This window comes from Mycobacterium sp. 23, from assembly GCF_048287075.1.
GTDB lineage: Bacteria > Actinomycetota > Actinomycetes > Mycobacteriales > Mycobacteriaceae > Mycobacterium > Mycobacterium gordonae_B.
This window is the reverse complement of sequence record NZ_JBLVUX010000005.1, coordinates 2,849,348-2,904,300: the sequence shown is the minus strand read 5'-3', so window position 1 is coordinate 2,904,300 and position 54,953 is coordinate 2,849,348. Positions and strand designations below refer to the sequence as shown.

The window sequence follows — 54,953 nt, the reverse complement described above, 5'->3', positions numbered from 1 at the left end:
CGCGGCTGCCGCCGGCGCCGCGTAGGCACTCTGGGTCAACACCCCGGGCCCCAGCGTCTGTTGCGGCATATTCGCGACGTCGGACTGAATGCTCGACACGTTCGCCGCCTCGGTGACGGCATAGGACTGCGAACCCAGATTCATCAACTGCACGAACTGGTCGTGGAAGGCCGCCGCCTGTGCGCTGATCGCCTGGAATGCCTCGGCATGGGCGCCGAACAGGGCCGCGATCTCCGTTGACACCGCGTCCGCACCGGCCGGGATGACGGCCCCGGTTGTCGGAATCGCGGCCGCGGCGTTGGCATCGCTGATCGCGGAGCCGATATTCGCCAGATCCGTAGCTGCGGCAGCCACGTACTCCGGCGCAGCAATTACGTACGACATGCGGCCCCCCAGCCAAACATGGATCGTGTCCGACGCCCGTTACGAACCTTCCCCCGCTTCGGATGGTAGCCCCGCCAAGGGGGCGCGCGCGGCGTTTTGGCTCAATGCGATCCGACCGTTATGTGGCGGCCCCGGATGCGGCGGACCGGGCGCAGCTGGCGCCCGTCGCGCCCGGGAGCCCAGAACCCGATCAGCACCGCGGCCACGGCGACGATCACGGCCATCGCGATCGTCGACGCATGCATGGCGTGCAGAAAGGCCGTCTGACTCAGTGTCGCCAGCTGATCACCTTGCGGGCCAAGCTTTTCCGAAATTTCAACGGCCTTGGCCAGCGAGTCGGACGCGGGGCCGCGCACCGGCTCCGGGAACCCTGTCAGCCTCGGCCGGAGTTCGTCACTGTAGCTCCCGGCAAGGATGGAACCCGCCACCGCGATCCCCAGGGCGCCCCCCAGTTCGCGTGCGGTGTCGTTTACCGCAGATGCGACGCCCTGTTTCTCGTCCGGGACGGCGGCCATGATCGCCGAGGTGGTCGGCGCGGTGCAGATACCGATGCCGGTGCTGAGGATCAGGGTCGGCCAGGCGAAGTGGAGGTAGGACGAGTGCAGGTCCAGTACGAGCATGCACAGGAAGCCCACCGCCATCAGCAGGGTGCCCAGAAACAGCACCAGCCGCAGTCCCAGCTTCGGCACGTACCACCATGACAGGGCCGAGCAGATGCCGAGCGGCACCATGAACGGACCGAGGGCCACCGCCGTCATCATGGGTGAGTAGCCCATGATCTGCTGGACGTACTGCATGGCGAGAAAAAAGAAGCCGAACGTTCCGCCGAACAGCACCACGATGGTTGCCACGCCCGTCGCGAAACTGGGGTCGGCGAACAGTCGCACGTCCAGAAGTGGTTGCTTCCTGCGGAATTCGAACGCCGCGAACAGCCCGGCGATGATCGCGCCCAGCACGAGCCCGCCCCACACCTGGATGTCGTCCCAGCCCCGCGTCGGTGCCTGCAGGATCGCGAACACGCCGATGGCGACCGCCGCGGCGATCAGCACCGCGCCCCACCAGTCGACGCGGGGAGCGTCGTGGTCGCGGGACGGCGAGATGGTGCACGCCATCGCGAAGATCGCCAGACCAGCCGCGCCCAATGACCAGAAGATGGCGTGCCAGTCCCAAAACCGAAGCAGCAGGCCGGAACCGAGCATGCCGATCACTCCGCCGGACCCCGCGGTGCCCGCCCAGATGCCAACGGCCCGCATTCGCTGCTCTTTCGGATATGCCACGGTCAGCAGCGACAGTGTCGCGGGCATCACGAACGCGGCGCCGGTACCGGCCAGCGCGCGTCCCGCGATGATCTGGGCAGGCGAGTGCAGCAGCGCCGGCGCGACCGAGGCCAGCGAAAAGACGACCAGCCCGGTGAGCAGCGCGCCGCGGCGCCCGTACCGGTCACCGACGGCGCCCGCGGGTAGCAGCAGGCAGGCCAGCGCCACGGTGTATCCGTCGACGATCCACGTGAGTTGGGTCTGCGTCGCCGAAGTGGCGACCGCGATGTCGCCGAGCGCGGTGTTCAGCGCTGTCATCGATGCGACCACCAGCGACACCCCCAGGCACGCCACGGTCAGCGTCCAGCGCTGCGCCCGGGTGCTGTGGTCTGCGCGGTTCCCGCGCTCCTCAGGCCGGATTAATGTCTGGACCATGGTTGGCGCCCCCTCTCGGTGGCGAAGTAGTGACCGAGACTAATGGTCTCGTAGGTAGACGGTTAATCTCGTTTCTAAACAGGGAGGTGCATCACAATCAGCGAGGGGAGTTACCGGGACCCCCGTCCGGCGCGCTCGCGGGCTCGTTTACTGGAGGCCGCCGCCTCGCTGTTGCGCAGCGGCGGTCCCAGCGCAGTCACCGTCGACGCGGTCACCCGCGCCGCCAATGTCGCCAGGGCCACCCTCTATCGTCACTTTCCGAGCGGAAACGATTTGCTGGCAGCAACATTCAGCAGTCTGATACCGCCCGCGCCGATGCCGGCGGCCGACGGGCCGTTGCGCGAACGGCTGCTGGCGCTGGTGCTGGCCCAGGCCGAGGTGATCGCCGAAGCACCCGCGGTGCTGACCGCGATGGCGTGGCTGGCGCTGGGCCCGGACCTGCAGGGGCTACCCGAACCGAGCGGCTCGCCGGCCGCCCAGAGCGCGATCTCCGGCCTGCGCGAGCGCATCGCCCAGCAGTACGCGGCGCCCTTCGACGCGCTGTTCGACGGCCCGCAAGCCGCCGAGTCGGGCCTCGAATTAGGTGAGGTGGACCGCTCGAGCGCGATCGCGCTGTTGATCGGCCCCCTGGTGCTTGGGCGGTTGAGCACACTGCCGGACTTCGACTATCGGGAAACGGCGCGCGCCGCCGTCGACGGCTTCCTCGAGGTCCAGTCCCGTCGGGCACGGACGCTCAAAGACCGGTCCGGTCCTTGATCCGCTGCCGAACCGCGGCCTTGCCCTCCTCGAGCGTTGTCAGGCCCAGCCGGGTAGCGCTCCACCGGAACTCGTTGTCGACGATCCAGCGCACGTACGCCAGTTCGGAATGCTGCAACAGCTGAATGGCTTCCAGTAACGACTCCTGCACCGGACGCGCCGGCACGATCAGACCCCGTCGCTGCGGAAAGCCCCGGAACATCCAGTCGCTGAAGTCGGACAACGCCAGGACCGGAACGCGCCTGGGCACGTCGGGTCCGAAGGCGGACATGAGTTCGGCGGCCAGTTCGGCCGGCGGCGCCCCGTTGATCCAGTCGATCATGGGTTGCGCCGCGTCTGGTTCTCCCGGATTGGGACCCATCACGGCCTGGGAGCCTACGTCGGCCGGTCAACGCTGGTCTCGGTGCTGGCCTAAGACCCGCTAAAAGCCCTGGTAGGGTCGCTGTGCACGACGTTCGGGGACCGTCGGGCGCGGACCGCCCGTGGTCAGCACCCGGGATTTGGCCCAGGCGCTGATCTGGGGCATACTGTTCAGGTTGCCTTGCGCCAGGTTCGTCCTGGCCGGGCATACGACCAGCGCCCAGCAGGGCGCGTCCGGTCCCAACCTTGGAGCGCGACTATTTCGGTCGCCTACGAGGCTGCGTGCGGGTGACACACCCGAGCGCGGGGAGCGGTTGAACCACGACAGGTAAACAGCGGCGCAGTATCCGGCGCAACGCTCGATCGGCCTCCGTCAGGGGGTCGGTCCGCGCGCCGGGGGGCACTGGGGTCGAAGAACGACTGAAGTCCGGTGACGGGCTCACAGTGTGGGAGAAGAGGTAGGAGAAGCGTGGCGGGACAAAAGATCCGCATCAGGCTCAAGGCCTACGACCATGAGGCTATTGACGCGTCGGCGCGCAAGATCGTCGAGACCGTCGTCCGTACCGGAGCCAGCGTCGTGGGACCGGTGCCGCTGCCGACGGAAAAGAACGTGTACTGCGTCATCCGCTCTCCGCATAAGTACAAGGACTCGCGGGAGCACTTCGAGATGCGTACACACAAGCGTCTGATCGACATCCTCGACCCGACGCCGAAGACCGTTGACGCATTGATGCGCATCGATCTTCCGGCCAGCGTCGACGTCAACATCCAGTAGGAGCTTGGGCAGCAATGGCAAGAAAAGGCATTCTGGGTACCAAGCTGGGCATGACGCAGGTATTCGACGAGAACAACAGAGTCGTGCCGGTGACCGTCGTCAAGGCCGGGCCGAACGTGGTGACCCGCGTGCGTACCCCGGAGCGGGACGGATACAGCGCCGTGCAACTGGCTTACGGCGAAATCAGCCCACGCAAGGTCAACAAGCCGGTCACCGGTCAGTACGCGGCGGCGGGAGTCAACCCTCGCCGGCACCTGGCCGAGTTGCGGCTGGACGACGCGGAGGCGGCGGCCGAGTACGAGGTCGGCCAGGAGCTGACGGCGGAGATCTTCGCCGACGGCGCCTACGTCGACGTCACCGGCACTTCCAAGGGCAAAGGCTTCGCGGGAACCATGAAGCGGCACGGCTTCCGCGGGCAGGGCGCCAGCCACGGCGCCCAGGCGGTGCACCGCCGCCCGGGTTCCATCGGCGGATGTGCCACTCCGGCACGGGTGTTCAAGGGCACCCGGATGTCGGGCCGGATGGGTAACGACCGGGTGACCGTGCAGAACCTGGTGGTGCACAAGGTCGACGCCGCCAACGGCGTGCTGTTGATCAAGGGCGCGGTTCCCGGCCGCACCGGTGGACTCGTCGTGGTCCGCACCGCGATCAAACGAGGTGAGAAGTAATGGCCGCACAAGATTCCAAAAGCGTGAAAATTGACGTGAAGACGCCGGCGGGCAAGGTTGACGGCTCTGTCGAGCTGCCCGCGGAGCTGTTCGACGCGCCGGCCAACATCGCACTGATGCACCAGGTGGTCACGGCGCAGCGCGCCGCGGCACGCCAGGGCACGCACTCCACCAAGACCCGCGGTGACGTCAGTGGCGGTGGCCGCAAGCCTTACCGGCAGAAGGGAACCGGTCGCGCCCGGCAGGGTTCGACCCGCGCTCCCCAGTTCACCGGCGGTGGCGTGGTGCACGGCCCGAAGCCGCGCGACTACAGCCAGCGCACGCCCAAGAAGATGATCGCCGCCGCGTTGCGCGGGGCGCTGTCCGACCGGGCCCGCAACGGGCGCATCCACGCGGTCACCGAGCTGGTGGAGGGGCAGACCCCTTCGACGAAGAGCGCCAAGGCTTTCCTGGCCACCCTGACCGAGCGCAAGCAGGTCCTGGTGGTCGTCGGCCGTAGCGACGAGGCCGGTGTGAAGAGCGTGCGCAACCTGCCCGGTGTGCACATCCTGCCGCCGGACCAGCTCAACACCTACGACGTGTTGCGCGCCGACGACGTGGTGTTCAGTGTCGAGGCCTTGAACGCCTATATCTCAGCCAACACCGCCAACGCGGCATCTTCAGCTTCCGAGGAGGTTTCGGCCTGATGGCAACCATCGCTGACCCCCGCGACATCATCCTGGCGCCGGTCATCTCCGAGAAGTCCTACGGGTTGCTGGACAACAACGTGTACACCTTCGTGGTGCACCCCGACTCGAACAAGACGCAGATCAAGATCGCTATCGAGAAGATCTTCGCCGTCAAGGTCGCATCGGTGAACACCGCGAATCGGCAGGGCAAGCGCAAGCGCACCCGGTCCGGTTACGGGACGCGCAAGAGCACCAAGCGCGCCATCGTCACCCTGGCGCCCGGCAGCAAGCAGATTGACCTGTTCGGAGCCCCGGCCTAGCCGAGCGCGAGAGAAAGATCTGATTAGACATGGCAATTCGCAAGTACAAGCCGACGACCCCGGGTCGTCGCGGCGCGAGTGTCTCGGATTTCTCCGAGATCACCCGGACCACGCCCGAGAAGTCGCTGGTGCGCCCGCTGCACAGCAAGGGCGGGCGTAACGCGCACGGCCGCATCACCACCCGTCACCAGGGTGGTGGCCACAAGCGCGCCTACCGGGTGATCGACTTCCGTCGCAACGACAAGGACGGCGTCAACGCCAAGGTCGCGCACATCGAGTACGACCCGAACCGGACCGCACGGATTGCACTCCTGCATTTCCTGGACGGGGAGAAGCGCTACATCATTGCGCCGAACGGACTCTCGCAGGGCGACATCGTCGAGTCGGGTGCCAACGCGGACATCAAGCCCGGCAACAACCTGCCGTTGCGCAACATCCCGGCCGGCACCCTGGTGCACGCCGTGGAGTTGCGGCCCGGTGGTGGGGCCAAGCTGGCGCGCTCGGCCGGCTCGAGCATCCAGTTGCTCGGCAAGGAAGCCACCTACGCCTCATTGCGCATGCCCAGCGGCGAGATCCGCCGGGTCGACGTCCGGTGCCGCGCGACGGTCGGTGAGGTGGGCAACGCCGAGCAGGCAAACATCAACTGGGGCAAGGCCGGTCGTATGCGGTGGAAGGGCAAGCGCCCGTCCGTCCGTGGTGTGGTGATGAACCCGGTCGACCACCCGCACGGCGGTGGTGAGGGTAAGACCTCCGGTGGTCGTCACCCCGTCAGCCCGTGGGGCAAGCCCGAGGGCCGTACCCGTAACCCGAACAAAGCCAGTAACAAGCTCATCGTCCGGCGCCGTCGCACCGGCAAGAAGCACGGTCGCTAGCAGGGAGTAGCCGATAATGCCACGCAGCCTGAAGAAGGGCCCGTTCGTCGACGACCATCTGCTCAAGAAGGTCGACGTGCAGAACGAGAAGAACACCAAGCAGGTCATCAAGACCTGGTCGCGACGGTCGACCATCATTCCGGACTTCATCGGCCACACGTTCGCGGTCCACGACGGCCGCAAGCACGTGCCGGTGTTCGTCACCGAATCGATGGTGGGTCACAAGCTGGGGGAGTTCGCGCCCACCCGCACCTTCAAGGGACACATCAAGGACGACCGGAAGAGTAAGCGGCGATGACTACTACGACTGAATATCCGTCGGCGACCGCCAAGGCGCGGTTCGTCCGGGTGTCGCCCACGAAAGCGCGCCGCGTCATCAACCTGGTGCGTGGCCGGTCGGTGGCCGACGCGCTCGACATCCTGCGCTGGGCGCCGCAAGCGGCCAGCGAGCCGGTGGCCAAGGTGATCGCCAGTGCTGCCGCCAACGCGCAGAACAACAACGGCCTGGACCCCACCACCCTGGTGGTGGCGACCGTCTACGCCGACGAGGGCCCGACCGCCAAGCGCATCCGTCCGCGCGCGCAGGGCCGCGCGTTCCGGATCCGCCGGCGCACCAGCCACATCACGGTGATCGTGGAGAGCCGCCCGAGTAAGGACGAGCGCTCCTCGAAGTCGTCGCGCACCCGTCGGGCCGAGGGCAGCAAGGCTGCCGCCAAAGCACCCGCGAAGAAGGCGGCATCCAAGGCGCCCGCGAAGAAGGCGGCCACCAAAGCGCCCGCAAAGAAGGCGCCCGCAAAGACTTCTGAGGCTTCTGAAGCGAAGGGAGGCTCAGACTAGTGGGCCAGAAGATCAATCCGCACGGCTTCCGGCTGGGTATCACCACCGACTGGAAGTCACGTTGGTACGCCGACAAGCAGTACTCCGAGTACGTCAAGGAGGACGTCGCCATCCGCCGGCTGCTGTCCTCCGGCCTGGAGCGCGCCGGAATCGCCGACGTGGAGATCGAGCGGACCCGCGACCGGGTCCGGGTCGACATCCACACCGCACGCCCGGGCATCGTCATCGGCCGTCGTGGCACCGAGGCCGACCGTATCCGCGCCGACCTGGAGAAGCTGACCAAGAAGCAGGTCCAGCTCAACATCCTCGAGGTGAAAAACCCGGAGTCCCAAGCACAATTGGTGGCCCAGGGTGTTGCCGAGCAGTTGAGCAACCGGGTCGCGTTCCGCCGGGCGATGCGCAAGGCCATCCAGTCGGCCATGCGCCAGCCCAACGTCAAGGGCATCCGGGTGCAGTGCTCGGGCCGTCTCGGCGGGGCTGAGATGAGCCGCTCGGAGTTCTACCGCGAGGGCCGCGTGCCGCTGCACACCCTGCGGGCGGACATCGACTACGGCCTGTACGAGGCCAAGACCACCTTCGGCCGGATCGGCGTGAAGGTCTGGATTTACAAGGGCGACATCGTCGGCGGCAAGCGCGAATTGGCCGCTGCCGCACCGGCCGGTGCCGACCGTCCCCGCCGTGAGCGGCCGTCGGGCACCCGTCCGCGCCGCAGCGGTGCCTCGGGAACCACGGCGACCGGTACCGACGCGGGCCGGGCCGCCGGTGGCGACGAGGGCGCTGCCGCGGCTCCCGAAGCTGCGGCACCCGCAGTAGAAGCGCAGAGCACGGAGAGCTGAGTCATGCTGATTCCCCGCAAGGTCAAACACCGTAAGCAGCACCACCCCCGTCAGCGCGGTATCGCCAGTGGCGGCACGGCGGTGAACTTCGGTGACTACGGTATCCAGGCGCTCGAACACGCCTATGTCACCAACCGGCAGATCGAGTCCGCTCGTATCGCCATCAACCGGCACATCAAGCGTGGCGGCAAGGTGTGGATCAACATCTTCCCGGACCGCCCGCTGACCAAGAAGCCCGCCGAGACCCGGATGGGTTCGGGTAAGGGTTCGCCGGAGTGGTGGGTGGTCAACGTCAAGCCCGGACGGGTGCTGTTCGAGCTGAGCTACCCGAACGAGCAGATCGCGCGGGCGGCGCTCACCCGGGCGATCCACAAGCTGCCGATCAAGGCACGCATCGTTACCCGAGAGGAGCAGTTCTGATGGCAGTGGGAATCTCCCCTGGCGAACTGCGCGAGCTCACCGACGAGGAGCTGCAGGAGCGGGTTCGCGAGTCCAAGGAAGAGCTGTTCAATCTGCGCTTCCAGATGGCCACCGGCCAGCTCAGCAACAACCGCCGGCTCCGCGTGGTGCGTCAGGAGATCGCGCGCGTCTACACGGTGCTGCGTGAACGAGAACTGGGTCTGGCCAGCGGGCCCGACGGTAAGGAGTCGTGATGGCAGAGGCTAAGAAGGCGGCCCCGAAAGCGGCCCAGAAGGCGGACGCCCCGGCAAAAGAGAAGGGCCCCAAGCACACTCCGGCCAACCCCAAGCCGCGCGGTCGTCGTAAGACCCGCATCGGCTACGTGGTGAGCGACAAGATGCAGAAGACCATTGTCGTCGAGCTCGAAGACCGTGTGCGGCACCCGTTGTACGGCAAGATCATTCGGACGACCAAGAAGGTCAAGGCGCACGACGAGAACAGCATCGCCGGCATCGGCGACCGCGTCTCGCTGATGGAGACGCGGCCCCTGTCGGCCACCAAGCGCTGGCGCCTCGTGGAGATCCTCGAGAAGGCCAAGTAACTCTCGGTAACTCCCGCGAGCAGACGTAAAATCCCCCGTTTCATCGGCGAAACGGGGGATTTTACGTCTGCTCGCCAACGAACTCGTCCACTGATCGGGGGACACGAAATACCGCCCTGCTCGGGCTTATCGGTGGACATCGCCGGCTGATCTGCGTTGTTAGTTTCTAATTGCGCAATTCAATCAGCGAATAAAGGAGAAACCATGTCCCACGAGATGCTGTTCAACGAGAGCGAGATCGTCTACTCGGCGCCGATCTACAGCGCCACCGACGCCTGCGAATAAGCACGCACGAGGAAGTCGATCCTGACCCCGGCCGTACCTGCGACCACTTGCGGGTGGGTCGGGGTCAGCGGCATCAGTCGCCTCATTCCCGATTGGACATCATGACCAGCTGCCTCCTGCCGGCCCGGCTCGGTTTCGACCTCACCGACCCGGCCAACTTCGACAACGGCTTCCCGTACCACATCTTCGAGACCCACCGACTACAGGCGCCGGTGTTCTGGCATGAGCCCACCGAGCACACACCCGACGGCGAGGGCTTCTGGTCGGTCGCCACGTACGCCGAAACTATTGCCGTGCTGCGTGATTCGGCGACCTTCTCGTCGGAGACCGGTGGCAAGCGACCGTACGGCGGCACGTTGCTGCAAGACTTCCCGTTGTCCGGCCGGCTGATCAACATGATGGATGACCCGCGGCACGCCGCTATCCGGCGATTGGTCAGCTCGGGTCTGGGGCCGCGGATCATCGGCCGCATCGAGGACGACCTGCGTCATCGGGCTCGCCGGTTGTTCGACCAGATCAAGCCTGGCGAGGCGTTCGATTTCGCCGTCGACGTGGCCGCCGAACTGCCCACCCAGATGATCTGCATCCTGCTGGGCGTGCCCGAAGTCGACCGGCACTGGTTGTTCGACGAGATCGAGGCGGGGTTGAACTTCCGCGGCTCCAGCAAAGAATTCGTGTCATGGATCTACGGCACCGACGCGCAGTCCCGGCGGGATGATTACGGCCGCGAGCTGATCGCGCGCAAGCGGGCCGAACCTGGCGACGACATGTTGTCGATCGTGGCCAACGCGACCGTCGACGGCAAGCCGTTCATGTCGGACGAAGAGGTCTATCTGTTCTTCCATCAGCTGTTCAGCGCCGGCAGTGACACCACCCGCAGTGTCACGTCCGTGAGCCTGCTCGCGCTGGCCGAGCGGCCCGACCAATGGCGGCAGCTACGCCGCGACCCCGGCATGCTGCCGGCCGCGATCGAGGAATTCGTGCGATGGACGACACCCTCACCGTCCAAGCGGCGCACCGCCACCCGCGATGTCACCCTGGCCGGGCACCGCATCCAGGAGGGGCAGAAGGTGCTCGTCTGGGATGCCTCGGCCAACCGTGACCCCAGTGTGTTCGACCGCCCCGACGAGTTCGACATCACGCGAAAGCCCAACCCGCATCTGGGTTTCGGGCAAGGCGTGCACTACTGCCTCGGAGCGACCCTGGCTCGACTGGAACTGCGGGTGTTCTTCGAAGAACTGCTGCCGCGCTTCGAGCGCATCGAGGTGTTGGCGCCACCGGAGTGGGTCGGCAGTAACCGGCGCAACGGTCTGCGGAGCCTGCGGGTCCGGATGCACTGACCAGCCCCGGGACCCCCCGAAATCTCAGCTGTTTTCTACCTGGCGCGTGTAATGTCCTCGGACGTTCGGGTGGTCATTTCAACGGTGAGGCTGGGTATGACGGGGTCGGCGCAGTTTGGCGGCAAGATCGAACTGGACATTCGCGATTCGGAACCGGATTGGGGTCCGTACGCGGCGCCGACCGCCCCGGAGAATGCCCCCAATGTCTTGTACCTGGTGTGGGACGACACCGGCATCGCCACCTGGGACTGCTTCGGCGGTCTGGTCGAGATGCCGGCCATGACGCGCATCGCCGAGCGCGGCGTGCGCCTGTCACAGTTCCACACCACGGCGCTGTGCTCCCCGACGCGGGCATCGCTGCTGACCGGCCGCAACGCCACCACCGTCGGCATGGCCACGATCGAGGAGTTCACCGACGGCTTCCCCAACTGCAACGGTCGCATCCCGGCGGATACCGCGTTGCTCTCCGAGGTGCTCAACGAGCGCGGCTACAACACCTACTGCGTGGGCAAGTGGCACCTGACGCCGCTGGAGGAGTCCAGCATGGCCGCCACCAAACGCCACTGGCCGACCTCGCGTGGCTTCGAGCGGTTCTACGGGTTCATGGGCGGAGAAACCGACCAGTGGTACCCCGACCTGATGTACGACAACCACCCGGTGAACCCGCCTGCCACACCCGAAGACGGCTACCACCTGTCAAAGGACCTTGCCGAACGGACAATTCAGTTCATCCGCGACGCCAAGGTGATCGCGCCCGACAAGCCGTGGTTCAGCTACGTCTGCCCGGGCGCAGGCCACGCGCCGCACCACGTGTTCAAGGAATGGGCCGACAAGTACGACGGCGTGTTCGACATGGGCTACGAGAAGTACCGCGAGATCGCGCTGGAAAAGCAGAAGGCGATGGGGATCGTGCCGGCGGACACCGAGTTGTCGCCGATCAACCCCTATCTCGACGTCAAGGGACCCAACGGCGAGCCGTGGCCGCTGCAGGACACGGTACGGCCCTGGGATTCGCTCAACGTCGAAGAGAAGAAGCTGTTCAGCCGGATGGCCGAGGTGTTCGCCGGCTTCCTGAGTTACACCGACGCCCAGATCGGCCGGATCCTGGACTACCTGGAAGAGTCCGGCCAGCTGGACAACACCATCATCGTGGTGATCTCCGACAACGGGGCCAGCGGCGAAGGCGGACCGAACGGCTCGGTCAACGAAGGCAAGTTCTTCAACGGCTACATCGACACCGTCGAGGAGAGCATGAAACTCTTCGATCAGCTCGGCGGCCCGCAGACCTACAACCACTACCCGATCGGGTGGGCGATGGCGTTCAACACGCCCTACAAGTTGTTCAAGCGCTACGCCTCGCACGAAGGCGGTATCGCCGACACGGCAATCATCTCCTGGCCCAACGGAATTGCCGCACACGGTGAGGTCCGGGACAACTACGTCAACGTCAGCGACATCACCCCCACCGTGTACGACCTGCTCGGCATGACGCCGCCGGAGACCGTCAAGGGCATCCCGCAGAAGCCGCTGGACGGAGTGAGTTTCAAGGCCGCCCTTGAGGATCCGGGTGCCGATAGCGGCAAGAAGACGCAGTTCTACACAATGCTGGGCACCCGGGGGATCTGGCATGAGGGATGGTTCGCCAACACCGTCCACGCCGCCACCCCCGCCGGCTGGTCGCACTTCGACGCCGACCGCTGGGAACTGTTCCACATCGAAGCCGACCGCAGCCAGTGCCACGACCTGGCCGCCGAGCACCCGGACAAGCTCGAAGAGCTCAAGGCGCTGTGGTACTCCGAGGCCGAGAAGTACAACGGGCTCCCGCTTTCGGACCTGAACATCATGGAGACGATGATGCGCTCGCGGCCCTACCTGGTGGGCGAGCGCGACAGCTACGTCTACTACCCCGACTGCGCCGACGTCGGCATCGGCGCCGCAGCGGAGATCCGGGGCCGTTCCTTCACGGTGCTGGCCGACGTGACGGTCGAGACCACCGGCGCCGAAGGCGTGATCTACAAGCAGGGTGGAGCGCACGGCGGACACGTGCTCTTCATCCAGGACGGCCGCCTGCAATACGTCTACAACTTTCTCGGTGAACGCCAGCAGCAGATCCAGTCGAACGGGCCGATCCCGTTGGGCAGGCACCTGTTCGGCGTCCGCTACGAACGCACCGGGACCGTCCCGAACAGCCACACGCCGATCGGGAACGTGACGCTGTACTTCGACGAACACGCGGTCGGAATGCTTCCCGACGTGATCACCCACCCCGGGACATTCGGGCTGGCCGGCGCCGGCATCACGGTGGGCCGCAACGGCGGCTCGGCCGTCTCCAGCAAGTACAAGGCCCCGTTCGTGCTGACCGGCGGCAGCGTCGCCCAGGTCACCATCGACCTTTCCGGCCGGCCCTACGAGGACGTGGAAAAGGAACTTGCGCTTGCCTTTTCGCGGGACTGAGGTGTCCGCGCAGCGGGTGCGCCTGGTCGGCCTGGTCTGTCTGCTGGGCGTTCTTGCCGGTTGCGACTCGCACACCGGAGGATCCGCCGCGCCCGCGCCGCACTCGGATCCCGCCGAACCGGTGCCCGGCATCGCACCCACCCACCCCGACCGTATTCCGCCCAACGCACTGTCGTGTGTCGTGGCGCCGGTGGGTGACGGCGATCCCACGCCGGCCGCCGTATCCGATCCGGATGCGCCGCAAATCACCATCACGGTGCCGCGGGGCTGGACCTCGATACCCGGCGCCGGCGACACCGCGCTGACGGCCAGTGGCCCCGACACCCTGACCGCGACGGTCACCATCGCGGCGACCGACCTGACACCCGAAAGCGCGTTCCTGCGCCACACGTCCACCGTCGGAGGGGCCTTGCCGCGGCTGAAGTTCTCGGTCACCGGCTCGCCGTTCTGCGGGTACAGCAGCCAGCAACTCACCGGAACCCTGCAGGGGCCGTCCGGCGGCATCGACTTCGCCGATCGCATCACCCACATCTGGACCAACACCAAGCAGTACCTGGTGACCATCCATGTGCAGGCCAACGCCGGCACTCCCGGGTTCAGGGAGGCGAGATCCGCGTTGACACAGGATTTCGCGGTCGTCATACCCTGAAGCGGTGTTGACAGAGCTGGTCGAACTCCCCGGCGGGTCTTTCCGGATGGGTTCGACGAGCTTCTATCCCGAAGAGGCGCCGATCCACACCGCGACCGTGGCCCCCTTTGCGATCGAGCGGCACCCGGTGACCAACGCGCAGTTCGCCGAATTCGTGGACGCCACAGGCTATGTGACGGTGGCGGAGCAGCCGCTCGATCCCGCGCTGTATCCCGGTGCCAACCCCGACGACCTGGTTCCCGGAGCAATGGTGTTCCGGCCGACGGCTGGTCCGGTTGATCTGCGCGACTGGCGGCAGTGGTGGGACTGGGTGCCGGAGGCCAGTTGGCGCCGCCCGTTCGGCGTCGGCAGTGACCACCCGGCCGACCGAGCCGAGCACCCCGTTGTGCAGGTGGCATATCCCGACGCCGCGGCCTATGCCCGCTGGGCCGGTCGCCGCCTGCCCACCGAAGCCGAATGGGAGTACGCCGCCCGGGCCGGGGCCACGGGCACCTACTCGTGGGGGGACGAGGAAAAGCCCGGCGGCCAACTGATGGCCAACACGTGGCAGGGCAGATTCCCGTATCGCAACGACGGTGCGCTGGGCTGGATCGGGACCTCGCCGGTAGGAACGTTCCCGGCCAACGGCTTCGGCCTGGTCGACATGATCGGCAATGTCTGGGAGTGGACCACCACCGAGTTCAGTGCCCACCACCGAATCACGCAGCCGCCCAAGGCCTGTTGCGCGCCCACTGGTCCCGCCGATCCGACGGTCAGCCAGACCCTCAAGGGCGGATCGCACCTGTGCGCACCCGAGTACTGCCACCGTTACCGGCCGGCGGCGCGTTCGCCACAGTCGCAGGACACCGCGACCACCCACATCGGGTTCCGGTGCGTGGTGGATCTCAAGACGAGCTAAAGAAATTCGTGTATCTATCGCTCTGCACGTTGTTGCCGGTTAATGTGTGACGAGTTTCGCCTCATTACGCCCGTGCTGTCACCGAAAGGCCGCGATCGATGAGCCACCAGGCCCCGCCGCCCGCACCCCCGGCACCGCCCGCCCCCACGGCACCGTCATCGCCGCCGCCGAAGTCGTCGCGGGGCAAACGCATCCTGATCGACATCGGCGTGATCCTGGCTGTGGTCGTGGTCTATGTGCTCTCGCTGGTCGGGGTGCACCTGCTGGCCACCTCGGCTGAGGGGCTGCCGGAAGCCGACATGGGCACCACCGACGACACCGTGGTGCAGGTGAAGATCGAGGAACTGGATACCGTCAACAACCGCCTCAAGGTGAGTGTGCTTGTCATTCCTGAGGATTCGAAGTTCGACAAGAAATTCCACACGCTGACTCAAGACCTCACCGTGCGGATGTACCCGGAGAATGACCTGGGGGACCTGCAGTACCCGGTGGGTAAGTCACCCGCCCAACAGACGACCTATCTCGACGCGCAGGGCGACCCCGCCAACTGGCCCTTCGACTCCTACACCACCGGCACCATCCAGGCCCAGGTGTTCGCCGGAACCGGCGAGAACCGGACGGTGGAGGACGCCCGTGTCGAGGTCATCGGAGAGGTCGGCGGCTGGGACGCCACCGTCAGGCGCGTCGGTGAGTCGACCCAGAGTTCGCCCCGCCCGGACGACGTGATCATCACGTTGCACCGGTCCAAGAGCACGCTGATCTTCGATGTCGGCATCGTCCTGGTGCTCATCGCCCTGCCGGCGCTGGCGCTGTGGGTGTCCATCCCAATGGCGTTGGGCAAGAAGAAGTTCTTGCCACCGTTCGTGTCGTGGTTCGCCGCCATGCTGTTCGCAGTGGTCCCGTTGCGCAATATCTTCCCCGGCAAGCCGCCGGAAGGGTCATGGGTCGACCAGGCCATCACCCTGTGGGTGCTGCTCGCACTGATCGTCGCGATGACGTTGTTCATCATGGCGTACCGAAAACAGTCGGACTGAGTTCAGGCGGGCGGTTCACTCCGCTGCGGCGCATCGCCGACCGCGCCGATCGCGTCGACGGCTTCGGACACCCGGGCCTGAAATCCGGCCGGCAACGGGATGTAGCCGAACTTGTTCAGATCGACTTGACCCGGGCCGATCGCGGCCTGCAGGAACGCCTTGACCGCCAGTGCGACTTCCGGTGTGGGGTACTTGGAGCAGACGATCTCATAGGTGGCCAGCACGATCGGGTAGACGTCAGGTTGGGCCGGGTTGTAGAACGACGAGATGTCGAGCACGAGGTTGTTGCCCTCGCCGACGATCTTGGCTCCGCTGATGGTTTTGCCGACGGTGTCGGTGCCGATCCGGACGGGCCGCAGCGACCGGCGGCTCGCGGGCGTCTTGATCTCGGCGGCATAGAGACCTTGTTCGAGGGCGAAGGACAATTCGTTGTAGCTGATCGCGCCTTCGGTGGACTTGACCAACTCCGCCGTGCCCTTGTTGCCGACGGCGCCGACGCCGACCGCGCCGTTGAAAGCCTTGCCGGTGCCTTGCTTCCACGCCCCGGCGGACGCGGCGGTCAGATAGGACTGGAAGTTGTCGGTGGTTCCTGACGCGTCGCTGCGGTAGACGACGCGGATGTCTTCGGCCGGCATCGATGCATTCAGCGCGGTGAGCGCGGGGTCGTCCCAGCGCGTGATCGTGCCGTTGAAAATCTTGGCGAGCGTGGGCCCGTCGAGCACCAGGGTGTCGACGTTGGCGAGGTTGTAGGTGATGGCCATCGGGCCGAACACGACGGGCAGGTTCCAGGCGTCGGCCCCGCCGCACCGCTGTTTGGCGGCGGCGTACTGATCGCCCGACAGGGGCGTGTCAGAGCCCGCCAAATCGGTTTTGCCGGAGAGGAATTCGGTGATCCCGGCGCCAGAGCCGATGGCGTTGTAGTTGAGCGTCTGCTCGGAGCACGCCTTGTGGTAGGCGTCGATGAACCGCGTCATCGCATGAGCCTGCGCGGTCGAGCCGCTGGCGGTCAGCGTCTGTTTGCCGCCGCATGCCACCTTGGCCCCGCTCACGTAGGGGAGGGTGGCTTGTGCGGTGGTGCAGGCCGAGAGCACCAGGGAGCCGGCGGCCAGCAGGCCGACCCCGACGGCCGGTCGGTTGCGCGTCATGCGGTGGCCCCTCTCAAAGCAGCAGACGCTCATGCTGACACCGACATCTGTCCGAATCGGCGCGGTCAGGAGAACATCGGGTGAACCGGTCGGCTTTTCTGGGTTAATGTCCGGTGTCTCGGGTGGCGCAGCCGGCCAGGCTGCCGGATTACAGCCAGATGTATTGCCGGTGAACCGAATTCAGTCGCGGCGCGGGGGTCCGGGTAGTTCGCTAGCATCTGACCTCGAGCGGTGGGGATGCGTGGCGAGCGGAGGTGTGCGATGACCACTGAGGCTCCACCCACCCCGTCGACGGACAAACCGCGGCCCGCGGCGGAGAAGCCGCACAAGAAGAAGAAAAAGCCGGCGGCGAAGAAGCCGCAGAAATCGCGGATCCTGGTCGGCATCATCATTCTGACGGTCATCGTCATCTTCTACGTGCTGTCACTGGTCGGGGTACACATTCTGCAAAGATCTGAGGGCCCGCTGCCCCCGCTGGACCTCAGCCAGGGCGGCGGCGATGCCACGATCGTGCAGCTGCGGCTGGAGGAACTGAAGCCGGTCGCCAACCGACTGACGGTGGATGTGCTTGTCTATCCAAGCATTTCGTCGTATGACAATCGCTTCGACGTGCTGGGCACCGACGTCGCCGTGCGCCTCTATCCCACCAGCGACCTGGGCGATCTGCACTACCCGAAAGGCAAAGCCCCGGCACAACTCAGCACCACGGTGGAAGCGCACGGCGACCCCGGCAATTGGCCGTTCGATTCCTATCGCACCGAACCGATCGCCGCCGACGCGTTCGTCGGGTCCGGCGACAACCTCAAGAAGGTACCTGCTCGGGTGGAGGTGACCGGAGCGCTCGACGGTTGGGACATCAGTGTCAACCGGGTGCATGATCCCGCCGCTCTTCCCACCTCTCGGGCGATGGACAACGGCAACGTGGTGGTGACCTTCAAAAGGGCGAAGGGCCCGTTGATCTTCGATCTGGGCATCTGTCTGGTCCTCATCGCGCTGCCGACGCTGGCTCTTCTGGTGGCAGTCCCGATGGCATTGGGCAGGCGGAAGTTTCTGCCCCCGTTCGCAACCTGGTACGCCGCAAACCTGTTCGCCATCGTTCCGTTGCGCAACATCCTTCCGGGCGCTCCACCACCCGGCTCGTGGATCGACCAGGCGATCGTGCAGTGGGTGCTGATCGCGCTCGTGACGGCGATGAGCCTGTATATCGTCGCTTGGGTGCGTCAAGGGGACTGATCTACCATCTGACTTCGTGTCGGCCGATGCTCCCCCGCCTGAGCCGGGGATTCCCGAGCACAAACACATGTCGGTGCGAAAGCACCTGATCCTCGACTCGTCGATACTCATCGGCTTCGCCGCGGTCTACATCTTCACCCTGCTGAACTATCAGTGGCTGGCCCCGCACCCGCTGCCGAAGGTGGATCTGCGATCCCCCAAGGACACCGTGGTGAAGGTGCACATAGACGGACTGCGCAACAAAGAGAACATGCTCGACGTGACGCTGGTGCTCAAGCCGGACGAGGCGATCGTCGACAAGAAGACCGGCCGGCTCAACATCGACACGGCGGTGCGCTTCCCCTTGCAGGACGACATGGGCGAGGTGCCGTACGAGTTGGACAAGGCGCCGGAACCCAAGGACACCACCATCGAGGCACGGGGCGAGCCACGCAACTGGCCGCTGGACACCTACACCACCGACCCGATCCGAGCCGAATGGCTGGCCGGTGCGGGCCCGGACCGTCACTACGAGGCGGCCAAGATCGAGGTGGACGGATCAGCGGACGGCTTCGACATCGACGTCGCCCGAGTTGACGACAGCCCCAACGACGTCGTCATCACCCTGAAGCGGACGCGGGCGCAGCGAATCTTCGACATCGGGATCTGTCTGGTGCTCATCACGCTGCCGGCGGTGGCGTTGTTCGTCGCGATTCAGATGGTGACCCGCCGACGGCCGTTCCTGCCGCCGTTCGGCACCTGGTACGCGGCGATGTTGTTCGCGGTGGTGCCGCTGCGCAACTTCCTGCCGGGTTCGCCGCCGACGGGCGCCTGGATCGACCAGGGCCTGGTGATCTGGGTGTTGCTGGGGCTGGCCGCCGCCATGGTCATCTACATCGTGGCGTGGTACCGCGATCGGGCCTGAAACTGCCTTTGGGCAAGGAAATCTGCGCGTACCCGCACGGATCGCCGGTGTGGTGTTAACCCAGGTGACGCACAATGTTACGGGCGCGTAGCGCGTCGTACCAAAAGCTGCCAGCAAACAAATCAATTGCTAATCTGCCGCAGTGACAGTGCACAGGGAGCTGGCCGCGCCGGCGGGCCCTCGACCCGAGTTCGACCTGGACGAGACGTTCGCGCTGCCCGCGCACAGCCCCGCTGATGCCGATCAGCGGCGTCGCCGCCGCCACCTCATCCTCGATGTCTCCGTCGTCCTCAGCGTGGTCGTCGTCTACCTGTTGTCGCTGTTCGGTTACCACCTGCTGGCCACCTCACCCGGGCCGCTGCCCGAGCCGGACATGACGACCACTGACAACAGCGTGGTCCTGGTGCGCATCGAGCAACTGCACGCCGTCGAACATCGCCTGGACGTCAAAGTCCTCGTCAAGCCCGATGATTCGATGGTCGACCCGCGCCTGAACGTGTTGAACACCGATACCTCGGTGCGATTCTTCCCGCAGAACGACCTGGGCGACCTGCAGTACCCGATGGGCAAGTCGCCGGCGCAGGTGGCCACCACCATCCCGGCGCACGGCGAACCCGGTGACTGGCCGTTCGACACCTACACGACTGACACCATCCAGGCCGATGTGCTGGTCGGGGCCGGCGACGGCCGTCAGTACAAGCCGGCCCGAGTGGAGGTGACCGGCGTGCTGGAGGGCTGGGACGTCTCGGCGAGCCGGGTCGGGCGGGACAGCCACGACCCTAACCGCCCCGACAATGTGATCATCACCATCAAGCGGGCCAAGGGGCCGCTCGTTTTCGATCTGGGGATCTGCCTGGTGCTGGTGGCCCTGCCGACGCTAGCCCTGTTCGTGGCCATCCAAATGCTGACCGGCCGGCGCAAGTTCCTGCCGCCGTTCTCCACCTGGTATGCCGCGATGCTGTTCGCGGTGGTGCCGCTGCGCAACATCCTGCCCGGTTCTCCGCCGGCCGGCTCCTGGGTCGACCAGGCGGTGGTGATCTGGGTGCTGATAGGGCTCGCGACCGCGTTGATCCTCTACATCCTGGCCTGGCACCGGCAGGGGGACTAGCCGGCAGGGGGACTAGCCGGCAGGGGGACTAGGACGCCAATTTGGTGCTGAGCTGGGTGTCCCCTAGACTCTAGGGGTTGCCTTGGGCAGACCTCGGCTGGCTTTGCGGTTTGAAAGCCGGCCCCGCGTGCCTTTCGGTGACAAACAGTTTTTCAAGACCGCGCACGTCAGGCTCATTGAGCTTGTTTCAGCCTGCCGCGCACACGTCCACCAGGTCAGGAGATCGAGTGATTCAGCAGGAATCGCGGCTGAAGGTCGCCGACAACACCGGCGCCAAGGAGATCTTGTGCATCCGCGTGCTCGGCGGCTCGTCGCGACGCTATGCCGGCATCGGCGACATCATCGTCGCCACGGTCAAGGACGCCATCCCGGGCGGCAACGTCAAACGGGGTGACGTCGTGAAGGCCGTCGTGGTGCGCACCGTCAAGGAGCGCAGGCGTCCCGACGGCAGCTACATCAAGTTCGATGAGAACGCCGCGGTGATCATCAAGCCCGACAACGACCCGCGCGGTACCCGCATCTTCGGGCCGGTCGGCCGCGAACTGCGGGAGAAGAAGTTCATGAAGATCATCTCGCTCGCCCCGGAGGTGTTGTAGGTGAAGGTCCATAAAGGCGACACCGTGCTGGTCATCGCCGGCAAAGACAAAGGGGCGAAGGGCAAGGTCATTCAGGCCTACCCGGAGCGCAACCGGGTGCTGGTCGAAGGCGTCAACCGGATCAAGAAGCACACCGCGATCTCGACCAACCAGCGCGGCGCCCGCTCGGGTGGCATCGTCACCCAGGAAGCGCCGATCCACGTGTCCAACGTGATGGTGGTCGACTCCGACGGCAAGCCCACCCGCATCGGCTACCGCGTGGACGAAGAGACCGGCAAGCGGGTCCGCATCTCCAAGCGCAACGGCAAGGACATCTGACGATGACTACTGCAGAGAAAACGCAGCCGCGCTTGAAAGAGCGCTACCGCAATGAAATCCGCGACGCACTGCACAAGCAGTTCGGTTACGGCAACGTCATGCAGATCCCGACGGTGACCAAGGTTGTGGTCAACATGGGTGTCGGCGAGGCTGCCCGGGACGCCAAACTGATCAACGGCGCCGTCAACGACCTTTCGCTGATCACCGGGCAGAAGCCGGAGATCCGCAAGGCTCGGAAGTCCATTGCGCAGTTCAAGTTGCGCGAAGGCATGCCGATCGGCGCGCGGGTCACCCTGCGTGGCGACCGGATGTGGGAGTTCCTCGACCGGCTCACCTCGATCGCGCTGCCCCGTATCCGTGACTTCCGCGGGTTGTCGCCCAAGCAGTTCGACGGTGTCGGCAACTACACCTTCGGTCTCGCCGAGCAGTCGGTGTTCCACGAGATCGACGTGGACAAGATCGACCGGGTCCGCGGTATGGACATCAGCGTCGTCACCTCGGCGACGAACGACGACGAAGGACGAGCGCTGTTGCGGGCCCTCGGCTTTCCCTTCAAGGAGAACTGAGCAGATGGCGAAGAAGGCACTGGTCAACAAAGCCAACCGCAAGCCGAAGTTCGCGGTGCGCGGCTACACGCGCTGCAGCAAGTGCGGTCGTCCGCGCGCGGTGTTCCGCAAGTTCGGGCTCTGCCGAATCTGCTTGCGCGAGATGGCGCATGCGGGCGAGTTGCCCGGCGTGCAGAAGAGCAGTTGGTGACAGGACACAGGGACTAAACCATGACGATGACGGACCCAATCGCGGACTTCTTGACACGTCTGCGCAACGCCAACTCGGCGTACCACGACGAAGTGACCCTGCCGCACTCCAAGATCAAGGCCAACATCGCCCAGATCCTGAAGAGCGAGGGTTACATCACCGACTTCCGCACCGAGGATGCTCGGGTCGGCAAGTCGCTGATCGTCCAGCTCAAGTACGGACCCAGCCGCGAGCGCAGCATCGCTGGCCTGAAGCGGGTGTCCAAGCCCGGCTTGCGGGTGTACGCAAAGTCCACCAACCTGCCGCGGGTGCTGGGAGGCCTTGGCGTCGCGATCATTTCGACGTCGTCGGGTCTGCTCACCGACCGTCAGGCAGCCAGACAGGGCGTGGGCGGCGAAGTCCTCGCGTACGTATGGTGAGGGGTTAGACGATGTCGCGTATTGGTAAGCAACCGGTTCCGATTCCCGCGGGAGTCGACGTAACCATCGAAGGCCAGAGCGTCTCGGTCAAGGGGCCCAAGGGCACCCTGGAACTGACGGTCGCTGAGCCGATCACGGTGGCGCGCAACGACGATGGCGCGATCGTGGTGTCCCGTCCGAACGACGAGCGGCAAAACCGTTCGCTGCACGGGCTGTCCCGCACCCTGGTGGCCAACCTGGTCACGGGCGTGACGGAGGGCTACACCACCAAGATGGAGATCTACGGGGTGGGTTACCGCGTGCAGCTCAAGGGCAGCAACCTGGAGTTCGCCCTCGGCTACAGCCACCCGGTGGTGATCGAGGCGCCCGAGGGCATCACGTTCGCCGTACAGGCTCCGACGAAGTTCACGGTCACGGGGATCGACAAGCAGAAGGTCGGCCAGATCTCGGCGAACATCCGCCGTCTGCGCCGCCCCGACCCGTACAAGGGCAAGGGCGTGCGCTACGAGGGTGAGCAGATCCGCCGCAAGGTCGGAAAGACAGGTAAGTAGTCATGGCGCAATCACAAGCTGAAGCGCAGAAGCCCGTGGGGCAGAGCGTATCCGCGACCCGCCGGGTCTCGCGGCTGCGCCGGCACGCGCGGTTGCGTAAGAAGATCTCCGGCACCGCGGAGCGTCCCCGGCTGGTCGTCAACCGGTCTTCGCGGCACATTCACGTGCAGTTGGTGAATGACCTGAACGGCACCACCGTGGCCGCCGCGTCGTCGATCGAATCCGACGTACGCGGTCTGGATGGGGACAAGAAAGCCCGTAGCGTGCGGGTCGGACAGTTGATCGCCGAGCGGGCCAAGGCTGCCGGCGTCGACTCCGTGGTCTTCGACCGCGGCGGCTACACCTACGGTGGACGGATTGCGGCATTGGCCGATGCTGCCCGCGAGAACGGATTGCAATTCTGATGAGCAGCATCAGCGTGATGAACGGAAGGACCGCATAATGGCGGAACAGTCCGCTGGGGGTCAGGGCCCCGACAGCCGTGACGGCGGCCGCGACTCGCGCGACGGACGGGGCCGTCGCGACGGCGGTGGCCGTGGCGGTCGCGACCGTGACCGCGACGGCGACAAGAGCAACTATCTGGAGCGGGTCGTCGCCATCAACCGTGTCTCCAAGGTGGTCAAGGGTGGTCGGCGCTTCAGCTTCACCGCTCTGGTCATCGTGGGTGACGGCAACGGCATGGTCGGCGTCGGCTACGGCAAGGCCAAAGAGGTTCCCGCCGCGATCGCCAAGGGCGTCGAGGAGGCTCGCAAGGGTTTCTTCCGCGTGCCGTTGATCCGCGGGACCATCACTCACCCGGTACAGGGCGAGGCCGCCGCCGGCGTCGTGCTGCTGCGCCCGGCCAGCCCGGGTACCGGTGTGATCGCCGGCGGTGCGGCGCGTGCGGTGCTGGAATGCGCCGGCGTACACGACATCCTGGCCAAGTCGCTGGGTAGCGACAACGCGATCAACGTGGTGCACGCGACGGTCGCCGCGCTGAAGATGCTGCAGCGCCCCGAAGAGGTCGCCGCTCGGCGTGGTCTGCCCATCGAGGACGTCGCCCCGGCCGGGATGCTCAAGGCCCGCCGCGAAAGTGACGCGCTGGCCGCCGCGGCAGCGCGAGAGGGAACAGCACAATGAGCCAGTTGAAGATCACCCAGGTGCGCAGCACCATCGGTGCGCGCTGGAAGCAGCGCGAAAGCCTGCGCACCCTGGGTCTGCGCAAGATTCGCCACTCGGTGATCCGCGAAGACAACCCGCAGACGCGCGGGTTGATCGCAGTGGTGAACCACCTGGTTGAGGTGGAGTCGGCGCCCGAAGGGAAGACACAGTGACTATCAAGCTGCACGACCTGCGGCCTGCGCCCGGGTCGAAGACCGCGCGCACCCGAGTCGGCCGCGGTGAAGGTTCCAAGGGCAAGACCGCGGGCCGCGGTACCAAGGGTACGAAGGCACGCAAGAATGTTCCGTCGACCTTCGAGGGTGGGCAGATGCCCATCCATATGCGGCTGCCCAAGTTGAAGGGCTTCCGCAACCGGTTCCGCACCGAGTACCAGGTGGTCAACGTCGGCGACATCAGCCGCTTGTTCCCCGAGGGCGGCACCGTCGGCATCGACGAGTTGGTGGCCAAAGGCGCGGTTCGCAAGAACGGGTTGGTCAAGGTGCTCGGCGACGGCAAGCTGACTGTGAAGGTCGACCTGACCGCACACAAGTTCAGCGGCAGCGCACGGGAGAAGATCACTGCCGCCGGCGGCAGCGCCACCGAGCTGTAAGGTTTTGCCGCGAGCAGACACAAAGTCGCACGAATCCGCTGCGCGGAGTGCGATTTTGTGTCTGCTCGCGCCAGTTAACTTAGCCGCGGAATAACTTCTGCGGCAAGGCGTTCCATCTGCTCACGGTCTTCCGCCGCGTTCTCCCCGACGGGGTTGAACAGCAGCATCTGCGCCCCCGCGTACATCACCTCCCGCAGACCGCGGATCACGTCTTTGGGTGTGCCGTAAACCGGAACGGCGTCGATGCCGGCCATGCCGCCATAGATGCGACGCAGCCCGGCGAGCACGCGTTCGCGGGCTCGGTCGGCGTCGTCGTCGATCATCAGATACACGCGTTTGCCGATGGTGAAGGTTGCCGGGTCCTTGTGTTGTTCGGCGAGTTCGCGCCGCACGATATCCACTGCCTTGGCGAAGTCCGCCGTCGTGGAAGATCCCGCGCCGAGAAAGGCGTCACCGTGCCGCACCGCGCGGGCCAGGGCCTTGGGCGCCAGGCCGCCGAACCAGATCGGGGGATGCGGCCGCTGCGCAGGCTTGGGCGCGATGGGCAGGTCGTCGACATCGCGGAACCTGCCGTGAAACGTCACCCGGGGCTCGTCGGACCACGCGGCCTTCATCAACTGCAGGCCTTCGGTGAAGTAGCTGATGAAGCTGTCCTGCTGCACGCCGAAGGCGGCGAAACGGCGACGGCTACCGCCGGGGGCGACACCGACGTCGAGCCGGCCGTGGCTGAGGCGGTCGACGGCGGTGATCGCCGAGGCGAGTTGCAAAGGATCATGCAGTGACGTGACGAGAACGGCGACTCCCAGCCGCAGCCGCTGTGTGCAGGCCGCCGCGTAGGCGAGCAACTCCAGCGGCGCCAGCAGGGGTGCGTCCCCGATGATCTGCTCGAGGACCCAGCCGCCCTCAAACCCGAGTTGCTCCGCACGGGCGAGATAGGAACGCAGCCCGTCGGCGTCGAAGTCGCCCGAAATGAGTTGGGGGATGGCTATCGAATACCTCACGGGCTCTACCGTACGGGCCGGATCGGGGCCGGTCGGTAGGCTATCTAAGATGTTCGCGTTTATGCCCTCACTGCCCGGAGTCAACGAAGTCCGTGCCCTTGTCGACCGGGTCGACACCGCTAGGCACCACGGCGTGCCGAACGGTTGCGTGCTGGAGTTGAACCTGCAGAGCGCGCCACCGGAGACCACCGGCTTCGACCCGTTAACCATCATCACCGGCGGTGGGCGTCAGATGTCGCTGCGCGAGACGGTCGCCGCCATCCACCGTGCCGCCGAGGACCCGCGGGTAGCGGGGCTGATCGCACGTGTGCAGCTGCCGCCGTCGCCGATCGGGGTGGTCCAGGAGCTGCGGGACGCCATCGCCGCGTTCAGCGCCGTCAAGCCGTCCGTGGCGTGGGCGGAGACCTACCCGGGCACGCTGTCGTACTACGTGGCTTCCGCGTTCCGGGAGATCTGGATGCAGCCTTCCGGTGGTGTGGGGCTGATCGGCTTCGCGGCCAACGCGATGTTTCTGCGGGATGCACTGGACAAGGCGGGTATCGAGGCGCAGTTCGTAGCCCGCGGTGAATACAAGTCTGCGGCAAACCTTTTCACCGAAGACGGCTTCACCGACGCGCACCGCGAAGCGGTCACCCGCATGCTGGAGAGCCTGCAGAGCCAGGTGTGGCAGGCGGTGGCCGAGTCGCGCAAGATCACTGTGGAGGACTTGGACGCGATGGCCGATCGCGCTCCGCTGATGCGGGACGACGCTCTGGCCTCGGGGCTGGTCGACCACATCGGATTCCGCGACGAGGCCTACGCCCGCATGGCGGAATTAGTCTGCGGGACAACGGGTTCGCAAGACGATGACGTCGACGCCGAGGAGAAGCCGCCGCGGATGTACCTGGCGCGCTACGCGGGTTCGGCCCGGTCGCGTCTGGCGCCGCCGGTGCCCGCCATCCCGGGGCGGCGCGCCAAGCCCACCATCGCCGTGGTCAGGGTCGAAGGCGCGATCGTCAACGGTCGGGGCGGGCCACAGGGTATGCCTTTCGGTCCGTCGAACGCCGGTGGCGACACGATCGCCGCGGCGCTACGCGAGGTGGCGGCCGACGATTCGGTGTCGGCGATCGTGGTCCGCGTGGACAGTCCCGGTGGTTCGGTGACCGCATCGGAAACCATCTGGCGCGAGGTGAAACGAGCCCGCGAACGCGGCAAGCCGGTGGTGGCGTCGATGGGCTCGGTCGCCGCTTCCGGCGGGTACTACGTCTCGATGGCCGCCGACGCGATAGTCGCCAACCCGGGAACGATCACCGGCTCGATCGGTGTCATCACCGGGAAGCTGGTGGTGCGCGACCTCAAGGACCGGTTGGGGGTGGGCTCGGACACGGTGCGTACCAACGCGAATGCCGATGCCTGGTCGATAGACGCCCCGTTCACCCCGGAGCAGCAGGCCCGGCAGGAGGCCGACGCCGACCTGTTCTACACCGACTTCGTGCAACGCGTCGCAGACGGCCGCAACCTGACCACCAAAGACGTGGATACCGTTGCGCGCGGCCGCGTTTGGACGGGCGCCGACGCGCTGGAGCGTGGGCTGGTCGATGAGCTCGGTGGCTTCCGCACCGCGGTGCGCCGCGCGAAGGTACTGGCCGGGCTGGACCCGGACACCGAGGTTCGGGTGCTGAGCTATCCAGGATCGTCGTTGCTGGACATGCTGCGGCCCCGAGCGTCGTCACAGCCCGGAGCGGCTTCATTGCCCGAGGCCGTCGGTGCGCTACTCATCCGCTCGGTGGCCGGGATCGTCGACAACGTCGAGCAGACGATGAGCGGCGCCCGCGTGCTGTGGGCAGGTCAGTCGCGCTTCTGAGGCTGGCCAGATGGCGCGACCCGCAGCGCCCGGCTCGGGCGTTCGCCGCTAGTTCAGCCTCGCGCTGATGAAGATGATCTCGCCGAGCGGGTCGTCATCGCCGGGGGCGGGAAGCTGTAGACCGTGTTGCTTGAACAGCTCGGTCCGCGTCACCCCGTCGGCCTGCCAGCCCTTGTCGCGCAGATAGTCGACGACATGGGTGCGCGAACCCGAGTACACCAGCGAGGCCATGTCGATGTCCAACCCGTGGTTGCGGAACCGTCCGGACATTTCACGTACCTTTTCCGCGTCGAAATCGACGATGCCGGGCACGAATTCGGTCGCGACGGTGCTGCCTGGGGCGCTGAGCGCAGTGATGTTGTCGAACAACCGGTCCTGAGCTTCCGGGGGCAGGTAGATCAACAGCCCTTCGGCGAGCCACGCCGTCGGCTGTGACGGGTCCAGGCCGGCCTGCCTGAGTGCGGAGGGCCAGTCGCCGCGCAGGTCGATGGCCACGGTGCGCCGTGTGGCGGTCGGTTCGGCCCCGATGTCGGCGAGGGCGGTTGTCTTGAACTCGATGACCTGGGGTTGGTCGATCTCGTAGACGACCGTCCCGTCGGGCCAGGGCAGCCGGTAGGCACGCGCGTCCAGTCCGGACGCCAGGATCACCACCTGCCTGATGCCGGATTCGGTCGCGGCGGTGAAGTATTCGTCAAAGTACCTGGTGCGCACTCCCATTCCGCCGATCATCGCCTGTACCCGCTCAGGCTTGAAGTCCTCGAGCGCCTCGGTTTCCAGCTCCCCGTCCAGCATCTTGATGAAGAAGTCCACTCCGACCGCCCGCACCAGCGGTTCGGCGAAGGGGTCCTTGATCAGGCCGTCGGGAGCCTTGGTCACCATCGCGCGGCCGGCCGCGACCATGGTCGCGGTGGCGCCGACACTCGACGCGAGATCCCAGTTGTCGTCGTGAGCGCGTGGCATGCGTGTCCTATCTGTCGCGGTTAGTGCCGTGCTTACAACGTTCGGCCCGCCCACCGTATTTCCGCCCCCGCAAATTGACCCGAATAGGTTCCGGTCGGCAGTCTGGGTAGGGCACGCTGAAGCGATGAGTAGCGGCAAGGTGGAAGGCAAACGCGTCCTCATCACGGGTGCGTCATCGGGAATCGGTGCAGCCCTGGCCCGGGCGATGGCTGCCCGGGGCGCGACGGTGGGTGTGGTGGCGCGCCGCGAAGACCGGCTGGCCGACGTCTTGGCTGACTGCCGTGCCAGCTCACCGGACTCGGTGATGTGGGTCGCCGATCTCGCCGACGGCATCACGGCCAGCAGGCTGGCGCTGCAGGCATGGCACGCCATGGGTGGCATCGACATCCTGGTGAACAACGCCGCAATTCCCAAGCGGCGCAGTGTGACCGCGCTCAAGCCGTTCGAGGTGGAGAATGTCATGCAGGTCAACTTCATCGCGCCGATGCGGCTGACGCTCGCGCTGTTGCCGCGCATGCTGGCTCGGCGTGCCGGCACCATCATCAACGTGTCGAGCGTTGCCGGCCGTCTCGGCATCGCTACCGAATCCGCGTACTGCGCCAGCAAGTTCGCCCTATGCGGATGGACCGAGGCGATGGCCATCGACCTGGCGGACACCGGCGTCGTGGTGAAATTGATCCAGCCCGGTCCGGTTGACACCGAGATCTGGGACCAGTCCGACAACGAGCCGCCCGCCTACACCGGACCCAAGGTCACGCCGGAGGAGGTTGCCGAGGGCATCATCGCGGCACTGGACAGCGACCGTTTCGAGCACTACCTACCCGACCTCAAAGCGGTGGTCGATGCCAAGAACGCCGATCTCGACGCGTTCATTGCCGGCATGGCGCAACCGTGAGGGCACTCGTCTACGGGGTGTCGCCCGAGCCCCGTGATGTTCCGGCGGACGCTGGTGCGCTTGTCCAGAACCTCGCCCGGACCCCCACCGCATTGCGTGATATTCCGGATCCCATTCTGCTGCATGATGATTGGGTGATCACCCGACCCCGGTTGACGGCATCTGTGGGTCGGACTCGAAGCAGATACTGATGGACTTCGGCGCGGATGACGCCGACAACGCCCTGGCCGCGTTCTGTTCCTTCCCGCAGGTGATGGGCCACGAGGTGGTGGCCGATGTTATCGAGTTGGGGCCGCGAGCCCGGGAGTGGAGTCCGTTGTACTTCAAGGAGATCAACTGGGTCGGCTCCAACGCGTTCGGGATCGAGGAAATGGACGGGGTGCGCAAGCACGCCATCGCGCACTACCTCGACCTCGTTCTGGACGGCCGAATCGACCTGCGGCCCATGCTGACTCATACGTTTGGGCTCGCCGAGTGGCGGGACGCCTTCCATGCGATTGCCGATCAGGGCCGCAGTGGCGCGGTGAAGGTGGCCATCGACCAGCGCCAGGTATGCATGGTCTCAAGCCCGGTCAATCGGGTTCGTCGTCATCCTCGCTTGGGTCGGGGGTGAACAGTTTTTCCGGGTGGTGGAACGTATTTATGCGCGGTTGGCCGTGATCCAGATGGGCGGGCGGTAGCCATTCGGTGTCGCCTCTGGCGTTTTTGCGGGTGGTCCAGCCTTTTTCGGCGAGGCGGTTATCCGGACCGCAGGCAAGGGTGAGGTCGTGGATATCGGTGACGTGGGTGTTCGTCCAGCCGCTGGCATGGTGCACCTGGGCGTGGTAGCCGGGGACGTCGCAGCCTGGCCGGGTGCAGCCACCGTCTCGGGCCAGCAACATCATTCGCTGAGCCAGGTTCGCCAAGCGTTTGGTGTGAAACAGCGCCAGCGGCTTGGCCCGGTCGAACACGGCCAAGTAATGGTGGGAGTTGGCGGCCCAGCGGATCAGGACGGGCAGGGGGATCCGGGTGCCCCCGGCGGTGCGGGCGCGCCCGGCCCCGGCCTCGAGGTCTTTGAGACTGGTGGTGACGATGATGCTGACCGGTAGGCCGTTATGCGTGCCCATCTCACCGGAGGCGAACAGCTCCCGAATGGCGGTGACCATGGCGTCGTGGTTGCGTTGGGGTTGGCTGCGGGTGTCGCGGCGGGCGGCGTCGTCATCGGGTACGCCGTCGAGGACGGGCTTGGCGTCCTCGGGGTTGGCGGCGCCAGGGGCGGCGAGTTTGGCCCACAGCGCTTCGATCAACGCCCGCAGTTCGGGGGTGATCAGGCCGCTGATGCGCGACATGCCGTCGTATTGCTGGGGACCCAGGATGAGGCCGCGGTGTCGGGCGCGTTCCTCGTCGGTGTAGTCGCCGTCGGGGTGCAGCAGCGCCATCAGTTCGTGGGCGTATTTGGCGACTTGGTCGGGGCGAAAGTCACACGCTTTGCCGGCGAGGTCTTTCTCGGCGGCCTCCCAGGTGCCCACGTCAATGCTGCTGGGCAAGTGGGCAACGAAGTTACGGATGACCTTGATGTGCCCGTCCCCGACCAAACCGGCGCATTGGGCGGCCGCGGTCGCGGTCAACAAGGGGGCTAGTGCTTCGCCGGTGAGGGCGCGCCGCTGGCCGAGGTCTTCGGCTTCGGCGATGCGCCGGTTGGCGTCGGCTTTGGTGATGCGCAGTCGGTCGGCGAGTGCGGCGGGGAGTTTGCCGCCGAGTTCTTCTTCGGTGGCTTGGGTTGTGAGCTGGTTGATCAGGGCGTGGCGTACCGACCGCGAGCGGCGTTCCCGGCGTTCCTCGCGCTCGAGGGCACGCAGCAGCTCCGGGGTGGTCAGCGCGTCAAAGCTCAACGCGCACAACCGGTCCTGCACCTCGTCGGACGCGTCGAAGACCTCGATGATCTCCTCACGCGTACTTGATGCCATACCCACGATTTTACGAAGGGCCACCGACAACCATTCGCGCCAAACCCGCTCGGCAGAGCCGCATTTCGCTCACGGCACAAGCGCACTGCTGGCGACCGAAAGCTCTGAAATCAGATGCTGACCCACCTATGCCGGACGCACGGCCTGGTAATACGCGAGCTGCCCGACGATGCGTTGCGACTGGGTCGCAACCTCGCTGCACTCGAACCCGGCCTCACTCAGCAGCCGAGGAACCGCGTCGCCGATGTTCTCGCTGAAATGCGGATTCCGCTTCACCAGCCGCGCCAGCAGGCCGTGGTGGGCGTGCGCGCCACCGGCGATGTCGACCAGATGCAGCCGCCCACCCGGACGCAGCACGCGGAAAATCTCGGCGGCAACCGCGGGCTTCGCGTCGTCGCCGACATGGTGCAGCATCATCGACGACAGCACGCGGTCGAACTCGCCGTCGGCGTACGGCAACCGTTGGGCGTACGCATGATCGAACCGGATTCCGGACAAGCCAGCGGCTTTTCGCCGCGCCCGGTCAAGTATCCGTGGGTCAGGGTCGGAACCGACCGCGTCGATCCCGGGCCGAGACCGCTTGGCTCGGATGATCACATTGCCAGTGCCGCAACCGATTTCCAGCACACGCTGCCCGTCGGCGAGTGCGGCCTGCTCGATCAGCCTCTGGTAGACGCTGTTGAATCCCATCAAGCGAGACATGAGGTCGTAGGCGGGCAGTAGCGCCTGGTGACCGGTCGCGGGCAGATAGTTATTTGGATGATGCTTGGTCATACCTTCCATGATTACCGCTTCAGCAACAATGTGATTGGGTGATCATTGTCCCGACTTGGACTATCTTTGGCGATATGACGCAAGCCACCCGGCTCAGCCGGCACCGCGATGGCGTGCCCGTCTACCGGTACCGGACCGATCCCGGAACTCCACCCGTCTCAGTGGTCCGCTACCACGAGTTTGCCGAAGGCCGCCCGCATATCCATGACTTTCCGGCGCTCTGGTATGTGCCCGCGGCCTGTGTGGTCTACGTGGCGGCTCCCGGCAAGGTGCTCGATCCTAAGCAGGTCTTTCCGGTCGGGGACGGGGTGGCGGTGTTCTTCGATCCGGTTGCCCTGGGTGAGGACGCGCGCTCGCCCTGGCCTGCCTGGCGGACGCACCCGCTGCTGTTCCCGTTCCTGCACGGAGAATCCGGCGGGGTGCTGCGCCTGCAGGTGCCCGCCGATCGTAAAGCGCGGTGGGACGGCACGATCGGATCCATCGAAAGCGAACTTGCGCTACGTCGGGAAAGCTATCGACAGGCCACATTGGCGCATCTGACCCTGCTGCTCATCGAACTGGCCCGATTGGCCGGCGACATCGTCGACGATCTGCGCCGCAGCGGCGAACCACTGCTGGCCGACGTGTTCGCGGTGATCGACCGCCGTCACGGTGAGTCCGTATCGCTGCGCGACGTGGCCGGTGAGGTGGGGATGACGCCTGGGCACCTGACCACGGTGGTTCGTCGGCGTACCGGACGGACGGTGCAGGAGTGGATCATCGAACGGCGCATGGCCGAAGCGCGGGAGTTGTTGGCCGAGACCGATCTGCCCGTCGGTGAAATCGCGCGACGTGTCGGCATATCCGACGCGGGATATTTCAGCCGGCTCTTCAGCCGGGCGCACGGCGACTCGCCGCGTCAGTGGCGTGCCGGCCACGCGCGTTCTGACCGCCGTCCGTCCAGCGCCCCATAGGATCCGGTGATCGGCAGGTCTATCGGAGTGATCACGCCCGGCGCCGCGTCGCACACGAAGGGGATGGCGTTAACGGCCGCGACGGCGGTGCTGTCCATCAGCACGGTCATCGCGTCCTGTCCGGGTTGCCCGAAGCGGATCGTCGCGTCGATGTACGGCTCCCCATCGATCACGATGCTGAAACCCTCGGGATCCTCCCATTGCGGATCGAGCCCGTCGCCGCTCATGGTCCAGCAGATGGCGAGCTCGATCACCGACCTCCCGTTGCGCAACCCTCGGTAGGTCCGGCGCTGGCCACCGACGGTACCGGCCTCGTAGATCGTCCAGCCGAGATCCAAATCCTGCTTCACCAACGCGTTTTCGACGAATGCCTCCTTGCCGTCGAGTTCGGCGCCCAACATGGCGGCCACCATGTCCAGCGTCTCGAAGTACCCAAGGCCGAACCGCTGGGTGGCCGGGTCAATCGGCGTGACCCGTTGCCGCGGCGGCTTGCCGAACCCCAGCACCCGCCAGGCGTCCCGCACCGGATAGGTCGTGCAGTCCAACGTCTCCGCCAACCGGACGTTGCGCACGCGAGGGCACGCGCCGGTGAGAAAACCTGCCACCACGTTGATGAAACCGGGCTCGAACCCGGTGCCGAGGAAGGTCGCGCCACCGGAACGGGCGGCCGCTTCGAGAGCCGCCCGCTCGGTCGGATGGTGGCTGCCCGTCAGGAAGTCACCCGTCGTGACGACATTGATGCCGCGGCCCAGCATCCTGGCCACTAACTCGTAGTCGATCAGGCGCGGCAAGTAGTTCACGCAATCCGGCCCCAGGTCCAGCAGGGCGTCGACATCGTCGGTTGCCGCCAACCCGATGGGTTCTCGGCCGGCGAGCACACCGGCGTCGCAACCGACTTTGTCGGCACCGAAAGCATGGACACCCGCGACGTGCAAATCGTCGCGGTCGAGCAGGATGCCCAGCGCCCGCTTGCCGATATTGCCGGTGGACCATTGCACGACTTGCCGCATGCCCAACGGTAACCGTTGACAGCCCGACTCGAACGCTGTTCTAATCAGAACGTTGTTCGAAATGGGGGCGATATGGCGGTGCCGGTACTGCGCTACGGCGCTCTGGATCGCGAGCATCTGATCAAGCACCTGTGGCAACTGGCCAAACGCGTCGGCGTGCACAAGGTGACGATGCGGGAGTTGGCTGCCGAAGCGGGTACCCGGCCGTCCTCGGTCTACTACCACGTCCGCGACAAGTCCGAACTGCTCGATCTGCTGATCGAATCGGTACTGGCGCGGATCGAGGTGCCACAGCAGGGCGACTGGGAATCCCGGCTGGTCGCGCTCTATATGAACGCCTGGCAGGTGCTTGTCGAGGTCCCGGGGATCGCCGGGCTGCTGCAGGGGCATCCGCACACCGCGGCGGCAACCGAGATGGACCGGGCGACCCGCCGCATCCTGCACGAATCAGGTTTGCGGGCTGAGCATTTCGAGGCAGCACACGCTGCGCTGTACGTGCACCTGCTGGGCTCGGTGCAGCTTGAACATCTACGCCGCACCGCCGACGGACCCAGCGACGGGATGTTCTCCTACGGCTTGCGCCTGATCCTGAGCGGCCTGCGCAACGAGATCAAGGGGGCTTCATGACGGATACGGACATCGATCTCGCCGATCCTGAATTGTGGGCGTCGGAGTTTCCCGACGCGCTGTTCGCGCAGTTGCGGGCCGGTACCCCCGTGTTCCACCAGGAACTCACCGACGACGTCAAATCGGCTGTCGGCCGCGAATTCTGGGTGTGCACCAGACATGCCGACGTCGCGCGGGTGCACCGCGATCACGAGTCGTTCACCGCCACCCGAGGACCGCTCATCCAGGATGTGCCGCTGTTCGATGCGTATCCGGCCATCGTAAGTCTGGATCCACCGGATCACACCATTCGCCGCAGGGTCATCACGCGTGCCTTCACGCCGCGCGCCGTCGCGAAGCTGGAGGACGGCATTCGTGCCCGCGCCAAGGAAATGGCCGGCGCGTTACTGCGCGACGGCGGCGGCGAATTCGTCGATCTGGCCGCGGGACTGCCGATTTCAGTGATCGGCGATATCGTCGGGATACCCGGGGCCGACCGGCTGCGCGTGTTCGAACTGATCGACAAAGTGCTGAAGACCGCCGGCGCGCAACTGTCGGTCCCCGACGGAGACGACTTGATGCCTTTCCTCGAGTTGTTCCAATACGCCAGCGAGCTGACCGCTCATAAACGGGAACATCCCGTGGACGACATCTGGAGCGCGCTGTGCACCACGGAGATCACCGCGGAATCGGGGGAGGCCTTCCTGCTGCCCGCCAACGAGCTGGAGATCTTCTTCTTCATCCTCGGCCTGGCCGGGGCGGACACCACCCGAAATGCGTTGTGCGACGGCATCCGGGCGTTCGTGGCCAATCCGGACCAGACGGCGCGCTACCGCGAGGATCCGCAAGCGCGCGCCACCGCGGTCGAGGAGGTGATCCGCTACTCCACGCCGATCATCTTCTGGGTGCGTGGTGCCACCAGGGACGTGGTGCTGGGCGACACCATGATTCCGGAGGGCGCAAGGGTGGTCACCATGCTGCGTTCGGCCAACCGCGACGAGGACGTCTTCACTGACCCTTACCGCTTCGACATCCGCCGGGATCCCAACCCGCACCAGTCTTTCGGCGGCGGCGGCGCCCATCACTGCCTGGGGGCGATGCTGGCCCGGGCCGAGGTCAGGGCCGCCCTCGACGAGATTCTGTTGACTACCAACAACATTGAACTCGGCGAGCCCAGGCTCCGGCTACCGCACCTGGCCAACAACATGACCGTGTACGAATCCGTGCCGGTGACCTTGAGCTAGAGCGGCTCGATGTCCAGCCAGCGGTCGACCTCGAACCGGTCGGCCACAGCGCGCAGCGTGGCACCCCCGTGTCCGGGGTAGTGCGCGGGTACGACGGCCGCACTGGACGCGGCGGCTTCGGAGAAGATCCGGCGGCGAGTGACGGCAGCGGCAGCCTGGTCGATGTCGAAGGCGCAGGGGTCGTCGGGGCGGCGCACCTGTATCGGGTTGTGGGTGAGGTCGCCGACGAAGACCGCCGGGCGGCCCGCGTCGAGCCAGAGCACCGAGGAGCCGGGAGTGTGCCCCGGCGCGGGGCGTAACCGCAGCGAAGGACTGATCTCGTAGTCCTCCGACCATTGGACGATCTGGGTGTCCACGGGCAGGACGCTGTCCTCGAACACCAGCCGGTTGCCGCGCTGCTGCAGCTCTTCATCGTGGGTGCGCGGATTCTGTTGTGCCGCTGCTCCGTCCGGGTGGAAGTGGCGGTAGTCGGGTTCCGGGACCAGGTATCGGGCGTTCGGGAACGTCGGCAACCACGCGCCGTCGTGCAGCGTGGTGTTCCATCCGACGTGATCGGAGTGGACGTGCGTGTTGACCACGACGTCGACGGCGGTGCGGTCGACGCCGGCCGATTGCAGTGCCGCCAGATAGCCGGTGTTCAAGTGGTCCAGCGGCGGCATCTGCGGGCGGGTCCGATCGTTGCCGACGCCGGTGTCCACGACGACGGTCAGTCCGTCGACCTCGATCACCCAGCTCTGGATCGCGATGTGCCACTGATCGGTCTCGGGGTCGAAGAAGTCCGGCGCCAGCAGGTCGGCATTGTCACGCCACCCGGCGGGCGGCGTGTGCGCGAAGGCGCGGGTCGGCAGGTCGAACCGCAGCTCCAGCACCCGCTTCACCGTCGCGCGTCCCAGTTCAACCGCGACCATCACGTCCTCCTCGGCGAGTGGGAATCACACGACGCATCCTGCGCGTGTCGCGTCGCAGAATTCACAGTCGGCGGGTTGATCAGAGACTGCGCAGGTAGGTGTAAACGCCGGCGAAGTTGCGGTTCACTTCCGCGGGCACCGGCACATAGCCACCGAGTGCCCTTGCGCCCCAAGCGATTTGCGCGGTGCGCTCGACCAGTGCGGTGATGTGCATCACCTTGTCGGGACGCGGTCCCACGGCTACCAGGCCGTGGTTGGCGACCAGGGCCGCACCCCGGCCCTCCAGTGCCTTGACCGCGTTGGCGCCGACGTCCGGGGTGCCGGACGCGGCATACTCGGCGCAGCGCACGTCCCCGCCGCAGTACACCGCGAACTCGTCGATGCAGGCCGGGATCGGCTGGTGCGCGACGGCGAACATGGTGGCCCAGACCGGATGGCTGTGGATGACGCTGCCGATGTCGTCGAACGCCTGATAGCAGGCCAGGTGTAGCTGCATCTCGGTCGAGGGCATGCGGCCGTCCTTCGCCTGCAGCACGGCGCCGTCCGGGTCCACCAGGACCAAGTCATCGAGGACCATGTCTGCGTAGTCGACCGATGACGGCGTGATCACCAGGTTGCCGTCGGAGCGTCGCGCCGAGATGTTGCCCGCGGTGCCCTCCACCAGACCGCGGCGCAGCATGTCCTTGGCTGCCGCCAGCACCGCGTCTTCCGCGTTCTCAACGAATTTCATGAGCCCAGCACCTCCGGGTTGACGATATGGGCGGGCCTCCCGCCGGACAGCAGCGCCTCCAGATCGTCGGCGACCAGCTGTGCCTGCCGTGCCTCAGTGTTCCACGTAGCGCCGCCGATGTGCGGGGTCAGCACGACGTTGGGCATCGTGGTCAGCGGGTGATCGGCGGGCAGCCATTCGCCGGCGAAGTGGTCCAGGCCCGCGGCCGCCACCTTGCCGGTCTGCAGCGCGTCGACCAGGGCGTCGGTGTCATGCAGCTGGGCCCGCGCGGAATTGAGGAAGACGACGCCGTCGCGCATCGCCGCGAACTGGTGCGCTCCGATCATCCCGACGGTGTCGTCGGTGACCGGTGCGTGCAGGGAGATGACATCGGACTCGGCCAGCAGCTGCGCCAGCGTGTGGTGGGCGTCGTCGCAGTACGGGTCGTGCGCGATGACCCGCAGGCCCAGCCCCGACAGCCGCCACTGGGTCGCCCGGCCGACGGCGCCCAGGCCCACCAGCCCGGCGGTGAGCCCGGCGACCTCCCAGCCGCGGAACCGCTGATAGGGGATGCTGCCATCGCGAAAGATGTTGCCGCTGCGCACATCCGCATCGGCAGCGACCAGCCGGCGGGTGGCCGCGAGCAGCAGCGCGACCGTCATCTCCGCGACCGCGTCGGCGTTGCGGGCCGGGGTGTTGAGCACCGGGATGCCGGCTGCCGTGGCACCGGCGACGTCGACGTTGTTAGGGTCGCCCCGGGTGGCCGCGATCGCCCGCAGCCCCAACTCGAACACCGGCCCTTTCACCGAATCGCTCTCCACCACAACGATATCGGCGGACTCGGCGGTAATCCGCTCGGCCAGTTGACCGGCGCTGTAGATGCGCAGCGGCGTCTGTTCTATCCAGGGGTCGTAGACCACGTCGGCGAGTTCCGCGAGCTTGGCGAATCCGGGGCCGCGCAGCGGCGCCGTCACCAGGGCGCGTGGTCGAGATGTCACGAAACCCAATGCTGGCGTACCGTGGCGCCCGTGTCACGCGAAGACGTCACAATCGGCATCGACGTCGGCACGACGGCGGCGAAGGCGGTGGCCGTCGACGAGAGCGGCCGGGTGCACGCGCGGGCGCGCATTCCACATCAGCTGCTGGTCCCGGCCCCCGACCGGCTGGAGCACAACGCAGAAGAAGCTTGGCGGGAGGGACCCCTCACGGCGCTGCGCCGGCTGAACCGGCCAGACGCCAAAGCGGTGGCCGTGTCGTCGATGGTGCCGTCTCTGACCGCTGTCGACGCCGAAGGCCGGCCCCTCACCCCGGGGTTGCTGTACGGCGACAGCCGCGGCCGGGTGCCCGACGCCGCGGAGCAACCCGTGCCCGCCGTGGGCGAGGCCGCCGAGTTCCTGCGCTGGACGGCCGCGGAGGCCCCTGATGCCGCGGGGTACTGGCCGGCGCCCGCAGTCGCCAATCACTCGCTGGCGGGCGAGGCAGTGATCGACTTCGCCACCGCGATTACCTCGCTGCCACTCTTCGACGGGACGGGTTGGAATGCGGCGGCCCTCGCCGACTGCGGTGCCACGGTCGATCAGATGCCGCGCGTCGAGACGTTCGGGAAACCGGTGGGACAGGTCCGGGGAACAGCGGCGGTGCTGGCGACCGGCGCCATCGACGCCCTGTGCGAGCAGATCGTCGCCGGTGCCGATCACGACGGCGACGTCCTCGTCCTGTGCGGCACCACCCTGATTGTCTGGATCACCGTTCCCGAAGCCCGCCAGGTACCCGGGTTGTGGACGATTCCACACACCGCGGTGGGAAAGAGCCAGATCGGCGGGGCCAGCAATGCCGGAGGATTGTTCCTCGGGTGGATGGATCATGTTGTTGGGCAAGCTGATTCGCTCAATTCCGACCCGCGGCGGGTGCCCGTGTGGTTGCCCTACATCCGCGGTGAACGCACGCCGTTCCACGACCCCGATCGGCGCGCGGCCCTGCACGGCGTCGATCTCACCCAGGACGCCGCGTCCGTGCGGCGGGCCGCCTACGAGGCGTCGGGCTTCGTGGTCCGGCAGATCCTCGAGTTGAGCGGCGCGCCGGTGCGTCGCATCATCGCCTGCGGCGGTGGGACCCGCGTCCAACCGTGGATGCAGGCCATTGCCGACGCGACCGGTCGGCCCGTCGAGGTGTCCGCGGTCGCCGAGGGGGCGGCGTTGGGCGCTGCGTTTCTCGCGCGCATGGCGGTGGGGCTGGAATCGGTGATCACCGACGCAGCCCGCTGGGCCGCGGTAGAGCGGGTCGTCGAACCCCGTCCCGACTGGGTGCGGCCGACCAAGGACCGGTACCGGCGCTTCCTGGAACTCAGCGGATCGCGATTGGCCTGACTGATGGCGCGTTCGCGCGTCCGTCGTTCTACGCTAGTGCAATGACTGACCACGACCAGACCGCAGCCCGTCGAGAGATCGCAGACGCTTTGCTTGCCGCGTTGGAGCGCCGGCACGAGGTCGCTGATGCCATTGTCGAGGCCAAGAACAAGCCGGCGGCGGTCGAGGCGATCGTCGCGCTACTGGGGACCTCGCATCTGGCTGCCGAAGCCGTGATGAGTATGTCCTTCGAACAGCTGACCCAGGACGCGCGCGCGAAGATCCTCGCGGAGCTCGACGACCTGAACAACCAACTCAGCTTCGCCCTCGGCGACCGGCCGGCAAGTTCGGGGGAGACCCTCGAGCTGCGGCCCTTCTCCGCTGCCGAGGACCGTGACATCTTCACCACCCGCACCGACGAGATCAAGTTTGCCGGCGACGGATCCGGCGCTCCGGCCGGCAGCATCGACGACGAGATCAGCAAGGCGCTCAAGCGTCTGCACGACGAAGAGGCCGTGTGGTTCGTCGCCGTCGATTCCGGTGAGAAGGTCGGCATGGTGTTCGGCGAACTGCTGAACGGTGAGGTGAACGTCAGGATTTGGATCCACCCCGAGCACCGCAAGAAGGGCTACGGCACGGCGGCGCTGCGCAAGTCGCGTTCGGAGATGGCGTGGGCCTTCCCGGCCGTGCCGATGGTCGTTCGGGCACCGGCCGCCAATCCCGGCTGATCCCCGGGTAGGACGCAACTTCATTTACACGCTCGTCACACGCGCTTAAGATCGAGCCGTCCGTATTACCGTCACAGCCCACTGGCGGGGGGTCATGTGCCATCGGTTGAGCAGAGTTGCCGAGTTGGCGCGAATATCTGTGTGCCTCTTGCGTTTTCCTCGCATTCCCACTGGGCCTTGGCGACATCTACAGAACGGTGGTCCAGGTGAGTCGTCAATGGTATGAGCATCCTTCGCTGGTTCTGCAACTCAAGGCGCTGGCTGGACTGCGCAATGATCTACGCGACCACAACCTTTTTGAAGGTGACGGAATCCGTCCCAAGGACGATCTGGGCGAGGCTACCGAGGAGGTCAAGCGGGCACGCACCCCGGACGGCACCTGGAACGACCTCTCCGAACCATGGATGGGGGCAAAGGGAACCGGCTTCGGGCGCAACGTCCCGCTGGCGAAGACCGTCACCGATACCAAGCGGTTGCTCGACCCGGACCCGCGGCTGATCAGCCGGCGGCTGATGGCCCGCGACGAATTCAAGCCCGCCGGAATCATCAACGCGCTGGCCGCGGCATGGCTGCAGTTCGAAAACCACAACTGGTTCTTCCACGGCGATGGTCTGGCGGACAAGACAATCGACATCCCGCTACGCAAGGGTGACGAGTTTCCCGAGGATCCGATGCGGATTCGCTGCACCATCCCGCCGCGCGGTGAAATCGTGGACGGCTGTCCGGCGCCGGTGTTCAGCAACGTTGAAACCCATTGGTGGGACGGGTCGCAGATCTACGGCAGCGGCAGGGAGCGCCAGGCCGAGGTGCGAACCTTTGTCGACGGCAAGATCAAGGTCGGCGACGACGGCCGACTGCCCAAGAGTGACATCCCCGGTATCGACCTGACCGGCATGCGGGAGAACTGGTGGGTCGGAGTCGGCATCCTGCACACCCTTTTCGCCCGCGAACACAACGCCGTGTGCGACGCCCTGAAGAAGGCATACCCGAGCTTCGATGACCAGCGCCTGTTCGAACTCGGCGTCCTGGTGGTCTCGGCGCTGATCGCCAAGATCCACACCGTCGAATGGACGACGTGCGTCTTGCGCCACCCCGCACTGCAGATCGGCATGAACGCCAACTGGTACGGCGCCCTCGGTGAGACGTTCCGGGACCGCATCGGCCGCGTCGGAGACAGCGAAGCTTTGTCGGGCATCATCGGCTCGCCGACCGATCACCACTCCGCGCCGTTCTCCCTGACCGAGGAATTCGTCTCGGTCTACCGCATGCACCCACTGATCCCCGACGACTGGAACTTCTTCTCGCTGGCATCGGGTGAGCATCTGGAGAAGCGCGAATTCACCGAGCTGCAAGGGCGTTTCACCCGCGACTTCATGGACCGCATGGAATTCGGCGACATGTGGTACTCGTTCGGTCTGGCCAGCGCGGGAGCGGTGTGCCTGCACAACTACCCGAACGCGCTGCGCCAGTTGACGCGGGTGGACGGTCAGGTCACCGACCTGGCCACGCTGGACATCGTGCGGGACCGGGAACGCGGAGTGCCCCGCTACAACGATTTCCGCGAAGCCCTGCGGATGCCGCGCCGCAAGACCATCGACGACATCACGCCCAACAAGCAGTGGGCGAAGGAGATCAACGAGGTTTACAACGGCGACGTGGACGCGGTGGACCTGCAGATCGGGATGCAGGCAGAGCAGCCGCCCAAGGGCTTCGGCTTCTCCGACACCGCGTTTCGCATCTTCATCCTGATGGCGTCCCGGCGGCTGAAGAGCGACCGGTTCTTCACCAAGGACTTCCGGCCCGAGGTCTACACCCAGATCGGCTACGACTGGGTGAATCACACGACGATGAAAGACGTGCTGCTGCGCCACTACCCGGAGCTGGAGACGGTGATCGGCGATGTGGAGCGGGTGTTCGCCCCGTGGCCGAAGCTGGGTGCGCCGGCCGAGGGAAAGAAGCGCCGGGTGGTGCAACTCGCCGACACCGTGCGTGCCTACATCCCCTGGGGGTCCTAACCCGTGGCTGAGGATTTCAAGCACGCCTCCACGCTGGAAGGCATCAGGTTCACGGCTCAGGTCGCCGTCCCCAACGTGGTGCTGGGCCTGTTCAACAAACGGGAGTTGCCCAGCCGGGTGGCCTCCACCGTCGGAGCCGACTACCTGGGCTACCGACTGGTCGACGGGATGGTGCGCAGCTACGGTCCGGCGCCGTTCTATGTGCGCGTCGCCAAGGACGAGGCGCTGCTGGTGCATCACCCCGACGACCTGAAGTTCGTGTTGGGGGGATCGCCCGATCCGTTCGCGTCGGACCCGGAGGCGAAACGCAAGGGCATGAAGGCATTTCAGCCCGACGCGCTGACCCTTTCCGGGGGTCGCCAGTGGCAGGAGCGGCGGAAGTTCGCCGAGGCGGTGCTGGACACCGGCAGACCCGTACACCGGCTGGCCCAACCGTTCGCCGACGTCGCTGCCCAGACCGCTGCGGAACTGGCCGGCGACAAGATCGACTGGCCGGCCGCAAACAAGGCCTTTCAGCGAATGACGCGGCGGGTCTTGTTCGGTGATTCCGCCGCAGACGACGAGGGCCTCACCGAGCTGCTCGGCGAGATGATGTCGGCCGGCAACAAGATGCCCGACGAGCCGGCGCCGCAGTACGGCGAGTTCATCGCCCGGCTGGAGAGCTATCTCGCCAGCCCTGCGGAAGGCAGTCTGGCCGCGCTGGTGCCGCAGGCGCCCGACCCGGGCTCCAACCCCGCCGGCCAGTTGGTGCACTGGATGTTCGCAATGGGAGACACGCTGGCGGCCAACACATTTCGCACCCTCGGGGTGCTGTCGAGCCACGACGAGCAGCTCAACGAAGTCAAGGCGGAAATGGCCGATGCGGACATCGGCTCCGCCGCTGGAATCGCCAAGCTGGAGTACCTGGCCGGGTGTCTGTTCGAAGCCATGCGGCTGTGGCCCACCACCCAGCTGTTCGGCCGGGTCACCACCCGCGACGTCGAATTCCCCAACGGTGCCGTGCTGCCGGAGGGGCGCCAGGTGCTGATCTACAACGTCTTCAACCACCGCAACCGGCAGCGAATCCCGTACGCGGACCGGTTCTCGCCGGGCGAGTGGGCTAGCGGAGACGCGGGCAACGACTGGTCATACAACTTCTTCAGCCACGGGCCCCAGGTGTGCCCAGGGGCGGACCTGTCGATTTTCCTCGGTCAAGCGGTCCTGGCTCACCTGATCGACGCCGGAGCCACCACTCTGTCAGGCGATCGGCTCAACCCCGCTAAGCCACTGCCGCACAACTACGACCTCTACGGCTTCAGCGTTTCGCGGTGACGGTGACGATGTTGCGCATGGTGGCCGAGTCGGGGTCGTCGGGGAAGACGCGGCCGTAGTCGGCGTAGAACTCCCGGCGTGGCCGGGTACTCACCGTCCAGCCGGCAGCGGTCAGGTAGTCGACCACGTTGTTGCGCTCACCTTCGTAGAACAGGGTCGACAGGTTGATGTCGCAACCCAGGTTCGCCCACCGCTGGTTGAACTGCTGGGCGCGCTGGCTCACCGGTACACCGGAGTCGGGATGATATTCGGTGGCGATCCTGCTGCCGGGTCCGCTGAGCGCGGTGATGTTGTCGAAGAGCAGATCCTGCGCGTCCGGCGGAAGGTACATCAACAGGCCCTCGGCGCTCCAAGCGGTCGCCTGGGAGGGGTCGAATCCACTGCGGCGCAACGCTTCCGGCCAGTCGTCGCGGAGGTCGATGCTGACCGCCTTGCGGTGTGCCGACGGAGTGGCGCCCAGCGCCGCCATCGCTGCGTTCTTGAACTCGATGACCTGGGGCTGGTCGACCTCGTACACCACGGTGCCGCGCGGCCAGGACAACCGGTAACCCCGGGCGTCCAGCCCGGCTGCCAGGATCACGGCCTGCCGTACCCCGTCGCGGGCCGCGTCGAGGAAGAAGTCGTCGAAGAAGCGGGTGCGCACCGCGATCGAGTCCGTCTCGAATTGCAGGTCGCGTTCGTCGGCCGCGTCGGGCAGCGCCTGCTCTATCGGCAGGTCGCCGTCGACCAGGCGGGTGAAGAAATCCAGCCCGACGGCCCGCACCAACGGTGCCGCGAACGGGTCGTCGATGATCGGGTTGTCCTGCGCGGAGGCCACCGCCCGCGCGGCGGCGACCATGGTCGCGGTAGCGCCGACGCTCGAGGCCAGGTCCCAGCTGTCTCCGGCGGAGCGTTCAGTGGTTGCCATGGTTACCGCCGCTCCGCGCTCAGGTAGACCACCTCGCCGAACGGGGCATCGTCACCGGAGGCCGGCTCCAGGCCGTGCTGAGCGAACAACTCCGAATTGCGCCTGCTGGTGGTCTGCCAGCCGTGAGCGGCCAGGTAGGTCCCCGCGTCGGTGCGATCGTCGAAATACACCAGCGCGGCCATGTCGAAGTCCAGACCGTGGCGGCTCCACCGCTCGTTCTGCCGCTTCATCCGGGTGCGCAGTTCCTCTTGGTTGATCTCGTTGATGTCCAGCAGGCCCTCGGTGGCGAAGCGGCTCCCCGGGACACTGAGCGCGCCGATCTGATCCAGCAGCCGGTCCTGGGCGTCGGCCGGCAGGTAGCCCAGCAAGCCCTCGGCGATCCAGGCGGTGCGTTGCGTGGGGTCGAAGCCGGCGTCCTGCAGTGCGGCCGGCCAGTCCTCACGCAGGTCGACGGCCACGGTGCGCCGGTCCGCGGTCGGCTGAGCGCCCAAACCGGACAGCGTCGCGGTCTTGAACTCGATCACCTGAGGCTGGTCCACCTCGAACACGGTGGTGCCCGACGGCCAGGGCAACCGGTAGGCGCGGGAGTCCAGGCCTGCGGCCAGGATGACGGCCTGCCGGATGCCGGCCTCGGTTGCGGCGCCGAAGAAGTCGTCGAAGAAGCGGGTCCGGATGGCCATCGCGTTGGCGAAGTGCACCGTGCCGGTCGCCGTCTCCTCGTCCAGTTCGGCCAGGTCCAGCTCGCCGCTGGCCAGCCGGGAGAAGAAGTCGACGCCAACCGCGCGGACCAGCGGTTCGGCGAAGGAATCGGTGGCCACCGCGCCCGCTCCATGGGTGTCGCGTGCCGCCACGGCACGCGCCGCCGCGACCATCGTGGCCGTCAGGCCCACGCTGGACGCCAGGTCCCAGGTGTCGCCCTCATACCGTGCGCTGCTTATCTGGGTCATCTGGCTGCTCCCGAAAACGTGCGATCTGATACTTAGCAAATATAACGAGCTTCTCGGACTGTACGCCGCAAAGTTGACCGTCTGCTGTCAGCGGAGGCCACCCTGGACGGACCAGTGCGCACCAGCTGTTAGTCTCGTACACGGTTTGACGCGCTTGGATCTTGGCTGGCCGTATGTCCTGGCCTGCTGGTGTTGGGCGCGTGACGCGAGATGACCTCGGGAACTATTAGACATTGGAACCAGCCGGCCAGTCCCGGTTGGCATGCCGCGACCAGAGTTCGGCTGCGCAGGAGGAAGAGTGCTTTCGGCTTTCATCTCATCGCTGCGGACAGCCGACCTGAGACGGAAGATCCTCTTCACGCTGAGCATCGTCGTCCTGTACCGCGTCGGCGCCGCGCTGCCTTCACCCGGTGTCAACTTCCCCAACGTGCAGCAGTGCATCAAGGAAGCCAGCGGCGGCCAGGCCGGTCAGATCTATTCCCTGATCAATCTGTTCTCCGGCGGCGCGTTGCTGAAGCTCACCGTGTTCGCGGTGGGGGTGATGCCCTACATCACCGCGAGCATCATCGTGCAGCTGCTCACCGTGGTCATCCCGCGGTTCGAAGAGCTCAGGAAGGAGGGCCAGGCCGGTCAGGCCAAGATGACGCAGTACACGCGTTACCTGGCGATTGCGCTGGCCGTCCTGCAGGCCACCAGCATCGTGGCTCTGGCTGCCAACGGCGGTCTGCTCCAGGGCTGCTCGCTGGACATTCTGGCCAACCAGACCATCTTCTCCGAGATCGTCATCGTGATGGTGATGACGGCCGGCGCCGCCCTGGTCATGTGGATGGGCGAGCTGATCACCGAGCGCGGCATCGGCAACGGCATGTCGCTGTTGATCTTCGTCGGCATCGCCGCCCGCATTCCCGCCGAGGGCAATCAGATCCTGCAGAGCCGGGGCGGGATGATCTTCGCGGCCGTGTGTGCGGCCGCCCTGGTCATCATCGTCGGCGTCGTGTTCGTCGAGCAGGGCCAGCGCCGGATCCCCGTCCAGTACGCCAAGCGCATGGTGGGCCGGCGGATGTACGGCGGAACGTCGACATATCTGCCTCTGAAGGTCAACCAGGCCGGCGTTATCCCGGTCATCTTCGCGTCCTCGCTGATCTACATTCCAAATCTGATCACTCAGCTGGTTCGTAGCGGCAGCGGCGGCGGTGGCCACAGCTGGTGGGACAAATTCGTCGGAAGCTACCTTTCCGACCCCAGTAGCCCGGTGTATATCAGCATCTATTTCGGGTTGATCATCTTCTTCACGTACTTCTACGTGTCGATCACGTTCAATCCGGATGAGCGTGCCGACGAAATGAAGAAATTCGGCGGCTTTATTCCCGGCATTCGGCCCGGGCGCCCGACCGCTGATTATCTGCGCTTTGTGCTGAGCCGGATCACTCTCCCCGGCTCGATCTACCTCGGTGTCATCTCCGTGCTGCCCAACCTGTTCCTCCAGATCGGCAACAGCGGCGGGATACAGAATCTACCCTTCGGGGGTACCGCGGTTCTGATCATGATCGGCGTCGGGTTGGATACGGTCAAACAGATCGAGAGTCAGCTCATGCAGCGCAACTATGAAGGGTTCCTCAAGTGAGAGTGGTATTGCTGGGACCGCCTGGGGCGGGCAAGGGGACGCAAGCCGAGAAGCTGGCCGAAAAGCTGGGGATTCCGCATATCTCCACCGGCGAATTGTTCCGCAGCAATATCCAGGAGGGCACCAAGCTGGGCGTGGAGGCCAAGCGCTACCTGGACGCCGGTGACCTGGTGCCGTCCTCGCTGACCAACGAACTCGTGGACGACCGGCTCAATGACCCGGACGCCGCCAACGGCTTCATCCTCGACGGCTACCCGCGGTCGGTGGAACAGGCCAAGGCGCTGCACGAGATGCTGGAGCGGCGCGGCACCGACATCGATGCCGTCGTTGAGTTCCGGGTCTCCGAGGACGAGCTGCTCACCCGGCTGACGGGCCGCGGTCGCGCCGACGACACCGAAGAGGTCATCCGAAACCGGATGAAGGTCTACCGCGAAGAGACCGCGCCGCTGTTGGACTACTACAGCGACGAGCTGAAGACCGTCGACGCGGTCGGTACCTTGGATGAGGTGTTCGCTCGCGCGTTGCAGGTTCTGGGCCAGTAATCATGGGCGCCCTGGCACGGCTGCGGGGCCGCAAAGTGGTACCCCAGCGCACTGCCGGTGAGCTCGATGCGATGGCGGCGGCCGGCGCGGTCGTCGCCGCCGCCCTGAAAGCGGTTCAATCTGCGGCGGTGGCCGGTGTGTCCACCCTGAGTCTCGACGAGATCGCCGAGTCGGTGATTCGCGAGGCGGGCGCCATCCCGTCCTTCCTGGGCTACCACGGCTATCCGGCGTCCATCTGCTCGTCGGTGAACGACCGCGTCGTACACGGAATCCCTTCCGCCGCCGAGGTTCTGGTGCCCGGCGATCTGGTGTCCATCGACTGTGGCGCGGTGCTGGACGGCTGGCACGGCGATGCGGCCGTCACGTTCGGTGTGGGCAACCTGATCCCCGCCGACGCGGCGCTGTCGCAAGCGACCAGAGACTCTCTGGAAGCCGGAATCGCGGCGATGGTCGTCGGGAACCGGCTCACCGACGTCGCGCATGCCATCGAGACCGGTACGCACGCCGCCGCGGCCCGCTACGACCGCGCCTTCGGGATCGTCGAGGGTTACGGCGGCCACGGCATCGGCCGGCAGATGCATATGGATCCCTTCCTGCCCAACGAAGGCTCGCCGGGGCGGGGTCCCACCCTCGCGGTGGGGTCGGTGCTGGCCATCGAGCCGATGCTGACGCTGGGAACCGGGAAGACCGTCGTCCTCGACGATCAGTGGACCGTGACCACGGTTGACGGCTCGCGCGCCGCCCACTGGGAACACACCGTGGCCGTCACTGAAGACGGTCCGCGCATCCTCACGGTTTGAACCAAACTCCCCGATGACTCGTATGAGTAACGGGAGGTGATCAGGTGGCTCGTGTGGCCAACACCGGGGCTGCTGAAGCCGCTCTGATGAAAGCGCTCTATGACGAGCATGCCGCCGTTCTGTGGCGGTATGCGTTGCGGTTGACCGGCGACGCCAGCCAGTCCGAGGACGTCGTCCAGGAGACGTTGTTGCGGGCGTGGCAGCATCCGGAGGTCATCGGCGACACCGAACGTTCGGCGCGGGCCTGGCTGTTCACCGTCGCCCGCAACATGATCATCGACGATCGGCGCAGCGCCCGGTACCGCAACGTCGTCGGCTCGACCGACGAGGAGGGCGCGCCGGAACAGTCCACGCCCGACGAGGTCAACGCGGCGCTGGATCGGCTGCTGATCGCCGAGGCGATGGCCCAGCTGTCCGTCGAACACCGGGCGGTGATCGAGCGGTCGTACTACCGTGGCTGGACCACCGCGCAAATTGCCAACGATCTGAATATCGCAGAGGGAACCGTGAAGTCGCGCCTGCACTACGCGGTGCGCGCGTTGCGGCTCACTCTGCAGGAACTGGGAGTCACACGATGACGGGGTCTGTGCGACACGACCAGCCCGGCGACACGCACCGCTACGCGACGTGGGATGCCGCTTACGTGCTGGGGTCGCTGTCGGGTGCCGAGCGGCGAGAATTCGAAACGCATCTGGCGGATTGTGCGTCTTGCCGCGAGGCCGTCGCCGAACTCAGCGGCATTCCGGCGCTGCTGTCGCAGCTGAGCCGCGACGACGTGGTCGCGATCAACAGAGCGGGACCGGCGCCTTCGACACCGGAGATGTTGCCGTCACTGCTGGAAACGGTGCGCTGGCGGCGGCGCCGCACCCGGCTGACCTGGCTGGCTTCGGCCGCGGCGGCAGTGGTGCTGGGCATCGGCGTGCTGGTCGGGGTCAACGGCTACTTCGCGACGAACTCGCAACCAATCACCTCGGCACAGCCGATGGAGCAGGTTGGCACCAAGCTGCTGACGTCGACGATCGCGGTGTCCAGCGAGCATTGGGGCACCTTCATCAACCTGAAGTGCTTCTGCCTGGCGCCGCCGGACGCCCCGCACGACACCCTGGCCATGGTGGTGGTGGGCCGCGACGGCAGCCACACTCGGCTGGCGACCTGGGTGGCCGAACCTGGGCACAGCGCAACCCCGGCCGGCAGTATCTCGACGCCGATGGAGCAGATCGCCGCCGTGCAGGTGGTGGCCGCCGACAGTGGTCAGGTTCTGCTCGAGCGTTCGATGTAGCTGGCCCGGTGCGGTAAGAAAGGGACGTGGCTGACTCTGCGAAGCGCGATCCCATCGCCGTGGCGAGAACCAACTGGGAACGCGCCGGATGGGGCGATGTCTCGCAGGGCATGGTCGCGGTGACGTCGGTGATGCGCGCGCACCAGATACTCCTGGCCCGCGTCGAGACCGCGCTGCGGCCTTACGATCTGAGTTTTTCCCGGTACGAGTTGCTGCGATTGCTGGCGTTCAGCCGCACGGGTGGCCTGCCGATCACCAAGGCGTCGGACCGACTGCAGGTACACGTCACCAGCGTCACGCATGCTATCCGGCGGTTGGAATCCGACGGGCTGGTAAGGCGGGCACCCCATCCCACCGACGGGCGGACCACCCTGGTGCAGATCACCGAACTGGGGCGCTCCACGGTCGAGGACGCCACCGTGACCCTCAACGAGCAGGTGTTCGCCGATATCGGGATCGATGCTGCCCAGTCGGAGGCGTTGGTGTCGTGCATAGAGACGTTGCGGCGCAATGCGGGGGACTTCTGACTCAGACGGTGCGGCGGGCAAGAACGCACGTCAACTATCGGCAAAACGCGGTTTCAGACCCGTAGTTGCCGATAGAATCCGCTGCTGACTCGACGGCGTTGAAATCTGGTGCTCGCTGGGTTGCCGTCGCGAATGAATCATGAGCCTATTCGGGAAGGTGTCTGATGTCATTTGTAAATGTGCTGCCCGAGTTCCTCGGCGTAGCGGCCACGGAGCTGGCCGGCGTGAACTCGACCCTCAGCGCGGCGAATGCGGCCGCGGCGGCGCGTACCACCACCGTGTTGGCCTCGGGTGCTGACGAGGTGTCCGCAGCGATCGCCGCGGTATTCGAGGCGCACGGGCGAGCTTTTCAGGGGTTCAGTGCGCAGGCGGCGACATTCCATGACAAGTTTGTGCAGCTCTTGGCCGCGGGCGCGGAGTCGTACGCGTCCGCTGAGGCGGCGAGCGCCGCGTCGATCACCAGTCCGTTGCTCAATGCGATCAACGCGCCCTTCTTGGCCGCGACCGGACGCCCACTGATCGGCAACGGCGCTGACGGCGCGCCGGGGACGGGTGCGGCCGGTGGGGCCGGCGGGTGGTTGATGGGCAACGGTGGCGCGGGCGGATCCGGCGCGGTCGGCGTCGCGGGCGGTGCCGGCGGAGCCGCGGGTTTGTTCGGCAACGGTGGGGCCGGTGGCACCGCCGGCAACAGCAGCGCCCAACCGGGTGGGGCTGGTGGGGCCGGCGGGTTGTTGTTCGGACGGGGCGGGGCCGGAGGAGCCGGCGGGTTCGGAGGGGCGCTGGGCGGTACGGGCGGCGCCGGTGGTGCCGGCGGCCTGTTCGGCACCGGCGGGGCCGGCGGGGTCGGTGGGCTCGGGACCGGCAAAGGCGGAACCGGTGGGACGGGAGGGGTCGGCGGGCTGTTCGGCACCGGCGGGGTCGGCGGGGTCGGCGGGGTCGCCACCGGGGCAGCTGGCGTCGGCGGAACCGGCGGGGCGGGAGGCGCCGGAACGCTACTCGGGTCGGGGGGTAGCGGCGGGGCCGGTGGCGGCGTTACAGGCGCAGGCGGCGTCGGAGGTGTAGGTGGCGCCGGCGGCGATGCCGGCCTTCTCTCCGGCAACGGTGGGGCCGGCGGGGCCGGCGGTTTGAGCAGCGTCGGCGGAGTCGGCGGCGCCGGCGGCAAGGCGGGATTGTTCGGCGACGGCGGGTCTGGTGGCGCCGGTGGACTTACTCTGGGTGCGGTGGCCGGCGGCAAGGGTGGGGCTGGTGGAAATGCCGTGCTGATCGGTAATGGCGGTAACGGCGGCAGTGGCGGGGTTGGCGGCACAACCGGTCCCAGTGGTGTCGCCGGAGCCGGAGGGCTGCTGTTGGGCCTCGACGGGTTGACGTAGTCGGCGGGTGGAGGCGCTGATCGGAGTGCGCGCCGCCGAATGACCGGCTGCCCTTTCGGTCTCGAGGTCTTTGGCGACTCAGCTGCCCCGCAGCATCTCGATGACCGCGCTGAAGTCCTTATCGGCGTGGTCTGCCGCGAATCTGGCGTAGATCTCCGCTGCGTGGCTGCCAAGGGGGGCGGCCGAACCGGTAGAGGTTACCGCGTCCATGGCCAAACCCAGATCCTTGTTCATCAGCGCGGTCGCGAAACCCGGCTTGAAATCATTGTTGGCGGGTGATGTCGGAACAGGGCCCGGCACAGGACAATTGGTGTGCACGGCCCAGCAGTTACCGGTTGCCCCGGTGATCACGTCGAACAGTGACTGCGCCGACAGGCCGAGCTTCTCGGCCAGCACGAACGCCTCACCGATCGCGATCTGCTGAACCGCCAGCACCATATTGTTGCAGACTTTGGCGGCCTGGCCGGCGCCGGCACCGCCGCAGTGAATCACCTTGCCCGCCATCGGTTCCAGCACCGGTCGGGCGCGCTCCAGGGCGTCGGCCTCGCCGCCGACCATGAATGCCAGCGTCCCGGCCGTCGCCCCCTTGACCCCGCCGGAGACGGGTGCGTCGAGCTGCTGCATGCCCTGCGAGCCCGCCAGCTCGTGCGCGTCGCGGGCATCGCTGACCGAGATGGTGGAGCTGTCGATGAACAACGCACCGGGGCGCGCGGCGGGCAGCACCTCGGCGTAACAGCGTTTGACCACCTCGCCGCTGGGCAGCATGGTGATCACGGCGTCCGCGTCGGCCACGGCTTCGGCGGCGGTCCCGAACAACGTCACACCCTTGTCGGCTGCGGCGCTCGCGGCTGCGGGTATCGGATCGTAGCCGCGCACCAGATGGCCTGCGCCAAGGAGATTGGCTGCCATGGGCGCGCCCATGTTGCCGAGTCCCAGGAACGCGATCGCGAGACGTGTTGTCATGGTGCCCTTCTAGGCGCTGGCCCGAATGCGCGCGGCCTCGGCGCGGCCGACGACCACCCGCATGATTTCGTTGGTCCCTTCCAGGATCCGATGCACCCGCAGGTCGCGGACGATCTTTTCCAAACCATACTCGCGCAGGTAGCCGTAGCCGCCGTGCAACTGCAGCGCCTTGTCGGCCACCTCGAAGCAGGTGTCGGTGACGTACCGCTTGGCCATCGCGCACAACTCCACCTTGTCGGCGGCGTTGTCATCCAGCGCGGATGCAGCCCGCCACAACATCATTCGCGACGTCTCCAGTCCGGTGGCCATGTCGGCCAGGGTGAACCGGATGGTGGGCTCGTCGAGCAGGGCGGAGCCGAAGGCGTGCCGGTCGCGGACGTAGGTGCCCGCCTTGTCGAACGCGGACTGGGCTCCGCCCAACGAGCAGGCGGCGATGTTGAGCCGTCCGCCGTTGAGGCCGTTCATCGCGATCCCGAAACCGGTGCCCTCACCGTCAACGCCGCCGAGCATGGCGTCGGCCGGAACCCGCACGCCGTCCAGAATCACCTGCGCGGTGGGTTGGGCATGCCAACCCATCTTCTCCTCAAGCGCACCGAAACTCAGTCCCGCAGTGTCTTTTTCGACGACAAATGCGGAGATGCCGCGTGGTCCCTCATTGCCCGTTCTGGCCATCACCACGTAGACGTCGGACGCCCCGGCGCCGGAGATGAACTGCTTCACGCCGTCCAGCACATAATCCGAACCCTGCTTGACCGCACGCGTGCTCAACGCGCTCGCGTCGGAGCCCGCGCCGGGCTCGGTCAGGCAGTAGCTGGCGATCACGTCCATCGTCGCCAGCCGCGGCACCCACGCCTTTCGCTGTTCGTCGGTGCCGAAGCTGTCGATCATCCAGGCGCACATGTTGTGGATGGACAGGAACGCCGCGGTGACCGGGTCGGCGATGGCCAGCTGTTCGAAGATGCGCACGCCGTCCAGGCGGCGCAGTCCGCTGCCGCCGACGTCGTCGCGGCAGTAGATCGCCGCCATCCCGAGTTCGGCGGCCTCGCGCAGCACGTCGGTGGGGAAGTGCTTGGTGGCATCCCATTCCAGGGCGTAGGGGGCCATCCGCTTGTCGGCGAAGGCTGCCGCCGTCTCGGTGATCACCCGTTCTTCATCGTTGAGGGTAAACATTTTCGGCCCGTTAATCCATTGTGGGGATGACGAATTCGGCACCGTCCTTGATGCCGGACGGCCAGCGGGAGGTGACGGTCTTGACCTTGGTGTAGAACTGGATCGACGCCGGACCGTGCTGGTTGAGGTCGCCGAATCCGGACCGCTTCCAGCCACCGAAGGTGTGGTAGGCCACCGGAACCGGAATCGGGACGTTGACGCCGACCATGCCCACCTGCACCCGCGAGACGAAGTCGCGCGCAGTGTCGCCGTCGCGGGTGAAGACCGCCACGCCGTTGCCGTACTCATGCTCGGACGGCAACCGGAGCGCCTCTTCGTAGTCGTGGGCACGCACGATGCACAGCACCGGCCCGAAGATCTCGTCGGTGTAGATCGACATCTCCGGGGTGACGTGGTCGAACAAGGTGGGCCCGATGAAGTAGCCGCCCTCGAGGTTGGCGTCCCCGAACGTGAGGTCGTCACTGGCCCGTTCGCGTCCGTCGATGACCAGTTCGGCGCCGGCCTCCACGCCCTGGCCGATGTAGTCGCGCACCCGGGTCAGCGCGGCCTCGGTGACCAACGGGCCGTAGTCGGCCTTGGGGTCCAGGCTGTGTCCGACGCGCAGGCCGTTGATCCGCTCAATCAGCCTGGCGCGCAGCCGTTCTGCGGTCTGTTCCCCGACCGGAACGGCGACGCTGATTGCCATGCAGCGCTCACCGGCGCTGCCGTAGCCGGCGCCGATCAGCGCGTCGACGGCCTGGTCGAGATCGGCGTCGGGCATCACGATCATGTGATTCTTGGCGCCACCGAAGCATTGCGAACGCTTTCCGGTGGCCGCTGAGTGGCTGTAGATGTACTGCGCGATGTCGGAACTGCCGACGAAACCCACCGCCTGGATGTCCGGGTGCTGCAGGATCGCGTCGACGGCTTCCTTGTCGCCGTGCACCACCTGGAACACCCCGGGTGGCAGGCCCGCTTCCAGAAACAGTT

The 54,953-nt window shown here is 66.4% G+C and carries 62 protein-coding genes and 2 pseudogenes (2 of these 64 running past the window's edge); 47 read left to right on the top strand and 17 right to left on the bottom strand.

Translation table 11 applies throughout. From position 1 onward, the window contains the following. Positions 1-384, bottom strand: partial view of a PE family protein gene (locus ACNQS7_RS14685; RefSeq protein WP_418013094.1) — the 5' portion only. The gene continues 312 nt to the left of window position 1, outside the view; 384 of the gene's 696 nt are visible here — the first part of the coding sequence; it begins with the start codon at positions 382-384; its stop codon lies off the left edge, out of view. Positions 385-485: 101 nt separating this feature from the next. Further along, positions 486-2,075, bottom strand: a complete 1,590-nt coding sequence (locus ACNQS7_RS14680) for an MFS transporter (RefSeq protein ID WP_418013093.1) — start codon at positions 2,073-2,075, stop codon at positions 486-488. Between the two features lie 90 nt (positions 2,076-2,165). On the opposite strand from ACNQS7_RS14680, the gene ACNQS7_RS14675 reads away from it, so the two are divergent. Next, on the top strand, positions 2,166-2,831 hold the full coding sequence (locus ACNQS7_RS14675) for a TetR/AcrR family transcriptional regulator (protein ID WP_418015998.1): 666 nt from the start codon (positions 2,166-2,168) through the stop codon (positions 2,829-2,831). Here ACNQS7_RS14675 and ACNQS7_RS14670 read toward each other — a convergent pair. Then, entirely contained in the window at positions 2,809-3,195 is a 387-nt protein-coding gene (locus ACNQS7_RS14670) for a hypothetical protein (RefSeq protein WP_418013092.1), read from the bottom strand. The genes ACNQS7_RS14675 and ACNQS7_RS14670 overlap by 23 nt on opposite strands. A gap of 465 nt (positions 3,196-3,660) precedes the next feature. On the opposite strand from ACNQS7_RS14670, the gene rpsJ reads away from it, so the two are divergent. From rpsJ to ACNQS7_RS14590, 16 genes are all read left to right on the top strand, one after another. Next, positions 3,661-3,966 carry a 30S ribosomal protein S10 gene (rpsJ, locus tag ACNQS7_RS14665; protein WP_003873519.1) on the top strand — a complete coding sequence of 102 codons (306 nt, stop codon included), beginning with the start codon at positions 3,661-3,663 and terminating at the stop codon, positions 3,964-3,966. Between the two features lie 14 nt (positions 3,967-3,980). Next, entirely contained in the window at positions 3,981-4,634 is a 654-nt protein-coding gene (gene rplC / locus ACNQS7_RS14660) for a 50S ribosomal protein L3 (protein ID WP_306242241.1), read from the top strand. Further along, positions 4,634-5,320: a 50S ribosomal protein L4 gene (gene rplD, locus ACNQS7_RS14655; protein WP_418013091.1), complete on the top strand. Its 687-nt coding sequence runs from the start codon at positions 4,634-4,636 to the stop codon at positions 5,318-5,320. Before rplC ends, rplD begins: the two co-directional genes overlap by 1 nt. Continuing rightward, the gene (gene rplW, locus ACNQS7_RS14650; RefSeq protein ID WP_055576365.1) at positions 5,320-5,622 is read left to right on the top strand and encodes a 50S ribosomal protein L23; all 303 of its coding nucleotides are present in this window, start codon (positions 5,320-5,322) and stop codon (positions 5,620-5,622) included. Before rplD ends, rplW begins: the two co-directional genes overlap by 1 nt. Before the next feature lie 29 nt (positions 5,623-5,651). Beyond that, positions 5,652-6,494 carry a 50S ribosomal protein L2 gene (rplB, locus tag ACNQS7_RS14645; RefSeq protein WP_055576364.1) on the top strand — a complete coding sequence of 281 codons (843 nt, stop codon included), beginning with the start codon at positions 5,652-5,654 and terminating at the stop codon, positions 6,492-6,494. Between the two features lie 16 nt (positions 6,495-6,510). Beyond that, positions 6,511-6,792: a 30S ribosomal protein S19 gene (rpsS, locus tag ACNQS7_RS14640; protein WP_011739061.1), complete on the top strand. Its 282-nt coding sequence runs from the start codon at positions 6,511-6,513 to the stop codon at positions 6,790-6,792. Next, entirely contained in the window at positions 6,789-7,331 is a 543-nt protein-coding gene (gene rplV / locus ACNQS7_RS14635) for a 50S ribosomal protein L22 (protein WP_418013090.1), read from the top strand. Before rpsS ends, rplV begins: the two co-directional genes overlap by 4 nt. Beyond that, positions 7,331-8,167, top strand: a complete 837-nt coding sequence (gene rpsC / locus ACNQS7_RS14630; protein ID WP_055576362.1) for a 30S ribosomal protein S3 — start codon at positions 7,331-7,333, stop codon at positions 8,165-8,167. Before rplV ends, rpsC begins: the two co-directional genes overlap by 1 nt. Before the next feature lie 3 nt (positions 8,168-8,170). After that, positions 8,171-8,587, top strand: coding sequence for a 50S ribosomal protein L16 (gene rplP, locus ACNQS7_RS14625; RefSeq protein ID WP_055576361.1), 417 nt, complete (start codon positions 8,171-8,173; stop codon positions 8,585-8,587). Continuing rightward, the gene (gene rpmC, locus ACNQS7_RS14620) at positions 8,587-8,820 is read left to right on the top strand and encodes a 50S ribosomal protein L29 (protein ID WP_055576360.1); all 234 of its coding nucleotides are present in this window, start codon (positions 8,587-8,589) and stop codon (positions 8,818-8,820) included. Before rplP ends, rpmC begins: the two co-directional genes overlap by 1 nt. Continuing rightward, positions 8,820-9,167 (top strand): 30S ribosomal protein S17, encoded by a 348-nt coding sequence (gene rpsQ / locus ACNQS7_RS14615; protein ID WP_055576359.1) that lies wholly within the window; start codon positions 8,820-8,822, stop codon positions 9,165-9,167. Before rpmC ends, rpsQ begins: the two co-directional genes overlap by 1 nt. A 386-nt stretch (positions 9,168-9,553) precedes the next feature. Continuing rightward, positions 9,554-10,792: a cytochrome P450 gene (locus ACNQS7_RS14610; RefSeq protein WP_418013089.1), complete on the top strand. Its 1,239-nt coding sequence runs from the start codon at positions 9,554-9,556 to the stop codon at positions 10,790-10,792. A gap of 96 nt (positions 10,793-10,888) precedes the next feature. Further along, positions 10,889-13,246, top strand: coding sequence for an arylsulfatase (locus ACNQS7_RS14605; RefSeq protein WP_418013088.1), 2,358 nt, complete (start codon positions 10,889-10,891; stop codon positions 13,244-13,246). Beyond that, positions 13,227-13,895: a hypothetical protein gene (locus ACNQS7_RS14600; RefSeq protein WP_418013087.1), complete on the top strand. Its 669-nt coding sequence runs from the start codon at positions 13,227-13,229 to the stop codon at positions 13,893-13,895. Before ACNQS7_RS14605 ends, ACNQS7_RS14600 begins: the two co-directional genes overlap by 20 nt. Before the next feature lie 4 nt (positions 13,896-13,899). Beyond that, positions 13,900-14,793 (top strand): formylglycine-generating enzyme family protein, encoded by an 894-nt coding sequence (locus tag ACNQS7_RS14595; protein ID WP_418013086.1) that lies wholly within the window; start codon positions 13,900-13,902, stop codon positions 14,791-14,793. Positions 14,794-14,891: 98 nt separating this feature from the next. After that, positions 14,892-15,827 (top strand): DUF4436 domain-containing protein, encoded by a 936-nt coding sequence (locus tag ACNQS7_RS14590; RefSeq protein ID WP_418013085.1) that lies wholly within the window; start codon positions 14,892-14,894, stop codon positions 15,825-15,827. A 2-nt stretch (positions 15,828-15,829) separates the two neighbouring features. Here ACNQS7_RS14590 and pstS read toward each other — a convergent pair whose 3' ends face one another. Continuing rightward, positions 15,830-16,972, bottom strand: coding sequence for a phosphate ABC transporter substrate-binding protein PstS (gene pstS / locus ACNQS7_RS14585; RefSeq protein ID WP_418013084.1), 1,143 nt, complete (start codon positions 16,970-16,972; stop codon positions 15,830-15,832). Between the two features lie 261 nt (positions 16,973-17,233). On the opposite strand from pstS, the gene ACNQS7_RS14580 reads away from it, so the two are divergent. The 13 genes from ACNQS7_RS14580 (at position 17,234) to rplO (ending at position 24,607) form a co-directional block, all read left to right on the top strand. After that, positions 17,234-18,205, top strand: coding sequence for a DUF4436 domain-containing protein (locus tag ACNQS7_RS14580; RefSeq protein WP_418013083.1), 972 nt, complete (start codon positions 17,234-17,236; stop codon positions 18,203-18,205). A gap of 16 nt (positions 18,206-18,221) precedes the next feature. Next, a complete protein-coding gene (locus ACNQS7_RS14575) occupies positions 18,222-19,109 on the top strand; it encodes a DUF4436 domain-containing protein (protein ID WP_418013082.1) in 888 nt (295 codons plus the stop codon). A 196-nt stretch (positions 19,110-19,305) separates the two neighbouring features. Then, positions 19,306-20,217, top strand: a complete 912-nt coding sequence (locus ACNQS7_RS14570) for a DUF4436 domain-containing protein (protein ID WP_418015997.1) — start codon at positions 19,306-19,308, stop codon at positions 20,215-20,217. 227 nt (positions 20,218-20,444) lie between these two features. Then, positions 20,445-20,813: a 50S ribosomal protein L14 gene (gene rplN / locus ACNQS7_RS14565; protein WP_055580336.1), complete on the top strand. Its 369-nt coding sequence runs from the start codon at positions 20,445-20,447 to the stop codon at positions 20,811-20,813. Then, positions 20,814-21,131, top strand: coding sequence for a 50S ribosomal protein L24 (rplX, locus tag ACNQS7_RS14560; protein ID WP_418013081.1), 318 nt, complete (start codon positions 20,814-20,816; stop codon positions 21,129-21,131). 2 nt (positions 21,132-21,133) lie between these two features. Next, positions 21,134-21,697, top strand: coding sequence for a 50S ribosomal protein L5 (gene rplE / locus ACNQS7_RS14555; RefSeq protein ID WP_055580334.1), 564 nt, complete (start codon positions 21,134-21,136; stop codon positions 21,695-21,697). Positions 21,698-21,701: 4 nt separating this feature from the next. Beyond that, positions 21,702-21,887: a type Z 30S ribosomal protein S14 gene (locus tag ACNQS7_RS14550; protein WP_055580333.1), complete on the top strand. Its 186-nt coding sequence runs from the start codon at positions 21,702-21,704 to the stop codon at positions 21,885-21,887. Between the two features lie 20 nt (positions 21,888-21,907). Then, entirely contained in the window at positions 21,908-22,306 is a 399-nt protein-coding gene (rpsH, locus tag ACNQS7_RS14545) for a 30S ribosomal protein S8 (RefSeq protein WP_055580332.1), read from the top strand. Positions 22,307-22,317: 11 nt separating this feature from the next. Beyond that, positions 22,318-22,857, top strand: coding sequence for a 50S ribosomal protein L6 (gene rplF, locus ACNQS7_RS14540; protein ID WP_418013080.1), 540 nt, complete (start codon positions 22,318-22,320; stop codon positions 22,855-22,857). Between the two features lie 35 nt (positions 22,858-22,892). After that, positions 22,893-23,261, top strand: coding sequence for a 50S ribosomal protein L18 (rplR, locus tag ACNQS7_RS14535; protein ID WP_082658836.1), 369 nt, complete (start codon positions 22,893-22,895; stop codon positions 23,259-23,261). 37 nt (positions 23,262-23,298) lie between these two features. Then, on the top strand, positions 23,299-23,976 hold the full coding sequence (gene rpsE / locus ACNQS7_RS14530) for a 30S ribosomal protein S5 (protein WP_055580329.1): 678 nt from the start codon (positions 23,299-23,301) through the stop codon (positions 23,974-23,976). Beyond that, complete coding sequence (rpmD, locus tag ACNQS7_RS14525; RefSeq protein WP_055580328.1) at positions 23,973-24,170, top strand: 50S ribosomal protein L30; 198 nt, start codon at positions 23,973-23,975, stop codon at positions 24,168-24,170. The genes rpsE and rpmD overlap by 4 nt, the downstream gene beginning before the upstream one ends. Then, on the top strand, positions 24,167-24,607 hold the full coding sequence (gene rplO, locus ACNQS7_RS14520; protein WP_055580327.1) for a 50S ribosomal protein L15: 441 nt from the start codon (positions 24,167-24,169) through the stop codon (positions 24,605-24,607). The genes rpmD and rplO overlap by 4 nt, the downstream gene beginning before the upstream one ends. A gap of 74 nt (positions 24,608-24,681) precedes the next feature. Here the strand turns inward: rplO and ACNQS7_RS14515 are convergent, their stop codons facing one another. Then, the gene (locus ACNQS7_RS14515) at positions 24,682-25,608 is read right to left on the bottom strand and encodes an LLM class flavin-dependent oxidoreductase (protein ID WP_418013079.1); all 927 of its coding nucleotides are present in this window, start codon (positions 25,606-25,608) and stop codon (positions 24,682-24,684) included. Positions 25,609-25,657: 49 nt separating this feature from the next. Between ACNQS7_RS14515 and sppA the strand changes: the two genes are divergently transcribed. Continuing rightward, a complete protein-coding gene (gene sppA / locus ACNQS7_RS14510) occupies positions 25,658-27,451 on the top strand; it encodes a signal peptide peptidase SppA (protein ID WP_418013078.1) in 1,794 nt (597 codons plus the stop codon). A 48-nt stretch (positions 27,452-27,499) separates the two neighbouring features. Here sppA and ACNQS7_RS14505 read toward each other — a convergent pair whose 3' ends face one another. Further along, entirely contained in the window at positions 27,500-28,411 is a 912-nt protein-coding gene (locus ACNQS7_RS14505) for a class I SAM-dependent methyltransferase (protein WP_418013077.1), read from the bottom strand. 139 nt (positions 28,412-28,550) lie between these two features. On the opposite strand from ACNQS7_RS14505, the gene ACNQS7_RS14500 reads away from it, so the two are divergent. Then, positions 28,551-29,306, top strand: coding sequence for an SDR family NAD(P)-dependent oxidoreductase (locus ACNQS7_RS14500; RefSeq protein WP_418015996.1), 756 nt, complete (start codon positions 28,551-28,553; stop codon positions 29,304-29,306). Then, positions 29,303-29,919 (top strand): annotated as a pseudogene (locus ACNQS7_RS14495) (hypothetical protein). The gene ACNQS7_RS14500 and the pseudogene ACNQS7_RS14495 overlap by 4 nt, the downstream one beginning before the upstream one ends. On the opposite strand, the gene ACNQS7_RS14490 reads toward ACNQS7_RS14495, so the two are convergent. Both ACNQS7_RS14490 and ACNQS7_RS14485 read right to left on the bottom strand, forming a co-directional pair. After that, complete coding sequence (locus ACNQS7_RS14490; RefSeq protein ID WP_418013076.1) at positions 29,879-31,252, bottom strand: HNH endonuclease signature motif containing protein; 1,374 nt, start codon at positions 31,250-31,252, stop codon at positions 29,879-29,881. The pseudogene ACNQS7_RS14495 and the gene ACNQS7_RS14490 overlap by 41 nt on opposite strands. 126 nt (positions 31,253-31,378) lie before the next feature. After that, positions 31,379-32,026, bottom strand: a complete 648-nt coding sequence (locus ACNQS7_RS14485; protein WP_418013075.1) for a class I SAM-dependent methyltransferase — start codon at positions 32,024-32,026, stop codon at positions 31,379-31,381. A gap of 74 nt (positions 32,027-32,100) precedes the next feature. Here ACNQS7_RS14485 and ACNQS7_RS14480 point away from each other — a divergent pair, with 74 nt between their 5' ends. Then, on the top strand, positions 32,101-32,979 hold the full coding sequence (locus ACNQS7_RS14480; protein WP_418013074.1) for a helix-turn-helix transcriptional regulator: 879 nt from the start codon (positions 32,101-32,103) through the stop codon (positions 32,977-32,979). On the opposite strand, the gene ACNQS7_RS14475 is transcribed toward ACNQS7_RS14480, so the two are convergent. Continuing rightward, a complete protein-coding gene (locus ACNQS7_RS14475) occupies positions 32,925-33,989 on the bottom strand; it encodes a dihydrodipicolinate reductase (protein ID WP_418013073.1) in 1,065 nt (354 codons plus the stop codon). The two genes, ACNQS7_RS14480 and ACNQS7_RS14475, sit on opposite strands and share 55 nt — an antisense overlap. Before the next feature lie 72 nt (positions 33,990-34,061). Between ACNQS7_RS14475 and ACNQS7_RS14470 the strand changes: the two genes are divergently transcribed. Further along, positions 34,062-34,616: a TetR/AcrR family transcriptional regulator gene (locus ACNQS7_RS14470; protein WP_418013072.1), complete on the top strand. Its 555-nt coding sequence runs from the start codon at positions 34,062-34,064 to the stop codon at positions 34,614-34,616. Beyond that, a complete protein-coding gene (locus ACNQS7_RS14465; protein WP_418013071.1) occupies positions 34,613-35,839 on the top strand; it encodes a cytochrome P450 in 1,227 nt (408 codons plus the stop codon). The genes ACNQS7_RS14470 and ACNQS7_RS14465 overlap by 4 nt, the downstream gene beginning before the upstream one ends. On the opposite strand, the gene ACNQS7_RS14460 is transcribed toward ACNQS7_RS14465, so the two are convergent. From ACNQS7_RS14460 to ACNQS7_RS14450, 3 genes are all read right to left on the bottom strand, one after another. After that, positions 35,836-36,747: an MBL fold metallo-hydrolase gene (locus tag ACNQS7_RS14460; RefSeq protein ID WP_418013070.1), complete on the bottom strand. Its 912-nt coding sequence runs from the start codon at positions 36,745-36,747 to the stop codon at positions 35,836-35,838. The two genes, ACNQS7_RS14465 and ACNQS7_RS14460, sit on opposite strands and share 4 nt — an antisense overlap. Before the next feature lie 79 nt (positions 36,748-36,826). Continuing rightward, complete coding sequence (locus tag ACNQS7_RS14455; RefSeq protein ID WP_418013069.1) at positions 36,827-37,477, bottom strand: L-fuculose-phosphate aldolase; 651 nt, start codon at positions 37,475-37,477, stop codon at positions 36,827-36,829. After that, positions 37,474-38,454 carry an NAD(P)-dependent oxidoreductase gene (locus tag ACNQS7_RS14450; RefSeq protein ID WP_418013068.1) on the bottom strand — a complete coding sequence of 327 codons (981 nt, stop codon included), beginning with the start codon at positions 38,452-38,454 and terminating at the stop codon, positions 37,474-37,476. Before ACNQS7_RS14450 ends, ACNQS7_RS14455 begins: the two co-directional genes overlap by 4 nt. Before the next feature lie 30 nt (positions 38,455-38,484). Between ACNQS7_RS14450 and ACNQS7_RS14445 the strand changes: the two genes are divergently transcribed. From ACNQS7_RS14445 to ACNQS7_RS14430, 4 genes are all read left to right on the top strand, one after another. Beyond that, positions 38,485-39,822 (top strand): xylulokinase, encoded by a 1,338-nt coding sequence (locus tag ACNQS7_RS14445; RefSeq protein ID WP_418013067.1) that lies wholly within the window; start codon positions 38,485-38,487, stop codon positions 39,820-39,822. A gap of 41 nt (positions 39,823-39,863) precedes the next feature. Then, a complete protein-coding gene (locus ACNQS7_RS14440) occupies positions 39,864-40,529 on the top strand; it encodes a GNAT family N-acetyltransferase (protein ID WP_055580314.1) in 666 nt (221 codons plus the stop codon). Positions 40,530-40,735: 206 nt separating this feature from the next. Continuing rightward, positions 40,736-42,544 (top strand): peroxidase family protein, encoded by a 1,809-nt coding sequence (locus ACNQS7_RS14435; protein ID WP_418013066.1) that lies wholly within the window; start codon positions 40,736-40,738, stop codon positions 42,542-42,544. A 3-nt stretch (positions 42,545-42,547) separates the two neighbouring features. Continuing rightward, complete coding sequence (locus ACNQS7_RS14430; RefSeq protein WP_418013065.1) at positions 42,548-43,855, top strand: cytochrome P450; 1,308 nt, start codon at positions 42,548-42,550, stop codon at positions 43,853-43,855. Here the strand turns inward: ACNQS7_RS14430 and ACNQS7_RS14425 are convergent. After that, the gene (locus ACNQS7_RS14425) at positions 43,839-44,762 is read right to left on the bottom strand and encodes an SAM-dependent methyltransferase (RefSeq protein WP_418013064.1); all 924 of its coding nucleotides are present in this window, start codon (positions 44,760-44,762) and stop codon (positions 43,839-43,841) included. The two genes, ACNQS7_RS14430 and ACNQS7_RS14425, sit on opposite strands and share 17 nt — an antisense overlap. Before the next feature lie 2 nt (positions 44,763-44,764). After that, positions 44,765-45,709: a class I SAM-dependent methyltransferase gene (locus ACNQS7_RS14420; protein ID WP_418013063.1), complete on the bottom strand. Its 945-nt coding sequence runs from the start codon at positions 45,707-45,709 to the stop codon at positions 44,765-44,767. 298 nt (positions 45,710-46,007) lie between these two features. On the opposite strand from ACNQS7_RS14420, the gene secY reads away from it, so the two are divergent. The 7 genes and pseudogenes from secY to ACNQS7_RS14385 form a co-directional block, all read left to right on the top strand. After that, positions 46,008-47,333, top strand: coding sequence for a preprotein translocase subunit SecY (gene secY / locus ACNQS7_RS14415; RefSeq protein WP_055580310.1), 1,326 nt, complete (start codon positions 46,008-46,010; stop codon positions 47,331-47,333). Beyond that, positions 47,330-47,875: an adenylate kinase gene (locus tag ACNQS7_RS14410; protein ID WP_055580309.1), complete on the top strand. Its 546-nt coding sequence runs from the start codon at positions 47,330-47,332 to the stop codon at positions 47,873-47,875. Before secY ends, ACNQS7_RS14410 begins: the two co-directional genes overlap by 4 nt. A 2-nt stretch (positions 47,876-47,877) precedes the next feature. Beyond that, entirely contained in the window at positions 47,878-48,675 is a 798-nt protein-coding gene (map, locus tag ACNQS7_RS14405) for a type I methionyl aminopeptidase (RefSeq protein ID WP_418013062.1), read from the top strand. Between the two features lie 44 nt (positions 48,676-48,719). Continuing rightward, on the top strand, positions 48,720-49,253 hold the full coding sequence (locus ACNQS7_RS14400) for a sigma-70 family RNA polymerase sigma factor (protein ID WP_418013061.1): 534 nt from the start codon (positions 48,720-48,722) through the stop codon (positions 49,251-49,253). Further along, positions 49,250-49,954 (top strand): anti-sigma factor family protein, encoded by a 705-nt coding sequence (locus tag ACNQS7_RS14395; RefSeq protein ID WP_418013060.1) that lies wholly within the window; start codon positions 49,250-49,252, stop codon positions 49,952-49,954. The genes ACNQS7_RS14400 and ACNQS7_RS14395 overlap by 4 nt, the downstream gene beginning before the upstream one ends. Before the next feature lie 26 nt (positions 49,955-49,980). Beyond that, positions 49,981-50,481 (top strand): MarR family transcriptional regulator, encoded by a 501-nt coding sequence (locus tag ACNQS7_RS14390; RefSeq protein ID WP_418013059.1) that lies wholly within the window; start codon positions 49,981-49,983, stop codon positions 50,479-50,481. Positions 50,482-50,645: 164 nt separating this feature from the next. Beyond that, positions 50,646-51,209: pseudogene (locus ACNQS7_RS14385) on the top strand (PE family protein); the annotation flags it as partial. A 720-nt stretch (positions 51,210-51,929) separates the two neighbouring features. Here the strand turns inward: ACNQS7_RS14385 and mmsB are convergent. The 3 genes in view from mmsB to ACNQS7_RS14370 are tightly spaced (at most 10 nt apart) and all read right to left on the bottom strand, a layout consistent with a single transcriptional unit that may run on beyond the window. Then, positions 51,930-52,814, bottom strand: a complete 885-nt coding sequence (gene mmsB, locus ACNQS7_RS14380) for a 3-hydroxyisobutyrate dehydrogenase (protein ID WP_418013058.1) — start codon at positions 52,812-52,814, stop codon at positions 51,930-51,932. Positions 52,815-52,823: 9 nt separating this feature from the next. Continuing rightward, complete coding sequence (locus tag ACNQS7_RS14375; protein WP_418013057.1) at positions 52,824-53,984, bottom strand: isobutyryl-CoA dehydrogenase; 1,161 nt, start codon at positions 53,982-53,984, stop codon at positions 52,824-52,826. A gap of 10 nt (positions 53,985-53,994) precedes the next feature. Continuing rightward, positions 53,995-54,953, bottom strand: the 3' portion of a protein-coding gene (locus ACNQS7_RS14370) for a CoA-acylating methylmalonate-semialdehyde dehydrogenase (RefSeq protein WP_418013056.1). Its footprint extends 562 nt past the window's final position; the window shows 959 of its 1,521 coding nt (coding positions 563-1,521); the start codon falls outside the window, past its right edge — the gene reads right to left on this strand; its stop codon occupies positions 53,995-53,997.

Excerpts from the sequence above, each read along its gene's own strand:
- ACNQS7_RS14680 (WP_418013093.1), bottom strand. The coding sequence starts at position 2,075 with ATGGTCCAGACATTAATCCGGCCTGAGGAGCGCGGGAACCGCGCAGAC.
- rplC (WP_306242241.1), top strand. The coding sequence starts at position 3,981 with ATGGCAAGAAAAGGCATTCTGGGTACCAAGCTGGGCATGACGCAGGTA.
- rplD (WP_418013091.1), top strand. The coding sequence starts at position 4,634 with ATGGCCGCACAAGATTCCAAAAGCGTGAAAATTGACGTGAAGACGCCG.
- rplW (WP_055576365.1), top strand. The coding sequence starts at position 5,320 with ATGGCAACCATCGCTGACCCCCGCGACATCATCCTGGCGCCGGTCATC.
- rplB (WP_055576364.1), top strand. The coding sequence starts at position 5,652 with ATGGCAATTCGCAAGTACAAGCCGACGACCCCGGGTCGTCGCGGCGCG.
- rpsS (WP_011739061.1), top strand. The coding sequence starts at position 6,511 with ATGCCACGCAGCCTGAAGAAGGGCCCGTTCGTCGACGACCATCTGCTC.
- rplV (WP_418013090.1), top strand. The coding sequence starts at position 6,789 with ATGACTACTACGACTGAATATCCGTCGGCGACCGCCAAGGCGCGGTTC.
- rplP (WP_055576361.1), top strand. The coding sequence starts at position 8,171 with ATGCTGATTCCCCGCAAGGTCAAACACCGTAAGCAGCACCACCCCCGT.
- rpmC (WP_055576360.1), top strand. The coding sequence starts at position 8,587 with ATGGCAGTGGGAATCTCCCCTGGCGAACTGCGCGAGCTCACCGACGAG.
- rpsQ (WP_055576359.1), top strand. The coding sequence starts at position 8,820 with ATGGCAGAGGCTAAGAAGGCGGCCCCGAAAGCGGCCCAGAAGGCGGAC.
- ACNQS7_RS14610 (WP_418013089.1), top strand. The coding sequence starts at position 9,554 with ATGACCAGCTGCCTCCTGCCGGCCCGGCTCGGTTTCGACCTCACCGAC.
- ACNQS7_RS14605 (WP_418013088.1), top strand. The coding sequence starts at position 10,889 with ATGACGGGGTCGGCGCAGTTTGGCGGCAAGATCGAACTGGACATTCGC.
- ACNQS7_RS14590 (WP_418013085.1), top strand. The coding sequence starts at position 14,892 with ATGAGCCACCAGGCCCCGCCGCCCGCACCCCCGGCACCGCCCGCCCCC.
- pstS (WP_418013084.1), bottom strand. The coding sequence starts at position 16,972 with ATGACGCGCAACCGACCGGCCGTCGGGGTCGGCCTGCTGGCCGCCGGC.
- ACNQS7_RS14580 (WP_418013083.1), top strand. The coding sequence starts at position 17,234 with ATGACCACTGAGGCTCCACCCACCCCGTCGACGGACAAACCGCGGCCC.
- rplE (WP_055580334.1), top strand. The coding sequence starts at position 21,134 with ATGACTACTGCAGAGAAAACGCAGCCGCGCTTGAAAGAGCGCTACCGC.
- ACNQS7_RS14550 (WP_055580333.1), top strand. The coding sequence starts at position 21,702 with ATGGCGAAGAAGGCACTGGTCAACAAAGCCAACCGCAAGCCGAAGTTC.
- rpsH (WP_055580332.1), top strand. The coding sequence starts at position 21,908 with ATGACGATGACGGACCCAATCGCGGACTTCTTGACACGTCTGCGCAAC.
- rplF (WP_418013080.1), top strand. The coding sequence starts at position 22,318 with ATGTCGCGTATTGGTAAGCAACCGGTTCCGATTCCCGCGGGAGTCGAC.
- rpsE (WP_055580329.1), top strand. The coding sequence starts at position 23,299 with ATGGCGGAACAGTCCGCTGGGGGTCAGGGCCCCGACAGCCGTGACGGC.
- rpmD (WP_055580328.1), top strand. The coding sequence starts at position 23,973 with ATGAGCCAGTTGAAGATCACCCAGGTGCGCAGCACCATCGGTGCGCGC.
- sppA (WP_418013078.1), top strand. The coding sequence starts at position 25,658 with ATGTTCGCGTTTATGCCCTCACTGCCCGGAGTCAACGAAGTCCGTGCC.
- ACNQS7_RS14505 (WP_418013077.1), bottom strand. The coding sequence starts at position 28,411 with ATGCCACGCGCTCACGACGACAACTGGGATCTCGCGTCGAGTGTCGGC.
- ACNQS7_RS14490 (WP_418013076.1), bottom strand. The coding sequence starts at position 31,252 with ATGGCATCAAGTACGCGTGAGGAGATCATCGAGGTCTTCGACGCGTCC.
- ACNQS7_RS14485 (WP_418013075.1), bottom strand. The coding sequence starts at position 32,026 with ATGACCAAGCATCATCCAAATAACTATCTGCCCGCGACCGGTCACCAG.
- ACNQS7_RS14480 (WP_418013074.1), top strand. The coding sequence starts at position 32,101 with ATGACGCAAGCCACCCGGCTCAGCCGGCACCGCGATGGCGTGCCCGTC.
- ACNQS7_RS14475 (WP_418013073.1), bottom strand. The coding sequence starts at position 33,989 with ATGCGGCAAGTCGTGCAATGGTCCACCGGCAATATCGGCAAGCGGGCG.
- ACNQS7_RS14470 (WP_418013072.1), top strand. The coding sequence starts at position 34,062 with ATGGCGGTGCCGGTACTGCGCTACGGCGCTCTGGATCGCGAGCATCTG.
- ACNQS7_RS14465 (WP_418013071.1), top strand. The coding sequence starts at position 34,613 with ATGACGGATACGGACATCGATCTCGCCGATCCTGAATTGTGGGCGTCG.
- ACNQS7_RS14460 (WP_418013070.1), bottom strand. The coding sequence starts at position 36,747 with ATGGTCGCGGTTGAACTGGGACGCGCGACGGTGAAGCGGGTGCTGGAG.
- ACNQS7_RS14455 (WP_418013069.1), bottom strand. The coding sequence starts at position 37,477 with ATGAAATTCGTTGAGAACGCGGAAGACGCGGTGCTGGCGGCAGCCAAG.
- ACNQS7_RS14440 (WP_055580314.1), top strand. The coding sequence starts at position 39,864 with ATGACTGACCACGACCAGACCGCAGCCCGTCGAGAGATCGCAGACGCT.
- ACNQS7_RS14425 (WP_418013064.1), bottom strand. The coding sequence starts at position 44,762 with ATGGCAACCACTGAACGCTCCGCCGGAGACAGCTGGGACCTGGCCTCG.
- ACNQS7_RS14420 (WP_418013063.1), bottom strand. The coding sequence starts at position 45,709 with ATGACCCAGATAAGCAGCGCACGGTATGAGGGCGACACCTGGGACCTG.
- map (WP_418013062.1), top strand. The coding sequence starts at position 47,878 with ATGGGCGCCCTGGCACGGCTGCGGGGCCGCAAAGTGGTACCCCAGCGC.
- ACNQS7_RS14395 (WP_418013060.1), top strand. The coding sequence starts at position 49,250 with ATGACGGGGTCTGTGCGACACGACCAGCCCGGCGACACGCACCGCTAC.
- mmsB (WP_418013058.1), bottom strand. The coding sequence starts at position 52,814 with ATGACAACACGTCTCGCGATCGCGTTCCTGGGACTCGGCAACATGGGC.
- ACNQS7_RS14375 (WP_418013057.1), bottom strand. The coding sequence starts at position 53,984 with ATGTTTACCCTCAACGATGAAGAACGGGTGATCACCGAGACGGCGGCA.